The sequence below is a fragment of the Salinispora sp. CH2A1_6 genome, assembly GCF_056820975.1.
In genome coordinates this window covers 452468-507987 of the sequence record NZ_JBXEDG010000016.1, presented here as the reverse complement: position 1 = coordinate 507987, position 55520 = coordinate 452468, and the positions used below count along the sequence as shown (strand labels likewise).

General features: G+C 70.7%; 54 protein-coding genes, 2 tRNA genes and 1 pseudogene (2 of these 57 running past the window's edge). 22 read left to right on the top strand and 35 right to left on the bottom strand.

Annotation, left to right across the window (positions count from 1 at the left end; translation table 11 throughout):
- Nucleotides 1–334 carry the 5' portion of a hypothetical protein gene (locus tag AC1UKG_RS23420; protein WP_018744093.1) on the bottom strand. It extends 56 nt beyond the left edge of the window, so the window shows 334 of its 390 coding nt (coding positions 1–334); its start codon is at nucleotides 332–334; the stop codon falls past the left edge of the window.
- Between the two features lie 42 nt (nucleotides 335–376).
- Here AC1UKG_RS23420 and AC1UKG_RS23415 point away from each other — a divergent pair, with 42 nt between their 5' ends.
- Both AC1UKG_RS23415 and AC1UKG_RS23410 read left to right on the top strand, forming a co-directional pair.
- Nucleotides 377–1327: a diacylglycerol kinase family protein gene (locus AC1UKG_RS23415; protein WP_018744094.1), complete on the top strand. Its 951-nt coding sequence runs from the start codon at nucleotides 377–379 to the stop codon at nucleotides 1325–1327.
- Nucleotides 1328–1750: 423 nt separating this feature from the next.
- Nucleotides 1751–2008, top strand: coding sequence for a WhiB family transcriptional regulator (locus AC1UKG_RS23410; RefSeq protein ID WP_025616811.1), 258 nt, complete (start codon nucleotides 1751–1753; stop codon nucleotides 2006–2008).
- A 109-nt stretch (nucleotides 2009–2117) separates the two neighbouring features.
- Here the strand turns inward: AC1UKG_RS23410 and AC1UKG_RS23405 are convergent, their stop codons facing one another.
- Genes AC1UKG_RS23405 through AC1UKG_RS23390 form a run of 4 tightly spaced genes read right to left on the bottom strand, consistent with a single transcriptional unit; the run spans nucleotide 2118 to nucleotide 5495 of the window.
- On the bottom strand, nucleotides 2118–2879 hold the full coding sequence (locus AC1UKG_RS23405; RefSeq protein ID WP_018744095.1) for a CbiX/SirB N-terminal domain-containing protein: 762 nt from the start codon (nucleotides 2877–2879) through the stop codon (nucleotides 2118–2120).
- A complete protein-coding gene (locus tag AC1UKG_RS23400; RefSeq protein WP_018744096.1) occupies nucleotides 2861–3619 on the bottom strand; it encodes a phosphoadenylyl-sulfate reductase in 759 nt (252 codons plus the stop codon). The genes AC1UKG_RS23405 and AC1UKG_RS23400 overlap by 19 nt, the downstream gene beginning before the upstream one ends.
- A complete protein-coding gene (locus tag AC1UKG_RS23395) occupies nucleotides 3616–3774 on the bottom strand; it encodes a hypothetical protein (RefSeq protein ID WP_018744097.1) in 159 nt (52 codons plus the stop codon). Before AC1UKG_RS23395 ends, AC1UKG_RS23400 begins: the two co-directional genes overlap by 4 nt.
- Nucleotides 3771–5495, bottom strand: coding sequence for a sulfite reductase (locus AC1UKG_RS23390; RefSeq protein WP_018744098.1), 1725 nt, complete (start codon nucleotides 5493–5495; stop codon nucleotides 3771–3773). Before AC1UKG_RS23390 ends, AC1UKG_RS23395 begins: the two co-directional genes overlap by 4 nt.
- 323 nt (nucleotides 5496–5818) lie before the next feature.
- Here AC1UKG_RS23390 and AC1UKG_RS23385 point away from each other — a divergent pair, with 323 nt between their 5' ends.
- A complete protein-coding gene (locus tag AC1UKG_RS23385) occupies nucleotides 5819–7267 on the top strand; it encodes a glycosyltransferase family 39 protein (protein WP_018744099.1) in 1449 nt (482 codons plus the stop codon).
- Between the two features lie 23 nt (nucleotides 7268–7290).
- Here the strand turns inward: AC1UKG_RS23385 and AC1UKG_RS23380 are convergent, their stop codons facing one another.
- Together AC1UKG_RS23380 and AC1UKG_RS23375 are read right to left on the bottom strand one after the other, a co-directional pair.
- Nucleotides 7291–8817 carry a PAS domain-containing sensor histidine kinase gene (locus tag AC1UKG_RS23380; RefSeq protein WP_018744100.1) on the bottom strand — a complete coding sequence of 509 codons (1527 nt, stop codon included), beginning with the start codon at nucleotides 8815–8817 and terminating at the stop codon, nucleotides 7291–7293.
- 25 nt (nucleotides 8818–8842) lie between these two features.
- Entirely contained in the window at nucleotides 8843–9874 is a 1032-nt protein-coding gene (locus AC1UKG_RS23375) for an SIS domain-containing protein (protein WP_018744101.1), read from the bottom strand.
- 187 nt (nucleotides 9875–10061) lie between these two features.
- On the opposite strand from AC1UKG_RS23375, the gene AC1UKG_RS23370 reads away from it, so the two are divergent.
- Nucleotides 10062–11876, top strand: a complete 1815-nt coding sequence (locus AC1UKG_RS23370) for a tetratricopeptide repeat protein (RefSeq protein WP_018744102.1) — start codon at nucleotides 10062–10064, stop codon at nucleotides 11874–11876.
- Between the two features lie 21 nt (nucleotides 11877–11897).
- Here AC1UKG_RS23370 and AC1UKG_RS23365 read toward each other — a convergent pair whose 3' ends face one another.
- The gene (locus AC1UKG_RS23365) at nucleotides 11898–13475 is read right to left on the bottom strand and encodes an MDR family MFS transporter (protein WP_018813964.1); all 1578 of its coding nucleotides are present in this window, start codon (nucleotides 13473–13475) and stop codon (nucleotides 11898–11900) included.
- 104 nt (nucleotides 13476–13579) lie between these two features.
- On the opposite strand from AC1UKG_RS23365, the gene AC1UKG_RS23360 reads away from it, so the two are divergent.
- Nucleotides 13580–14170: a TetR/AcrR family transcriptional regulator gene (locus tag AC1UKG_RS23360; RefSeq protein ID WP_033662824.1), complete on the top strand. Its 591-nt coding sequence runs from the start codon at nucleotides 13580–13582 to the stop codon at nucleotides 14168–14170.
- 13 nt (nucleotides 14171–14183) lie between these two features.
- On the opposite strand, the gene AC1UKG_RS23355 is transcribed toward AC1UKG_RS23360, so the two are convergent.
- Nucleotides 14184–14687 carry a GNAT family N-acetyltransferase gene (locus tag AC1UKG_RS23355; protein WP_018744105.1) on the bottom strand — a complete coding sequence of 168 codons (504 nt, stop codon included), beginning with the start codon at nucleotides 14685–14687 and terminating at the stop codon, nucleotides 14184–14186.
- Nucleotides 14684–14905, bottom strand: coding sequence for a biotin/lipoyl-binding carrier protein (locus AC1UKG_RS23350; protein ID WP_018216856.1), 222 nt, complete (start codon nucleotides 14903–14905; stop codon nucleotides 14684–14686). Before AC1UKG_RS23350 ends, AC1UKG_RS23355 begins: the two co-directional genes overlap by 4 nt.
- 260 nt (nucleotides 14906–15165) lie before the next feature.
- Between AC1UKG_RS23350 and AC1UKG_RS23345 the strand changes: the two genes are divergently transcribed.
- Nucleotides 15166–15240 carry a 50S ribosomal protein bL37 gene (locus AC1UKG_RS23345; protein ID WP_372492465.1) on the top strand — a complete coding sequence of 25 codons (75 nt, stop codon included), beginning with the start codon at nucleotides 15166–15168 and terminating at the stop codon, nucleotides 15238–15240.
- A 93-nt stretch (nucleotides 15241–15333) separates the two neighbouring features.
- On the opposite strand, the gene rsrA is transcribed toward AC1UKG_RS23345, so the two are convergent.
- From rsrA to AC1UKG_RS23320, 5 genes are all read right to left on the bottom strand, one after another.
- A complete protein-coding gene (gene rsrA, locus AC1UKG_RS23340) occupies nucleotides 15334–15621 on the bottom strand; it encodes a mycothiol system anti-sigma-R factor (protein WP_018744107.1) in 288 nt (95 codons plus the stop codon).
- A 1-nt stretch (nucleotide 15622) separates the two neighbouring features.
- Nucleotides 15623–16429 (bottom strand): sigma-70 family RNA polymerase sigma factor, encoded by an 807-nt coding sequence (locus AC1UKG_RS23335; protein WP_018744108.1) that lies wholly within the window; start codon nucleotides 16427–16429, stop codon nucleotides 15623–15625.
- A 204-nt stretch (nucleotides 16430–16633) separates the two neighbouring features.
- The gene (locus AC1UKG_RS23330; protein WP_018744109.1) at nucleotides 16634–17302 is read right to left on the bottom strand and encodes an alpha/beta family hydrolase; all 669 of its coding nucleotides are present in this window, start codon (nucleotides 17300–17302) and stop codon (nucleotides 16634–16636) included.
- Between the two features lie 53 nt (nucleotides 17303–17355).
- A complete protein-coding gene (locus AC1UKG_RS23325; RefSeq protein WP_026271319.1) occupies nucleotides 17356–17745 on the bottom strand; it encodes a WhiB family transcriptional regulator in 390 nt (129 codons plus the stop codon).
- A 191-nt stretch (nucleotides 17746–17936) separates the two neighbouring features.
- Entirely contained in the window at nucleotides 17937–18656 is a 720-nt protein-coding gene (locus AC1UKG_RS23320) for an SOS response-associated peptidase (RefSeq protein WP_033662830.1), read from the bottom strand.
- Between the two features lie 105 nt (nucleotides 18657–18761).
- On the opposite strand from AC1UKG_RS23320, the gene aroA reads away from it, so the two are divergent.
- From aroA to AC1UKG_RS23300, 4 genes are all read left to right on the top strand, one after another.
- Nucleotides 18762–20063, top strand: coding sequence for a 3-phosphoshikimate 1-carboxyvinyltransferase (aroA, locus tag AC1UKG_RS23315; RefSeq protein WP_018744112.1), 1302 nt, complete (start codon nucleotides 18762–18764; stop codon nucleotides 20061–20063).
- Entirely contained in the window at nucleotides 20033–21157 is a 1125-nt protein-coding gene (gene rsgA, locus AC1UKG_RS23310; protein WP_482643021.1) for a ribosome small subunit-dependent GTPase A, read from the top strand. Before aroA ends, rsgA begins: the two co-directional genes overlap by 31 nt.
- Before the next feature lie 25 nt (nucleotides 21158–21182).
- A complete protein-coding gene (gene hisN / locus AC1UKG_RS23305; RefSeq protein ID WP_018744114.1) occupies nucleotides 21183–21986 on the top strand; it encodes a histidinol-phosphatase in 804 nt (267 codons plus the stop codon).
- Nucleotides 21987–22060: 74 nt separating this feature from the next.
- Nucleotides 22061–22984 carry a hypothetical protein gene (locus AC1UKG_RS23300; RefSeq protein ID WP_018744115.1) on the top strand — a complete coding sequence of 308 codons (924 nt, stop codon included), beginning with the start codon at nucleotides 22061–22063 and terminating at the stop codon, nucleotides 22982–22984.
- Here AC1UKG_RS23300 and AC1UKG_RS23295 read toward each other — a convergent pair.
- Complete coding sequence (locus AC1UKG_RS23295) at nucleotides 22939–24141, bottom strand: glycosyltransferase (RefSeq protein WP_018744116.1); 1203 nt, start codon at nucleotides 24139–24141, stop codon at nucleotides 22939–22941. The two genes, AC1UKG_RS23300 and AC1UKG_RS23295, sit on opposite strands and share 46 nt — an antisense overlap.
- Before the next feature lie 162 nt (nucleotides 24142–24303).
- Here AC1UKG_RS23295 and AC1UKG_RS23290 point away from each other — a divergent pair, with 162 nt between their 5' ends.
- Both AC1UKG_RS23290 and AC1UKG_RS23285 read left to right on the top strand, forming a co-directional pair.
- Nucleotides 24304–24876, top strand: coding sequence for a DUF5709 domain-containing protein (locus tag AC1UKG_RS23290; protein ID WP_018729298.1), 573 nt, complete (start codon nucleotides 24304–24306; stop codon nucleotides 24874–24876).
- Between the two features lie 92 nt (nucleotides 24877–24968).
- A complete protein-coding gene (locus AC1UKG_RS23285) occupies nucleotides 24969–25424 on the top strand; it encodes an ATP-binding protein (RefSeq protein WP_018744117.1) in 456 nt (151 codons plus the stop codon).
- Between the two features lie 17 nt (nucleotides 25425–25441).
- On the opposite strand, the gene AC1UKG_RS23280 is transcribed toward AC1UKG_RS23285, so the two are convergent.
- The 4 genes from AC1UKG_RS23280 to AC1UKG_RS23265 all read right to left on the bottom strand — a co-directional run bounded on the left by AC1UKG_RS23280 (nucleotide 25442) and on the right by AC1UKG_RS23265 (nucleotide 27743).
- Complete coding sequence (locus AC1UKG_RS23280) at nucleotides 25442–26380, bottom strand: ribose-phosphate diphosphokinase (RefSeq protein ID WP_018729296.1); 939 nt, start codon at nucleotides 26378–26380, stop codon at nucleotides 25442–25444.
- 22 nt (nucleotides 26381–26402) lie between these two features.
- Complete coding sequence (locus tag AC1UKG_RS23275) at nucleotides 26403–27236, bottom strand: phosphoribosylaminoimidazolesuccinocarboxamide synthase (protein ID WP_018744118.1); 834 nt, start codon at nucleotides 27234–27236, stop codon at nucleotides 26403–26405.
- Between the two features lie 114 nt (nucleotides 27237–27350).
- Nucleotides 27351–27593: a hypothetical protein gene (locus AC1UKG_RS23270; protein ID WP_018744119.1), complete on the bottom strand. Its 243-nt coding sequence runs from the start codon at nucleotides 27591–27593 to the stop codon at nucleotides 27351–27353.
- 76 nt (nucleotides 27594–27669) lie between these two features.
- Nucleotides 27670–27743, bottom strand: a tRNA-Met gene (locus AC1UKG_RS23265).
- 121 nt (nucleotides 27744–27864) lie between these two features.
- On the opposite strand from AC1UKG_RS23265, the gene AC1UKG_RS23260 reads away from it, so the two are divergent.
- The gene (locus AC1UKG_RS23260; protein ID WP_482643022.1) at nucleotides 27865–28479 is read left to right on the top strand and encodes a dihydrofolate reductase family protein; all 615 of its coding nucleotides are present in this window, start codon (nucleotides 27865–27867) and stop codon (nucleotides 28477–28479) included.
- An 82-nt stretch (nucleotides 28480–28561) separates the two neighbouring features.
- Here AC1UKG_RS23260 and AC1UKG_RS23255 read toward each other — a convergent pair.
- The 3 genes from AC1UKG_RS23255 to AC1UKG_RS23245 form a co-directional block, all read right to left on the bottom strand.
- A tRNA-Met gene (locus AC1UKG_RS23255) sits at nucleotides 28562–28635 on the bottom strand.
- Nucleotides 28636–28758: 123 nt separating this feature from the next.
- Nucleotides 28759–31743 carry a UPF0182 family protein gene (locus AC1UKG_RS23250; protein WP_196230277.1) on the bottom strand — a complete coding sequence of 995 codons (2985 nt, stop codon included), beginning with the start codon at nucleotides 31741–31743 and terminating at the stop codon, nucleotides 28759–28761.
- A gap of 108 nt (nucleotides 31744–31851) precedes the next feature.
- Nucleotides 31852–32865 (bottom strand): YlbL family protein, encoded by a 1014-nt coding sequence (locus AC1UKG_RS23245; RefSeq protein ID WP_029123596.1) that lies wholly within the window; start codon nucleotides 32863–32865, stop codon nucleotides 31852–31854.
- A gap of 182 nt (nucleotides 32866–33047) precedes the next feature.
- Between AC1UKG_RS23245 and AC1UKG_RS23240 the strand changes: the two genes are divergently transcribed.
- Nucleotides 33048–34262, top strand: a complete 1215-nt coding sequence (locus tag AC1UKG_RS23240) for a zinc-dependent metalloprotease (protein WP_018744123.1) — start codon at nucleotides 33048–33050, stop codon at nucleotides 34260–34262.
- 19 nt (nucleotides 34263–34281) lie between these two features.
- On the opposite strand, the gene AC1UKG_RS23235 is transcribed toward AC1UKG_RS23240, so the two are convergent.
- On the bottom strand, nucleotides 34282–34944 hold the full coding sequence (locus tag AC1UKG_RS23235; protein ID WP_029123595.1) for a hypothetical protein: 663 nt from the start codon (nucleotides 34942–34944) through the stop codon (nucleotides 34282–34284).
- Nucleotides 34945–34974: 30 nt separating this feature from the next.
- Nucleotides 34975–35493: a M48 metallopeptidase family protein gene (locus AC1UKG_RS23230; protein WP_018813973.1), complete on the bottom strand. Its 519-nt coding sequence runs from the start codon at nucleotides 35491–35493 to the stop codon at nucleotides 34975–34977.
- 477 nt (nucleotides 35494–35970) lie between these two features.
- Here AC1UKG_RS23230 and AC1UKG_RS23225 point away from each other — a divergent pair, with 477 nt between their 5' ends.
- From AC1UKG_RS23225 to AC1UKG_RS23215, 3 genes are all read left to right on the top strand, one after another.
- On the top strand, nucleotides 35971–36138 hold the full coding sequence (locus AC1UKG_RS23225) for a DUF5679 domain-containing protein (protein ID WP_012014940.1): 168 nt from the start codon (nucleotides 35971–35973) through the stop codon (nucleotides 36136–36138).
- Between the two features lie 182 nt (nucleotides 36139–36320).
- A complete protein-coding gene (locus AC1UKG_RS23220; protein ID WP_018744126.1) occupies nucleotides 36321–37373 on the top strand; it encodes a hypothetical protein in 1053 nt (350 codons plus the stop codon).
- Between the two features lie 131 nt (nucleotides 37374–37504).
- Nucleotides 37505–38851, top strand: a complete 1347-nt coding sequence (locus AC1UKG_RS23215; RefSeq protein ID WP_018744127.1) for an ABC1 kinase family protein — start codon at nucleotides 37505–37507, stop codon at nucleotides 38849–38851.
- 341 nt (nucleotides 38852–39192) lie between these two features.
- Here the strand turns inward: AC1UKG_RS23215 and AC1UKG_RS23210 are convergent, their stop codons facing one another.
- From AC1UKG_RS23210 to AC1UKG_RS23200, 3 genes are all read right to left on the bottom strand, one after another.
- Nucleotides 39193–39555 carry a WhiB family transcriptional regulator gene (locus AC1UKG_RS23210; protein ID WP_018744128.1) on the bottom strand — a complete coding sequence of 121 codons (363 nt, stop codon included), beginning with the start codon at nucleotides 39553–39555 and terminating at the stop codon, nucleotides 39193–39195.
- A gap of 129 nt (nucleotides 39556–39684) precedes the next feature.
- On the bottom strand, nucleotides 39685–39939 hold the full coding sequence (locus AC1UKG_RS23205; protein WP_018744129.1) for a hypothetical protein: 255 nt from the start codon (nucleotides 39937–39939) through the stop codon (nucleotides 39685–39687).
- 122 nt (nucleotides 39940–40061) lie between these two features.
- Nucleotides 40062–42221: an ATP-dependent DNA helicase UvrD2 gene (locus AC1UKG_RS23200; protein ID WP_482643023.1), complete on the bottom strand. Its 2160-nt coding sequence runs from the start codon at nucleotides 42219–42221 to the stop codon at nucleotides 40062–40064.
- An 82-nt stretch (nucleotides 42222–42303) separates the two neighbouring features.
- Between AC1UKG_RS23200 and AC1UKG_RS23195 the strand changes: the two genes are divergently transcribed.
- Both AC1UKG_RS23195 and AC1UKG_RS23190 read left to right on the top strand, forming a co-directional pair.
- Entirely contained in the window at nucleotides 42304–42567 is a 264-nt protein-coding gene (locus AC1UKG_RS23195) for a mycoredoxin (RefSeq protein WP_018744133.1), read from the top strand.
- A 577-nt stretch (nucleotides 42568–43144) separates the two neighbouring features.
- Nucleotides 43145–43258 (top strand): annotated as a pseudogene (locus tag AC1UKG_RS23190) (NrdH-redoxin); the annotation flags it as partial.
- Here AC1UKG_RS23190 and AC1UKG_RS23185 read toward each other — a convergent pair.
- Entirely contained in the window at nucleotides 43227–44534 is a 1308-nt protein-coding gene (locus AC1UKG_RS23185) for an MFS transporter (RefSeq protein ID WP_482643024.1), read from the bottom strand. The pseudogene AC1UKG_RS23190 and the gene AC1UKG_RS23185 sit on opposite strands and share 32 nt — an antisense overlap.
- Before the next feature lie 158 nt (nucleotides 44535–44692).
- Between AC1UKG_RS23185 and AC1UKG_RS23180 the strand changes: the two genes are divergently transcribed.
- From AC1UKG_RS23180 to AC1UKG_RS23170, 3 genes are all read left to right on the top strand, one after another.
- Nucleotides 44693–45673: a Scr1 family TA system antitoxin-like transcriptional regulator gene (locus tag AC1UKG_RS23180; RefSeq protein WP_026325314.1), complete on the top strand. Its 981-nt coding sequence runs from the start codon at nucleotides 44693–44695 to the stop codon at nucleotides 45671–45673.
- Nucleotides 45674–45746: 73 nt separating this feature from the next.
- Nucleotides 45747–45974: a DUF397 domain-containing protein gene (locus tag AC1UKG_RS23175; RefSeq protein ID WP_018813977.1), complete on the top strand. Its 228-nt coding sequence runs from the start codon at nucleotides 45747–45749 to the stop codon at nucleotides 45972–45974.
- Between the two features lie 237 nt (nucleotides 45975–46211).
- Complete coding sequence (locus tag AC1UKG_RS23170) at nucleotides 46212–46487, top strand: hypothetical protein (RefSeq protein ID WP_018744137.1); 276 nt, start codon at nucleotides 46212–46214, stop codon at nucleotides 46485–46487.
- Nucleotides 46488–46637: 150 nt separating this feature from the next.
- On the opposite strand, the gene nudC is transcribed toward AC1UKG_RS23170, so the two are convergent.
- From nudC to AC1UKG_RS23140, 6 genes are all read right to left on the bottom strand, one after another.
- Nucleotides 46638–47585 carry an NAD(+) diphosphatase gene (gene nudC, locus AC1UKG_RS23165; protein WP_018744138.1) on the bottom strand — a complete coding sequence of 316 codons (948 nt, stop codon included), beginning with the start codon at nucleotides 47583–47585 and terminating at the stop codon, nucleotides 46638–46640.
- Entirely contained in the window at nucleotides 47582–48925 is a 1344-nt protein-coding gene (locus tag AC1UKG_RS23160) for a M16 family metallopeptidase (RefSeq protein ID WP_018744139.1), read from the bottom strand. Before AC1UKG_RS23160 ends, nudC begins: the two co-directional genes overlap by 4 nt.
- The gene (locus AC1UKG_RS23155) at nucleotides 48922–50235 is read right to left on the bottom strand and encodes a M16 family metallopeptidase (protein ID WP_482643025.1); all 1314 of its coding nucleotides are present in this window, start codon (nucleotides 50233–50235) and stop codon (nucleotides 48922–48924) included. The genes AC1UKG_RS23160 and AC1UKG_RS23155 overlap by 4 nt, the downstream gene beginning before the upstream one ends.
- Before the next feature lie 52 nt (nucleotides 50236–50287).
- Nucleotides 50288–50470 (bottom strand): hypothetical protein, encoded by a 183-nt coding sequence (locus AC1UKG_RS23150; RefSeq protein ID WP_018729274.1) that lies wholly within the window; start codon nucleotides 50468–50470, stop codon nucleotides 50288–50290.
- Between the two features lie 102 nt (nucleotides 50471–50572).
- Complete coding sequence (locus AC1UKG_RS23145; protein ID WP_482643026.1) at nucleotides 50573–54022, bottom strand: ATP-dependent helicase; 3450 nt, start codon at nucleotides 54020–54022, stop codon at nucleotides 50573–50575.
- Nucleotides 54019–55520: the 3' portion of an ATP-dependent helicase gene (locus AC1UKG_RS23140; protein WP_482643027.1), read on the bottom strand. It continues 1930 nt past the right edge of the window; the window shows 1502 of its 3432 coding nt (coding positions 1931–3432); its start codon lies off the right edge, out of view; it ends in the stop codon at nucleotides 54019–54021. The genes AC1UKG_RS23145 and AC1UKG_RS23140 overlap by 4 nt, the downstream gene beginning before the upstream one ends.

The following is a 55520-nucleotide window of genomic DNA, read 5'->3' as shown; positions in this document are numbered from 1 at the left end:
CGAGGCCGAGCGCCATCAGCGGCCCGCCCAGCCAACCGATCCCGCCCTCGATCATGAACCATCCCATCGGCAACAGCATCAGCTGAAGCACGATCGACGGAGCTCGGGCACCCGCCCGACGCCGGGCGAGCGCCCCGCCCAGCACCCAGAGCACGGCCGCCGCACCCGCGGCGAACGCCGTCAGCAACAGCGCCGACGTCAGGTCGACGGAGGGCGCCACAAGGTTGGCCCAGAGCAGCCAGCCAGCGATCAGACCGACAACGACCGCCTCACCGCGCAGCGTCAGGACGGCCCACCGGAGCGGGCCGGGTATCTGGTTGGAGGCGATCGTCACGCGACCACGATACCGGTGTAGCCACGCGGTACAGTGCCGCCCATGCGGGCCGTCCTGGTGGTCAACCCCAAGGCCACCACCACCAGCGAACGCAGCCGGGATGTCCTGGTCCGGGCGCTGCGCAGTGAAGTCGACCTGTCGGTGCGCTACACCCGAAGCCGGGGGCACGCCACCACCTTGGCTCGCCAGGCGGCCGAGGAGGGCGTTGACCTGGTCGTCACGCTCGGTGGCGACGGCACGGTAAACGAGGTCGTCAACGGCCTGATGTCCGCGCTACCGACGACGGGGCCGACCGGGGGAACGCCAGCCGAGCAGCTACCCGCCCTGGCGACCGTGCCGGGCGGTTCGACGAACGTCTTCGCGCGCGCGCTCGGTCTACCCCGGGAGTGGCCGGACAGCACCAGCATGATCTTGGAAGGGCTGCGACTGAACCGGCACCGCACCATCGGCCTGGGTCGGGCGGATGAGCGTTATTTCACCTTCTGTGCCGGCTTCGGAGTGGACGCCGCGGTGATCCACCGGGTGGAACGCTCCCGCCGACGCGGGCAGGTCTCCACGCCCAGCCTGTACTTCCGATCGACCCTCGCCCAGTACTTTCTCGCCTCGGACCGTCGACACCCCGCTATCGCCCTCCAGCGACCGGACCAGCCCACCGAGGAACAGCTCGCCACAGTGATCGTCCAGAACACCGCGCCCTGGACGTTCATCGGCGACCGGGAGGTGAACCCGAATCCAGAGGCATCATTCGACCTCGGCCTGGACGCGTTCGCACTTCGGCAGCTCCGGGTAACCAGCACGACACGGACGATCACTCAATTCTTCGGCCGTTCCCCGGGGCCGCACGGCAAACAGGTACTCCGCCTCCACGATCAGGCCGAGTTCACCTTGATCGCCCGTCACCCACAGGCGTTCCAGCTCGACGGCGAGTACCTGGGCGAGCGCGAGAAAGTCGAATTCACCGCCGTGCCCGCGGCGGTACGAGTAATCTGCTAGCTCTCGGGCACCCCTTCGGTTGAGCCGGCCCGTCCGACACCGATTGGCGCCACGTTGGGGTGAGTGACGGAAATGTCAGCGAAACCAGCGTCGCCGCACTATATTGATCCCCGACTGTGGTACTCCGAGTATCCGGGGCCCCGGGCAAATCAGGACAAACAAGGTGTGGGCTTGCTCACCGCGCGGAGTTTTCCGAGCGTCACCCTTGACATCGCGAGAGTTCGTGAAAGTATTCACAAGCGACTTGAGTTTCCGGGACATTGCCTGGACGCGCTCAGCAGAATGAGCGATTCCAGCAGGTCGACGGAGCCAACAGACTGCTCACGCACTGCCAGCAAGCCGGGCGCGAACCGTTACGGCCGGCGATGCGGATGCATATAGCAAGCCATCTTCCACCCATCCAGAATGAGGAGTGTTGCCGCCATGGACTGGCGCCACCATGCTGTCTGCCGCGACGAGGACCCCGAGCTGTTCTTCCCGATCGGGACGTCCGGTCCGGCCCTCCTGCAGGTGGAGCAGGCCAAAGCCGTCTGCCGGCGCTGCCCGGTGACGGACCAGTGCCTGCAGTGGGCCCTCGAGTCCGGCCAGGACGCAGGCGTCTGGGGCGGGATGAGCGAGGAGGAGCGGCGCGCCGTCAAGCGGCGCGGCGGTCTCCGGGTGCTGCGCGCTCACACCGCCTGACCACCAGCCGAAGCGGAACGCCCCGGTCGACCCAACTACCGGGGCGTTCCGCTGCCCGACCAGTGTCAACCCGACACCCCGCCACCACCGAGACGACACCACAACGGGTCTAGCCGAAGACCGCGTCGACCCGGCGGAGGACAAGGTCAACCAGCTCGGGAGCGTCCGAGAGCGGCGCCGCCACTGCCACCGCACCGGCCTGCCGGGCCGAGACGGTCACTGCGTCGTGGAACAGCCCGGGCGCCAGGAAGTACGCGGCCACAGCCACCCGCCGCGCGCCCCGTACGCGCAGGCGGGTGACCGCCGTGCCAGCGGCGGGCGGGGCAGCTGAGGCGTAGGAGACCCGGGTCGGAACGGCCAGGGTCGCCCGCAGCGAGGCCGCCACCCGCCCCACCGAGGCGCGCGCGACCGGGTCCCGGGTGCCCGCAGCGGCCAGCACCAGCCCGTCGTAGCCCTCCGGCTCTGCCTCGGCCAGGCGGCGGCGCAGCCCGGCCAACAACGCCGGATCGACCCCCCGGACGGCGGGACCGAGCACGTCGGTCACCCGTACCGCCAGCTCGGGAACCGTCTGGCGGACCGCCGCAACGGCCGCCGGGATGTCCACCCGCCGGTGATACGCGGCGGTTAGCAGCAGCGGCACCAGCACCACCCGGGGGAAACCCGCGCCAGCCAACTCCCGCAACGCCTCCGTCGGACCGGGGCGGGTGTGATCCAGCCAGCTCGGCACCACCCGCCGGCCAGGCCGAGCGGCGGACACCGCCGCAGCCAGCGCCCGCGTCGCCGCGGCGGCCCGCGGGTCTCGACTGCCGTGCGCGACCAGGAGCACCGGGTCCCCGTGACCCCCGGTCTCGCTCAGCCGTGCAGGCCGCACTCGGCCTTCTCGAACATCGCCCACCGGCCGGCCCGCGGATCCTCCCCAGCCTTCGTCCGCCGAGTACAGGGCCAGCAGCCGACCGAGCTGTAGGCCCGGCCGAACAACTCGTTGACCGGCACATCCCAGCGGGAGATGTAGGTCTCCACGTCGGCCTGTGTCCATGCCGCGATCGGGTTGACCTTCACCTTGCCCCGACGCGCGTCGAAGGTCACCACCGGAGTGTTCGCCCGAGATGACGACTCGTCCCGGCGCAGCCCCGCGGCCCACGCGTCGTACCCGACCAGAGCCCGCTCCAGCGACTCCACCTTGCGCAGCTGGCAGCAGTCATCCGGGGAGCGGTGGAACAGCCGCGGCCCGTACTCGCCGTCCTGCTGGCCGACGGTCAGCCGGGGTCGGATCGAACGGACGTTCACCGGCATCGTGCGGGCGACCTGATCCCGAACCCTGAGCGTCTCCGGGAAGTGCAGCCCGGTGTCCAGGAAGACCACATCAACGCCGGGCGCGACCCGAGAGAAGAGGTGGACAAGCACCGCGTCGGCCATCGAACTGGTGACGCAGAACCGGTCCCCGAACGTCTCGACCGCCCACCGCGCCACCGCCAGCGCCGGTGCGCCCGCCAGCTCCCGGCCGGCCGCCTCGGCCAACCTCCGCAACTCCTGCCGGTTCGCTTCCGCAGCGGCCGGTGGTTCACCGGCCCCGACCAGGCCGAGACCGGCCGCCCAGACCAGACCGCTCACCGGAGCACCGCCTTCGCCAACAGCCCATGCAGCCGTACGGTGAAAACCCGGGCACAGGCGTGGCAGTCCCAACTGCCGTGCCCCGCCTCGCTCGGCCGCAGGTCCTCCTCCCCGCAGTACGGGCAGTACAGCGGAACGGAACGGGTGTCACTCATCGCAGCTCCCCCTCGTCGGCCCGGATCACCCAGCTGGCGAACGTTTCCCCGTCGGCGCGACCAGCCAGGTAGCGGCGGGCCAGCTGCTCCACGTACTCCGGGAGCTCCGCCGCCGTGACCTTCAGGCCCCGCGGCTTGCGACCAAACCCCGCGGCTCGGCCCTGCGCCATGCCCAGACCACCGCCGAGATGCACCTGGAAGCCCTCCACCTGGCGGCCGTCCGCGCCAATCATCAGCTGACCCCGGAGACCGATGTCAGCAACCTGGGTACGGGCACACGCGTTCGGGCAGCCGTTGAGGTGAATGGTGATGTCGGCGTCGAAGTCGCGCAGCCGCTCCTCCAGCCGGGCCACCAACTCCGCGCCCCGCGCCTTGGTCTCGACGATGGCCAGCTTGCAGAACTCGAGGCCGGTGCAGGCCATGGCACCCCGCCGCCAGGCCGATGGGCGGGCCGAGAGGCCAAGCTCGCTCAACGCCTCGACCAGGGACTCCGTCCGGTCTGCCGGCACGTCCAACACCAACAGCTTCTGGTACGGAGTCAGCCGAACGCGTTCGCTGCCGTGCGCCTCGACCACGTCGGCGAGCCGGGTGAGCTGGCTACCCGAGACCCGGCCGACCGTCGCAGCGGCCCCAACGTAGTTGCGCCCGTCGCGCTGCTCGTGCACCCCGATGTGGTCAATCTGCTGTGCCGGCAGCTCGGCCGACGGTCCGTCCCGCAGAGCGCGGCCCAGATACTCCTGCTCCAGCACCTCCCGGAACTTCGCCACCCCCCAGTCGGCGACCAGGAACTTCAGCCGGGCGCGGTGGCGCAGCCGTCGGTACCCGTAGTCGCGGAAGATGCCCGCCACCCCCGCCCAGACGTCTGGCACCTCGTGCAGCGGCACCCACACCCCGAGCCGCTGGGCGAGCATCGGGTTCGTCGAGAGGCCGCCACCGACCCAGAGGTCGAAGCCAGGGCCATGATCGGGGTGCACCGCCCCGAGGAAGGCGATGTCGTTCGTCTCGTACGGCGTGTCCACCAGCCAGGAGATCGAGGACTTGAACTTGCGGGGCAGGTTGGCGTACTGCTTGTCGCCGACATAGCGACGGACGATCTCGTCGATCGCCGGCGTCGGATCGATCACCTCGTCGCGGGCCACGCCGGCGACCGGGCTACCGAGCACGATCCGGGGGCAGTCCCCGCAGGCCTCCGTGGTCTGCAGGCCGACCGACTCCAGTCGACGCCAGATCTCCGGCATGTCCTCGACCCGGATCCAGTGGTACTGGATGTTCTGCCGGTCGGTGAGGTCGGCGGTGTCCCGGGCGAACTCGCGGGAGATCTCGGCCACCACCCGAAGCTGGGCCACGGAGAGCTGCCCGCCGTCGATCCGCACCCGGAGCATGAAGAACTCGTCCTCAAGCTCGTGCGGCTCCAGCACCGCGGTACGCCCACCGTCGATGCCGGCCTTGCGTTGCGTGTACAGCCCCCACCAACGGAACCGACCTCGCAGGTCCTGTGGATCGATCGAGGCGAAGCCCTGGTGGGCGTAGATGTTCTCGATCCGCGCCCGGACGTTGAGTGGGTCGTCGTCCTTCTTGATCCGCTCGTTGGCGTTGAGCGGCTCGTGGTGACCGAGGGCCCACTGGCCCTCCCCGCGGGGCCGGCGGGGGGCCCGGGCCGATTGGGGTATCGGGTCCTCGGGCCGGGCCGGGTTGCGCAGCGCCATCGTGGCGTCCTCCATTGTCTGCGGTGCCTCGTGGCCGCTGCGCCGCGCGCGGTGGCCGGCCCCGGCACGACGGGCTGGGCTGGGGCGGAGTAGCCGGCGCAGAGCGCCCGAGACAGCTGGGTCGGGCGTCGTCAGTGGGCCGGACAGATCGCGCTGCGCACGCGGCCGAAATCGACGTGGCGACGGGCCACGAAGTAGCGCACAACGGCGGCAGCCATGACGTCATGCTGCCACGGCGTCACCGAAGCAGCCAAGGTTCGCGTGCGGCATCCCACATCACGGTCAGCGGTGTTCCGGTCCGGCCCCCCGAGGCCCGGCGCTGTGCGAGGCTCAGCGGCATGGGCGCGCGAACCGTGCCGCAGCCGCCGGTGTGGCTGCCGCCGGCGCTGCTGACGCTCGCGGTCACCCTCACCGACGTGGCCGGGGCGCAGCTCTGGCGAGATGAGTTGGCGACGTGGAGCGCCGCCACCCGCCCGCTCGGCGACCTGGTCCGGCTCGCCGGCACGATCGACGCCGCAACCGGGCCGTACTACCTGCTGATGCACCTGTGGGTGGCCGGAGCGGGCGATTCGGTCGCCGCCCTGCGGCTGCCGGCCGTGCTCGCCATGACCACCACCGCGGCCCTGACCGCGCTCCTCGGCGCACGGCTGTACGGTCGGTCCGCCGGACTACTCGCCGGCCTCCTCTTCGCGGTTCTTCCCAGCACCTCCCGGTACGGGCAGGAGGCCCGCCCGTACGCGCTGGCTACCGCCCTCGCTGTCGTGGCGACGCTGTTGCTGGCCGTTGCCGTGGCTGCGGTGCCGGCGGGCCGGCGGGCCGGATCTCGGCTCCGCTGGGCCGGCTACGCCGCCGCGCTGGCCGCGCTGGGCCTTACCCACCTGGTCGCCCTCACCCTGCTCGCGGCCCACGCGGTGGTGGTGCTCGCCGCCCGGCGGCGGCACCCCGACCGACACCTCGTTGGGTCCTGGCTGCTGGCGCTCGTTCCGGTGGTGCTGTTGGTTGGTCCGCTGCTCTGGGTCGCCCACGGCCAGCACGCCCGTCAGCTCGACTGGGTGGACCCGGCCCGCCCCGCCGATCTCGCCGCGTTGGCCGGCGGGGTGACGCAGAGCGGGGTGGTCGGGGGTCTGGTGGTCGGGCTCGCCGCGCTCGGTGCCGCGACACTGGGACGATCGGCGCTACTGCCCGGGGCCGCCGTGCTCCTGCCGGTGCTGCTGGTCTTCGCTGTCGGCGCGGTTGTCCCCCTCTGGGTACCCCGGTACCTGGTCTTCGTGGTGCCGTTCGGCTGCCTGCTGGCCGGGGTCGCCCTGGCCCGGGTGCCGTTCCTACCGGCGCTGACCGTCGTGGCCCTGGCCGGGGCGCTTGGCCTGCCGGCCCAGGCGGCGCTACGGCGGACCCACGAGTGGCCCCGTTCGGCGCTGGTCGACTACGCCGGTGCGGCCCAGATCGTGGCGGACGGGCAGCGCCCCGGCGACGCGGTCGTCTACTCGCCCCGGGAGGGCTGGCTCTTCCTCGACCTGGGCCTGGCCTATCACCTGGGCGACCACCGCCCCCGGGACGTGCTGCTCACCGCCAGCCCAGCCCGCCGGGGCGACCTGTGGGCCGCCGAGTGCGCCCGTCCGGCCCCGTGCCTGGCCGACGCAGATCGGATCTGGCTGGTGCTGGCCGGTCGGCACCACGACCCGCTGGCCGCCGTGCCCGGTCCGAAGGGAACGGCGCTGCGCGACGGGCGGATGGTCGAGCAGGTCTGGCATCCCCCTGGGCTGACCGTCGCCCTGGTACGCCGGTAGCCGGCGCCGATCTCCCCGGATGGTCACAGCCGGTTGAGTGGAAGGACGAGCAGCGCCTCGGTGCCTCCGCTGGCACTCGTCCGCAGCTCGATCGTGCCACACAGCTCCCCGGTGACCAGCGCACGGACGATCTGCAGGCCGAGGCTGCCGCCGCGCTCGGCGTCGAAGCCCGGCGGCAGTCCACCACCGTTGTCGGCGACCGACACATGCAGGATCTTGCGAAACCGGTGCGCCGAGACCACCACCTCGGGGGAGAAGCCCGCGGCTCCTGAGTGCTCGCCCGCCTCGTCATCGGCGGGGAACCCGTGCTCGACGGCGTTCAGCAGAAGCTCATTGAGGACCATCACCAGCGACGTGGCGAGCTCGGCGGTGAGCACGCCAAAGCTGCCCTGACGGCGCATCCGGACGGTCGACTCGGTCGCCGCCACCTCGGTCGCCGCGCTCGCCACCCGGTCCACAATCCCGTCGAACTCGACCACCTCATCGTTGGACATGGAGAGCGTCTCGTGTACCAACGCGATCGAGGCGACCCTGCGGACCGACTCCTCCAACGCGATCCGCGCCTCCGGCATGGCCACCCGGCGGGCCTGCAGCCGCAGCAGGGCGGCGACCGTCTGGAGGTTGTTCTTCACCCGGTGATGGATCTCCCGAATGGTGGCGTCCTTGGTCATCAACGCCCGGTCCCGGCGCCGGACCTCGGTGACATCGCGGACCAGCACCAGCGCGCCGATCGGCACTCCGGCCGGGATCAGCGGTAGCGCCCGGGTCAGCATGGTCGCCCCGCGCGCGTTGATCTCACGTCGGGGCGGTGCCTCGCCCCGAAGTGCGGCGAGCGCCGCGTTGGCCGCGTCGGTCCCCTCGAGCGGGTCATCGGCGAGGCGCCGGTGTAGCGCCGCGAGGTCCTCCCCCACCAGGTCCGAGGCGTAGCCGACCCGTCGGTACGCCGACTGCGCGTTCGGGCTCGCATACGTCACCCTGCCGCCCGCATCCAGCCGGACCAGGCCATCGCCGACCCGGGGAGCGGAGGTGGTCTCCCCCGGATGCCGGGGCGGCGGGAAGGTGCCGTCGGCGAGCATCTGCGCCAGGTCGTCCGCCGTGGTCAGATAGTTCAGCTCCAGTTGGCTGGGGGTCCGAGCGGTCGACAGGTTGGTGTCCCGGCCGACCACGGCGATCACCTCGGCCTGCTCACCGTCGGCGGCCCGCAGCCGCACCGGGATCGCCTCGTGCCGGGCGGGCACGTCCCCATACCAGACCGGATCGCCCTCCCGCCAGATCCGGCCTCGCCGGTAGGCGACCTCCAGGTGGTCCACTTCCGGCCCACCGGTGATTCGGCCTACCTGGTCATGCTGGTATGCGGTGGGCGCGGTGGTCGGTCGCACCTGGGCCACGCAGAGAAACGTCCCGTCCTCGCCCACCGGCACCCAGAGCAGCAGGTCGGCAAAGGACATGTCAGAGAGCAACTGCCAGTCGCCCGCGATCCGGTGCAGATGATCGATGTCAGCGGGACGTAGCTGGGTGTGCTCGTCGGCGAGGTCGCGCAGCGTGGACACGCCGCCCAGCCTGCCACGCCGGAGCTCACATCGTCGCGGTGACCTTCTTCAGACCCCGGGGCGCGTCCGGGTCCTCGCCTCGGGCCAATGCGAGCGCCAGGGCCAGGCGCTGCAGCGGCAGGATGTCCAGCAGCGGCGCGTACCGCTCGTCAACCTCGGGGACGGCGATTCGCGTTGCGGTGGGCACCTCCGCCGAGCCGACCACCACCACATCGGCGCGACGCTCGCCGAGCCGTGGCAGCACCTCTCCCATCGCCTGGCCGCCGGGGCCGGAGCCGACCACCGCGAGCACCGGCACGTCCGGATCGGTCATGGCGAGCGGACCGTGCAGCAGATCGGCACCGGAGAAGGCCAGCGTCGGTAGGTACGAGGTTTCCATCAGCTTCAGCGCGGCCTCCCGCGCGGTCGGGTACGCGTACCCGCGGCCGGTCGTGACCAGCTGCGCGGCGAACCGGTACCGGGGGGCGAGCTGGGCGGGCGTCGGGTCGGCGAGGGTACGCGCGGCGAGTTCGGGCAGCGTGTCGAGGGCGCTGCGCTCAGCGGCCGGCAGCACGCCGTCGCCGGCCCGAATGCCCTCCACCAACATGAGCAGGGCGAGCAGCTCGGCCGTGTAGGTCTTGGTGGCGGCCACCGCCCGTTCGTGCCCGGCGGCGATGTCCACGCTCAGCTCCGCTGCCTCGGCGAGTGGCGAGTCCGGCGCGTTGGTGACTGCGAGGGTGAGCGCGCCGGAGTTCCGGGCGGCCCGCAGCACCTCGGTGAGGTCCGGGGAGCCGCCGCTCTGGCTCACCCCGACCACGAGCGCGGCGGAGAGGTCTGGACGGGCCCCGTACGCGGTGACTGAGCTGGGCGAGGCGAGCCCGGCGGGCAGACCCAACCGGATCTCGGTCAGGTACGTGCCGTAGAGCGCGGCGTGGTCTGAGGTGCCGCGGGCGGTGAACACCACGTGTCGCGGTCGGTGCTCGGCGATGGCGGCGGCGACCCGAGCGATCGGCCCGGCATGCTCAGCGGAGAGCAGGCGGGCGTATGCCGCCGGCTGCTCGTCAATGTCGGCGGCCATGCCGGCCCCTGGACGCGTCACAGAAACTCCTCCTGATGCGCGATTCCCGCGCTTTTATGTTCAGTCTTGCACTTTTCAGCGCTCAAGCGCAACACAACGAGCAGCAGCGCGAGACCATCGCTAAAAATCCTCACTATCACCTACGCTGACCGACCGGAGCGCATACCACCACGGCGGGAGAAGAAACGTGTCCCCGGACAAGCGAGACCTGCCGGCGGCGGAGGAACTGATCCTGGCCCGACTAGCGCTCACCGAGGGCGACCTGGCGCACGCCGCCACCCACATCGCGGGGGCGCTGGCACAGGCACCGACCCTTCCCGAGGCACACGAGTTACTCTCCCGGCTCGCTGCCGTCGCTGGCGACGGACTCGACCTCTTTCCCCTGCACCAGAACGTCTTCGTCGGCACCGTGGTCGCCCGGGCCCACCTACTCGCCGCGGCCGGCCGGCCCGCCGAAGGGTTGGACCTGCTCGTCGCGGCCACTGGCTACGCGCCTGCCGAGCCATGGGCGGAGGTGCCCTGGGTTACCGCGCCCGACCTGGCCGAACGCCTCGGGCCGGAGCGTACCGCCCAGATTCTCATGCAGGTCTGCGCCGCGACCGCCGATCCGATTCCCCGAACTGGCCGGGCCGCCCTCACTCCCTACCTCACGCTGGCGCGCAACGCGGTGACCGCGCACCACGGACACGCGCTGCTGTTCGGGGCCGCCTCCGCCCTGGCCCGGCGGCTCGGCGAGGTAACGCTCGCCGTCCGGTGGGCCGCTCAGGGGTTACGCGCCGAGCCATCCAAGATCGGCGAGGTCTGGCTCGGGTACGCCTATCGAAGCGCGGGGCGAATCCGAGAGGCCCTCGCGGCGCTGGAGCGTGCCGTTGCGCACGACCCGGACGACCTGGCCGTCTACGCCGACATCGCCGGCACCCTCGCCGACCACGGACGGCTGGACGAGGCGCTTGACTGGATCAACCGGGCGCTCGCCCGGGACCCGACGTTTGACTGTGCGGTGCACACCGCCCAGCGGCTGCGCTTCCAACGCGACGGCGATGTCGCCCACCTGATCGCACTGGCGGACTTCGTCCGGGAGCACCCCGAGGATTCCCACGAGCACACCGACCTCGCCGAGTCCTGCGCCGGCCAACCCTGGCTCGGGCAGATCACTCCGGCCGCCGGACCCGCTGTTGACGCGCTCCGGGCCCACCATGCCGGCCGTCAGCTGGGAGCCACCATCCGGTTGGGGTCGCCGGTGCCGCCGAGTGCCCTGCACACCCTCACCCGGTCCGTGCCCGGGCTGCGCGTCCAACTGGCGCAGGGGCCAGGCCCGGACCCGCGGGAACCCCGACGCGTGGTGGCCTGGCACCTGTGGCGGCACGACGGCACACCCGCCGTCGAAGCCCCGTCGCCACTGGCGGCGGAGCACCTCCGGCAGTTCGTGCATCCGGCGTGGCCCCACCCGCCGGCGGCATACGATGCCGCCGTGGCCCTGGCCACCCTGGACCTGACCGACCTACTCGGTCTGCTGGCCCATCCGCCGGCGACCCCACCGACCGCACTGGGTCGGGTCCTCGACGAGCAAAACCCGTCCCTCTGGGTCCGCAGTGTTCAGGTGTGGGCCTGCCTCGGGCTGCTACACCACCGCACCGACGAGCCGTGGCCGACCTCCACCCGCCGGGCCGTGCTGCTGGACCTGGCCTGGGGCGTCGAGGACTGGGCTACCGAGGCCGCACTCTTCGCCCTGGTCACCGTCGCCTGGGTTGACCCGGCGGTCCGCCCCGAGGTCGCCGGGGTGGTCGCCGAACGACTCGCCGATGCGGTCGAGGTGGCGCGGGCCCGTCCGGTCCCGATCGCCCGGTCCCTGGCACATCTGGCACTGGCCACCCCGGACCTGGCCCCGGAGTCCCGAGCGCTGGCCGAGACCGTGGTCGGTGGCCGGCCGCCGGCTCCGGCGCCGCCAAGCCCGCTCCGCCGCCTCTGGCGACGCATCACGACAACGTTTCGCCGCCACTGACCTCGCCGGGCCGACGCTGGGTCAGCGGTGGGCATCCGGGCGTCGGCGCTCCGCCTCGCCGGCCGGCACCGGGATGTTCTCGGTACGCAGCGGAATCTCCCTGATCAGCCAGGCGAGCACCGGTACCACGAGGGTGAACAACAGGGCCCACAGGAACACGTGCGAGACCGCGTCGGCGAGACCACCGAGAACCAGGTCCCGGACCGCCTCTGGTAGCTCCCGAAGTTTCGCGAGGTCCATCGCCGCTCCGGCCTCACCACCGCCGAACATCCCGCCGCCAGGGGAGCTGGCCAGCCGGCTGGCGAAGACGGCCCCGAAGAGCGAGATACCGAACGAACCACCGATCGAACGGAAGAAGGTCGCCGCACCGCTGGCCGCGCCCAGATCACGCTGATCAACGCTGTTCTGCGCAATCAGCATCGTCGTCTGCATCAGAAAGCCCATGCCGACGCCGAGCACGAGTAGGTAGAGCGAGGACTCCGCCACTTCGGTCTGCGCGTCAAGCCGCGTCAGCAGGACCATGCCAGCGCTCATCACCACACCGCCGATAATCGGGAAGACCCGGTACCGGCCGGTCCTGGTGATCGTCCGCCCCACCACCAACGAGACCACCAGCATGCCGAACATCAACGGCAGCAGAAGCAACCCGGATTCGGTGGCGGTGGCGCCCTGCACGGTCTGCTGATAGAGCGGCAGAAAACTCATCGCCCCGTACATCGCGAAGCCGAGCAGGAAGCCAATCACCGAGATCAGCGCGAAGTTTCGGTTGGCGAAGAGGGAAAGCGGCAGGACCGGCTCAACCGCCCGCCGCTCGACGACCCCGAAAACGGCGAGCGACGCCACCGCGAGGACGATCAGGCCAACGATCTGCGGCGAACGCCAGGCGTACTCGTTGCCACCCCACGTGGTGATCAGCACAATCGCGGTGATGCCGACCGCGAGCAGTGCGGCACCGAGCCAGTCGATCCGATGCTCGGTGCGATGCCGGGGCAGCCGCAGGGTGGCGACGAGCAGCACCAGCGCGACCCCGCCGAGGGGCAGGTTGACATAGAAGGCCCAGCGCCAGGAGAGATGGTCAGTGATGAAGCCGCCGACCAACGGGCCAGCCACCAGGGCGATCGCCATGATTCCGGCAATCATCCCTTGGTAGCGGCCCCGCTCGCGGGGCGGCACCAGATCGCCGATGATCGCCAACACGCCGACCATCAGGCCACCCGCGCCGAGGCCCTGCACCGCGCGGAAGGCGATCAGCTCCACCATCCCGTCGTCCGGACCGCCGAGCAGGTCGGAGCCCGCCATGCCGCAGAGCGCGGATCCGACCAGGAAGATCACCACTGAGGTCAGGAAGATCGGCTTCCGGCCGAAGAGATCACCGAGCTTGCCCCAGATCGGAGTGGAGACGGTGGTCCCGAGAACATAGGCGGTAACAACCCAGGTGAAGTGGTTCAGCCCGCCGAACTCACCCACGATCCTCGGCAGTGCGGTGCTGACGATCATGTTGTCCAACATCGCCAGCATCATGGCGATCATCAGGCTGAAGAGCACGATCCGGATATTCGGTCGCGTTGGTGCCGGGGCCGCCTGGGTTGCCTGGGTCATACGTTGTTCCCCCCGGGGGTGATGAGCTTACTTGCCGACCGGCTAGCTAGCTTACTAGCCGCACGGTAAGTTGGGGTGCCGACGACAGTCAAGCGGGTCAGGTGATGAGAGTGCGGGAGAGCACCGGCAGCACACGGGAACGGATCAAGACCGTCGCCCTGGAACTCTTCACCGAGCAGGGCTACGAGAAGACCTCGCTCCGGGAGATCGCCGAACGGCTCGACGTGACGAAGGCGGCGCTCTACTACCACTTCAAGAGCAAGGACGAAATCGTCAACAGCTTCGTCGAGGACCGCCTCGAGCAGCTGGACGACCTCGTCGCCTGGGCCGAGGCCCAACCCGCCACACTGACGACCCGACGGGGCGTAATCAGTCGATACGCGGACACGATGTGCGCCGGGCAACACTCGTCAGTGATGCGCTTCTTCGAGCAGAACCAGACAGCGTTACGGAGTCTCGCCGCCGGGCAGCGGATACGGGAGCGGATGTTCCAGCTGGCCAACCTGCTCTGTGGCGACGACTCCTCCGCCGAGGCCCAACTCCGGGCCACCCTCGCGCTCTTCTCCGTACACAGCAGTTGGTTCGGGGTACGAGCGCCCGGTCTCACCGACCAGGAGCGCAGGGAGGTCGCCCTGAAGGTGGCCGACGAACTGATCGTCGCCATCGGCCCACCCCCGACCGACGCCCCCCGCTGACCCAACCCTCCACTCAGGCGGGAAGCGGAAGCCGCAGTCCACGCAGGAGCACGCCGGCGACCGGCGACCAGTCCAGCTCCGGCGCCCGAGTGAACCCCCGCCGCTGATAGAGCCGCTGCGCCGAGGCGGCGAGGCCATCCCGAATACAGATCACCAGGGCAGAGCAGCCCAACTCGGTCGCCCGCGCCACGCACGCCTCCACCAGAGCCGCGCCAACTCCCCGCCCCTGCACTGCCGGGTCCACGGCGAGCATCCGGAACTCCGCCTCGCCGGCTCCGGAGAGCTCGGCGTAACGGGTACCGGGCAGGACGAAGAGGACCGAACCGAGCACGGCGTCGGTGCCGACGTCCACGGCGACCAACACCTCACCGTGCGCCACCCGAGCCGGGACATCGGCGAGCACCGCCGCGTAACCGTTCTCCCCCTTGAGCTGCCCGTCCGCCTCGTAGGCGGCGACCGTCAGCTGGGCGACCGCGGCATGCTCAGCCGGCTTGACGGGGCGGACCAGGAGACTCAACCGATCACCGCGATCAGGTCGCCGTCCTGCACCACGTCCCCCTCGTTGACCGCCAGCTCCTGCACGACGCCGTCGGACTCGCTGACGACCGGGATCTCCATCTTCATCGACTCCAGGATCACCAATGTGTCCCCCTCGGACACGGTGTCCCCGGCCGACGCGACGACCTTCCAGACGTTCGCCACCATCTCGGCGCGGATCTCCTCGGCCATCTCCACAGCCCCTTCTCTCACGACTGTCCTGCCGACGTATCCAATCATGAGCCGGGTCGGGGCGGGGCAGCCACGCCAAGACCAGACATCCAGCCTGGCAGGCGCCAGTACCACCCGAGCACGATTCGAGAAGCGGCGTGGGGCCTCGCCGGGCGACGCCGCGGGCCGGGCCCGTCCGCCGGTGGCAACGGCACTAGGGTCGAACACGTCCGTTTTCCCGCCGCGGCGGTCACGCCGCCGTGGCGCCCACCAACGAGGAGGTCACCATGGCCAAGAGGGCCCGGAAGAAGAAGGCCCGCAAGAAGGGCGCGGCCAACCACGGCAAGCGCCCCAACTCCTGAGCCGCCGCCGCGCCCAGGCACAGCCGGCTCGGCCAGCGGAAACGACGGTGGCCCGGACCGAAATCGGTCCGGGCCACCGCGGTGTCACCCCGGTCAGTCAGCCAACTCACGCGACTCACTGCTGCCGAAGACCACGAGTTCGGCGAGCTTGCTGCGGAGCCGCTCGCGAAGCTGGTCAGGTGCGGTCTCATTACCGCAGCAGCGGGCCACGAGCGCCTGAACCTCCTGCTCGATGCCGTACTCGCGCAGGCACGGACCACACTCGTCGAGGTGTTGCCGGATCAGCTTCCGCCGCTCCTCGGCGCACTCCAGGTCCAGATACAGGTAGACCTCCGCCAACACCTCGCGGCAGTCCGTCTCGTGCGGCTCTCCACAACTCACGTCATACCCCCCGGCCGGTCGAGCCCTTGGCCGACGACGCAGAGCTGAAGCCCCGCTCGGCCGCGTACTGCTCCAGCAGCTTGCGCAAATTACGACGACCGCGGTGCAGGCGTGACATCACGGTGCCGATCGGCGTACCCATGATCTCGGCTACCTCCTTGTAGGAGAAGCCCTCGACGTCAGTGAGGTAGACAGCCAGCCGGAACTCCTCGGGTAGCTGTTGGAGCGCCTGCTTGATGTCGCTGTCCGGCAACCGGTCCAGCGCCTCCGTCTCAGCGGAGCGCAGCCCGCTGGAGGTGTGCGACTCGGCCTCGGCGAGTTGCCAGTCGGTGATCTCGTCGGTCGGCGCCTGAATCGGCTGCCGCTGCCGCCGGCGGTAGGAGTTGATGTAGGTGTTGGTCAGGATTCGATACAGCCACGCCTTCAGGTTGGTGCCCTGCTCGAACTGGTGAAAGGCGGCGTACGCCTTCAGGTACGTCTCCTGGACCAGATCCTCGGCATCTGCCGGGTTGCGGGTCATCCGTAGTCCAGCAGCGTAGAGCTGGTCAACGAAGGGCATCGCGTCGCGCTCGAAGCGGGCCCTGCGCTCGTCCGTCTTCTCGGTGGTCAACCGCGCATCCCCTCGGGTCGGATGTTTCCTCGCCGAGGATACGTGCAACACCCCGCCGACAGATTCACTTCCACCCAGGTGCCCGACCGAGACCCGGTCCGCCGGTGCCACCGCTGGCCAGCTCGGCCCCTCCAGCACGCGGTGCCGCCGCCGTGTGTCCCGATCGTCCAACTCCCGGGCCTGCGTCTCGACCGGCACCGGCCACCCCCCTCGTCGAAAAGTCGTCCGCGGGGTGTAACGCAGGTCGGCGGGGCGGGAATTCCAGCTATCGGCCCATTTCCTGGTCCCGACCCAACCTCGGCGGGGGCGGAGCTGGGACCAGGAAGGGCCCGGGAGGACCGGCGCCGCCGCCGGGCTGGGGCACGCGGCACCATCCAAAGCAACGAAAGTCTTCCACCGCGGTCACGCCTCATCGGCGCAGTCGGACGATCCGGCCCCCCGCAACGGCCGATCCGGAGCGCGGGTCCAGCCACCGGCGCGCAGCCAGTCAAGGACGACCGCCGCCGCGCCCGCCGGATCCTTGCGCAGCTCATGCCGCTCCCCCGGCCGGGTGACGACTCGCACCGTCGGCACCGCGGCCACCGGCACCCCGAAGGGGTCCCGGTCGCCGTTCACCACCAACGTCGGCACGCTGGCCGGCAGCTCGGCGGCGCGAGACCGCTCCGGCCGGCCCGGTGGATGCAGCGGAAACGCCAGGGCCACCACGCCGGCCGCCCCAACCGCGTCGGCGGTGCGGCAGGCCACCCGGGCACCGCTGGAACGGCCGCCCACCACCAGCGGAACTCCGGGACACCGCGCCCGAAGCACGGACAACACCACCGTCCAGGCCACGTCGAGTTGCCGCGCGGGCGCGGGTGCGCGGCGCCCCGCGAGCCGGTAGGGCTGAGTCACGCGGGCGACAACCAGACCAGCGGTCAGCGCAGCCTCCCGGAGCGCGAGCAGGTCCGGCGCGTCCACCCCGCCGCCCGCTCCGTGACCGAGCACCAACAGAGCGGCCGGCGGACCGACGGGCCGATCGAGCTCCACCCCGGCCGGCCCGTGCGGAGTGATGATCTCCTCGGTCGGCGTCACGCCACCATTCTGACCGTCACGCCGATGCGCAGATCACGCCGCCACGCCGGCCGTCAACGGCCGAGCGGCACCGGGGCCAGCCGCCGGCCCCGGACCAGCGGCCGACCGGCATCGGCTAGTGCTGGCTGAACCTCGCCGCGCCAGGCGACCAGCATGGCCCGGCGCTCGCGCGGGGTGGTGCCACCCCAGACGCCGTAGCAGTCGCCAACCTCCAGCGCCCAGGCGAGACAGGCCCCCTGCACGTCGCAGGTATGACAGAGCGCTATAGCGGCGTCCGCCGGCTCGTTGGGTGCCGGAAAGAAAGTTTCCGGGTCAACGCTTTGGCAGAGACCTCTGGTACGCCATGCTTCGTCTCGCTGACGCTCGTGCAGGGCCCGCAACAGGCGCGTGTCACGTCGTGCAGCGGCAACCTCGTGTGGACGGGGCATACGTGCCCTGGTCATCCACCCACCTCCCCCGTGGGACCGGAAATCTCGGGCGCGACTCGCTGCATGCGGATCGACACCCACCACCGGCGCTCTGGTGTATCGCACTTTTCGACGTCGATACAAGGGGTAGCGGGAAAAAGTTGAATTAACCAAGACAGTTTTGCTCTTAAAACCGACAAATCACCTGACCTTAAGTCGCGAATACGTCAGAAAAGTGTCCCCTCCCCAGACCCGCTGCCACGCCGGTGCGGCACCGACGCCGCGACCCGTTCGACGAGCCCCGGGCCGTCGTTCCGGACGTTGCCCACTGCCGACCCCACCGGACGGACCTCCAACCCGGCCAGCCACTCCAGCGACGGCGGGGTGAGCAGATCCGCCGGCTGGTCCGTGCGCCCCAGCCAGGCACCCCACCGCTCGGTGGGCAGCAACAACGGCATCCGGTCGTGCACGTCGGCCAGGTCACCGCGGGCGGGGGTGGTCACGATGCTGCAGGTGAGCAACGGCCCGCCCGGGCCCTCCCACACCGAGCAGATGCCGGCGAAGACGACCGGCGAGCCGTCCCGGGCAGTCAGGTAGTACGCCTGCTTGCCACCCGGGTGACGGACCCACTCGTACCAACCGTCCGCCGGCAGCAGACACCGGTGGCAGGCGAAGGCACGGGCGTACGCCCGGCTCGTGGCCACCGTCTCGGCCCGAGCATTGATCATGCGAGCAGCGCCGGCCGGGGAGCGCGACCAGGCCGGGACGAAGCCCCAGCGCCCCAGCGAAAGCACCCGCTGGCCTGCCACGGTGGCCTGGACCAGCGGCACCGGATCGGTGGGGGCGACGTTGTAGGCCGCGCCGAGCCGACCACCCGTTTCGTCGTACGACTCGAACATCGCGCTCAGGTCCCCCGCGGACCTTGTCGTCGCGTATCTCCCGCACACACCGGACACGCTAGCGTCCCAACCGGTCGCCTGCCGTCCCGCGAAGCGGGCCGGCACCCGGGGGTAGCCGACGATGACCGGTAGTAAAGGCGGCAGAATGTAACCGTGGGAAATCTGACCGCCACCCGGCCGCCGCTGCCGTGGACCGCCCCGACCGCCTCGGATCCGGTCTCGACGAAGCTGCGCCTGCCCGGCTCCAAGTCACTCACCGCGCGCGCCCTGGTGCTCAGCGGCCTGGCTACCGGCCCATCAACGCTCGCGCGGCCCCTGCGAGCCCGGGACACCGAGTTGATGGCCAACGGGCTACGGGCGATGGGTGCCCACGTCTCGACCAGCGATGACGAACGCTGGCTGGTCCGGCCGCACCCGCTGGCCGGGCCGGCGCACATTGATGTCGGCCTCGCCGGCACGGTGATGCGCTTCCTGCCCCCGGTTAGCGGCCTCGCGGACGGTCGAATCACCTTCGACGGCGACCCACAGGCCCGCCAGCGTCCGCTGGGGCCACTCCTGGACGCCCTGCGCCGCCTCGGTGTCCGGATCACCTCGCCGGCCTCCGGGAGCCTGCCGCTGACCGTGCTCGGTGGCGGAAACATTCGCGGCGGCGAGGTCGTGATCGACGCCAGCGCCTCCAGTCAACTCGTCTCCGGGCTGCTCCTGGCGGCTCCCCGCTTCGACCGAGGGGTGGTCGTTCGACACGTCGGCCCGCCGGTGCCCTCCGCACCCCACCTGCGGATGACGGTGCAGATGCTGCGAGCCGCCGGTGCCGCCATCGATGACACCACCCCCGATGTCTGGACAGTCGAACCGGGCCCACTGACCGGCCGTGGCTGGGAGATCGAGCCCGACCTCTCCGGCGCGGTCCCCTTCTTCGCCGCCGCACTGGTCACCGGCGGAGAGGTAACCGTGACCGGCTGGCCGGGCGGCAGCGTCCAGCCAGTCGAGCGGCTCCGCGGGCTGTTGCAGGCGATGGGGGGCGAGGTGTCCCTCACCACCACCGGGCTGACCGTGCGGGGCACCGGCACCGTCCACGGCCTGACCGCCGACCTCTCCGACGTGAGTGAGCTGACCCCGGCTTTGACCGCGCTGGCGATGCTCGCCGACTCCCCCTCCCGGTTTACCGGGATCGCCCACATCCGGGGGCACGAGACCGATCGAATCTCGGCGCTCGCCCGCGAGTTCACCGCTCTCGGCGCCGACCTCACCGAGTCCCAGGACGGGCTGGCGATCCGACCCCGGCCGCTTCGCGGCGGAGTGTTTGAGACCTACCACGACCACCGGATGGCACACGCCGCCGCGATCGCCGGGCTGGCCGTGCCCGGCATCGAGCTGAGCGACGTTGCCTGCACCTCGAAGACGATGCCGGAGTTCCCGGCGCTATGGTCGGCGATGGTGACCGGCAAGAGCTGAGGGGAGCTGTCCTGGCAACGAGGCGGCGGGAGTACGACGAGGACGACGTCCGGATTCGGCCCGGCAGATCCTCACGCCCACGTACCCGCAGGCGCCCGCGCCACGCGGACGCGGTCGAGGGGTTCGTCACGGCCGTGGACCGCGGGCGCTACACCTGCGTACTGGAGGGCGCCGACCCAAAGCAGGCGCCGGTGACCGCGATGCGGGCCCGGGAGTTGGGTCGCAAGTCCGTCGTGGTAGGCGACCAGGTAGGGCTGGTTGGCGACACGTCCGGTAGGCCGGGGGCGCTGGCCCGGATCGTTCGCATAGCCGACCGCAGCTCGGTGCTGCGACGCACCGCCGAAGATGACGCGACCACCGCCGAAGGGCGACTGGAACGGGTCGTTGTCGCCAACGCCGACCAGCTCGTCATCGTCAGCGCACTGGCCGATCCGCCGCCCCGGACCGGCTTCATCGACCGCTGCCTGGTCGCGGCGTACGACGCCGACATCGAACCGCTGCTCTGCCTCACCAAGGCCGACCTCGCAGGGCCGGAGGAGGTGCTCGGGTACTACGCCGACCTGGAGCTGCCCTATGTCCTGATCTGCCCTGACTCGACCCTGGACGCGCTACGCGGCCTCCTCGCTGGGCGGATCTCGGTGCTGGTAGGGCACTCCGGGGTAGGTAAGTCGACCCTGGTCAACCGCTTGGTCCCCGCGGCCACCCGGGCAGTTGGCCAGGTCAGCGCGATCGGTCGAGGCCGGCACACGTCAACCAGTGTGGTGGCGTTGCCGTTGCCACCGGTCGCCGACACCGCCGAGGGCTGGATCATTGACACCCCGGGAATCCGCAGCTTCGGGCTGGCCCACGTCTCCGCCGAGAGCCTTCTGCACGGCTTCCCCGACCTCGCCGAGGGGGCGGCCGACTGCCCGGCGAACTGCCCACACACTGTCGGTGAGCCGCTCTGCGGACTGGGCGCCCGAGTCGCCGCCGGCCAGGCCGACCCACGCCGGTTGGCCTCATACCGGCGGCTCCTCGCCTCACGCACGGGCGAGAGCGAGCCGCGCACCAAGCCCAGTTCCCGAGACCCGAGTAGCCCGTCGGCGGGGAGCTGACCGGACCGGCACTACTGTTCCCTGGATGAAGGGTTACGCCGCCGACATCACCCTCGCCCACCGCCTCGCGGACGCCGCCGACGCCGTCTCCGCCGCACGCTTTCGCGCCGTGGACCTTCGGGTGGAGACGAAGCCTGATCTCACCCCGGTTTCCGACGCCGACACCGCGGTCGAGCAGGAGATTCGGGCCCTGCTCGCCGCCGAGCGCCCCAACGACGGTCTCCTCGGTGAGGAGTACGGCGAGCAGCCCGCCGCCGGCCCGGACGGGCGACGGTGGGTGATCGACCCGATCGACGGGACGAAGAACTTCATTCGCGGCGTACCAGTGTGGGCCACGCTGATCGCCCTGCTCGAGGGGGACCATCCGGTCGTCGGGCTGGTCTCCGCTCCGGCTCTGGGGCGACGCTGGTGGGGGGCGCTCGGCGAGGGGGCGTACGCAGGGCCGGACCAGGCGTCCGGTGCGCCGGTCCAGGTATCGGCGGTGGCCGAGCTGACCGATGCCAGTTTCTGCTATTCCTCGCTCAACGGCTGGGAGGAGAGCGGCCGGCTGCCGGCGGTCCTACAGATCATGCGAGACGCCTGGCGCAGTCGGGCATACGGCGACTTCTACGGCTACATGCTGCTGGCCGAGGGGGCGCTGGACATCATGGTGGAGCCGGAGCTGTCGCTGTGGGACATCGCCGCGCTGGTGCCGATCGTGACCGAGGCGGGCGGAACCTTCACCAACCTGGCGGGCCAGCCCGCCCCGGGGGACATCGGCTCCGGCGGAGTCAGCGCGATCGCCACGAACGGTCCGCTACACACCAACGTCCTCGCCCGCCTGGGTTGAGTACCTGCGCGCTGATTTCGGTCAACCTCTATCCTCGCGCTGTGGTTTCCTCCGGTTGGTGCTTCCTCGCGGCAATGATCATCGCCTACGGGATCGCCAACCTGCTCCAGTCGGTCGCGGCGGCCCGCACCACCGTGCACCACTCGTTCGATCCGGGGTTGCTGTTGCGACTGGCCGGACACCGCACCTACCTACTCGGTCTGGGCTGCCAGGTCGGCGGATTCGTCCTGGCCTTCCTGGCCCGACGGGACCTTCCGCTCTTCCTGGTGCAGGCCAGCATGGCGGCGGGGCTCGGCGTGACCGCCCTCCTCGGGGTGCTCCTGCTGAGGTGGCGACTGCCCCGGGCGGAGATCGTTCTGCTGGTGCTGCTCGTCGCCGGGATCACCGGGCTGGTGCTCTCGGCCCGGCCGGCACCCTCGCGGCAGCTCGGCACCGCCGGCCTGGTCACCCTGGCGGCGACCTTCGGCGTGATCGCCCTACTGGGCTTCTTCGCGGTACGGCTGCACGGCGCGCCCGGATCGGTTGCGCTCGGCTCCCTCGCCGGCCTGGCCTTCTCCGCCGCGGCGGTGGCGGCCCGGCCACTTGCCTCGACCCACTCGGTGGAGGGGTTCCTCGGCGATCCGCTGCTCTACCTGTTGGTGGCCCACTCGGTCATCGGCCAGCTCCTCCTCGGCCTGGCGATGCAACGCGGGTCAACCACGGCCGCCGTAGCCGCGATGGACGCGGCCGGGGCGGTGCCGGCAGCCATCATCGGGCTGCTGCTGCTCGGCGACCAGATCTGGCCGGGTCGGGAGTGGCTGGCCACGGCCGGCTTCCTGGTCACCCTCGCCGCCGTACTCGGGCTGACCCGGTACGCGGAGCCGCAGCACCAGCACGCCGTGACCGGTAACCGGGAACGGGTGCTGGTCAGCGCTGGCCGGTCGAGGGCAGCGCCGCCAGGGCAGGTAGGCGCTCAGGCGGCCTCAGCCGGGGCGCGGCAGCGGGCCACCCGCTCGTAGAGCCGTTCCAGGGCAGCGCCGGTCCGCTCCCACGTGTAGCTGCACCGCACCCGGTCCACGGCAGCGTGCCCATAGGCGAACCGCTCGGCGCTGTCGGTCATCAGGCGGCGCAACGTCACCCCCAGGGCGCGTACGTCACCGGGCGGCACCAGCCGTCCGGTGACCTCGTCCACGACCGCGTCGGCGATTCCACCCATCGCGTACCCGACCACCGGCACGCCGCAGGCCATCGCCTCCAACGACACCCGGCCGGCCGAGGCGTAACCCGACGTACAGGCCACCACGTCCGCCGAGCGGTACCAGGTGGCCAGCTGCTCGTGCGGCACCGCCCCCACCAGAGTCACCTGATCGGCCACCCCGTTGCGTTCGGCCAGTTCCTGAAGCTGGCGTGCCTCGGCGTGCCCGGCGAGCCGATCGCCGGGCGGGCCACCGACGATCACCAGTTCCGCGTCGCCAGCCATCCGGATCACCCGGATCAGATCCTCCTGGCCATGGCCGGGGTCGAGGGTGGTAACGGAGAGGATCCGCGGTCGCGCCTCGCGCGGCGCCGCCTCCCCATCGGGGTGGAACAGCTCCGCATCCACCCCGGGTGGGACCAGCGCCACCGAGGCACGTTGTAGCCCCATCCGGGCCAGTTCGTCCACCTCGTCGTTGGATTGAGCCACCGCGATGTCCACCACGCGCACGAGGGCCCGCTCCAGCGGAATTCGCTCCTCCGGCGCGCGGTAGCGCGCGCCGAGGCGGCGCAGTTGTTCCAACCCGAGCGAGTGGAAGGTCTGCACGATCGGGATGTCGGTCTCGCGGACGGCGTGCGCGGCGGCGAGCCCACCGAGCCAGTAGTGCCCGTGCACCATCTCCGGCGCCCAGTCGTCCGCCCACCGGTCGGTCAGCCAACGGCCGTACTCGGCGACGTGGCCCACCAACTCGCCGGTGGCCACCGCTGCGGCGGGACCGACCGGGACTCGCTCGACCAGGTAGCCGTCCCCTGTCGCCGTCGCCGCCTGGTCCGGGGCGTCGCGGCGTTCGTAGAGCCGGACGTCGTGGCCCCGCCCAGCGAGCTCGGTGGCGACCCGGGCGATGTGCTGGTGGGTCCCGACAGCCGGGCCGCCGGCACGCCGGGACGGGTCAGCGTGCGCGCAGACGAGACCGACGCGCATGGTCACCTCCAGGCATCGTCACAGTGGCGGTCCTCCCGGTCAGAGGGTCCCATTAACCCAGGGTCGGGGAGTCGAAACGTGGCAGATCGGCGGTAGCGGTCGACTGGCGATGGCTGCCGGAGCGGCGGTTACGAGACGTGGGGCAGCGGGTAGAGCATCGGCATGCGCGACGACGAGTACCCGACCCCGGTGTCTGACCCGGAGGCGGTGGGCCTGCCCGACACCGCCGACGACGACTCGACCGCGAACGACGATGTCCGGACTGGGCGGGAGGCGGACGGCCCGGACCCGGCGCAGCTTCCCGGGGACCGGATGCCGGTCGCGGTCGACCGGTTCGGGACCACCGCCGACGAGCAGCTCGACGGTGAGTCGCTGGATGCCAAACTCGGCCGGGAACGGTACGAGCGGTCTGCGGATGATCCGTTGGCCGGACCGGTCGACCCGGACATCGCCGCCGAGGCGAACAGCCCGGAGCAGGCCGCTCAGGCCCAACTCGACGCCGATGTGTTCGAGCCCGGACCGTCCTCCGATCCGAACTCCCCGGTCTCCCTCTACGACCACGGCCTGCTCGGCAGCGGGGCCGACGCCCAGGTGGGTCGGCTGGTTGAGCCGGACGAGGGCGCCCATCCCGACCAGGAAGCCGACTCGGTCGCGTACGACGCAGGTTCGGCCGGCGGTGGTGCGAGCGCTGAGGAACTGGCGGTCCACGAGACCCGCCCGCCGCCGGCGGTCTGACCCTCGACGGTCGGCCATCGATATGGGTAGCGGCCCTGGCGTACGGTGAGAATTGCCACTATTCCGTACCGTGACCCCTGCCGGGAAGGGCCATGACGAACGCAGATCCGGACCTACCGCGCACGGCTGCGCCTCCGGAACCCTGCCTGTTGATCGCCACCGCTTTCGACCGGGGAGAGGTGACCCAACTACGCCACTCGGCCGCCGCATGCGCCCACGGGGCGGGCCTGCGGGGCCAGCGGCTCAACGACTTTGTGCTGGCGGTCAACGAGCTGACCACCAACGCGGTTCGCCACGGCGGCGGGCGCGGGTCACTACGGATGTGGCGGCAGGCCAGAAACCTGGTCTGTGAGGTCTCCGATCATGGGGACGGTCTCAGCAGCAGACTATTCGTAGACCACCGCCGCCCGGCCCCGGATTCGGTCGGCGGTTGGGGACTCTGGCTGGCGCGCGAGCTGAGCGACACCATGGACGTGGCGTCCGACCGAGCCGGGACGGTCGTCCGCATCACGATCCGGCTGCCGTTCCCACACCCCGCTCCCGACTAGCCAGCGGGCCGGGTGATTCAGCCGAAGAGCGCGCTCACCGACTCACCGTTGTGAATCCGGCGAATCGCCTCAGCCAACGCGGGGGCCACCGACAGCACGGTCAGCTTGGGGACCCGCTTCTCGGTGGGGATGGGAACCGTGTTGGTGCAGACGATCTCCCGCACCTCCTCCTGCTCGCTCAACCGCTGGGCGGCTCCGTCCACGAGGAGACCGTGGGTGCAGGCCAGCCGGATCGAGCGGACCCCCAACTCGCGCAGGTGCCCCATCAGCTCGACCACCGTGCTGCCCTTGACAATCTCGTCGTCCACCACGATCACGTCTCGGCCCTGGACCTCGCCGATGATCGTGCTGATCTCCACCCGGTCGCCCCCGAAGCGTTGCTTGGCACCCGCGGCGACCGGCGTGCCGAGCTGCCGGGCGAAGACCGCCGCCTCCTTGACGTAACCCAGGTCGGGTGAGACCACCACGGTGTTGCTCAGATCGTGCGCCTGGAAGTGGGCGGCTAGCTCGCGTAACGCGTGTAGGTGATCGACCGGGATGCCGAAGAAGCCGTAGACCTGCGGCGAGTGCAGGGTCATCGTGAGGACCCGATCGGCGCCGGCCGCCGTGAGCAGGTCCGCGACCAGCCGGCCACCGATCGAGATACGTGGCGCGTCCTTCTTGTCGGAGCGGGCGTACGCGTAGTGCGGTAGCACCACGCTGATCCGACCGGCCGAGGCCCCCCGGGCCGCGTTGACCATGAACAACAGCTCGACGAGGTGCTCCTGCACCGGCGGGACCAGCGGCTGGATCAGGAAGACGTCCCGTTCCCGACAGTTGGCCTGTAGCTGCACTTCCAGGCAGTCGTTGGCGAACCGGGATACCCGGGTCGGGTACAGGGGCACCCCCAGGTGGGTGCAGATCTCCGCACCGAGCTCAGGATGGGCGCTTCCACTGAAAACGGCGAGCTGGCGCACAGCTACCGATTCTACGACCAGTTCAGCCCCAGCGCTCGCCGGTGAGTTTCTCGTAGACGTCAACGTAGCGGGCACGGGTGGCGTCAACGACCTCACCCGGTACCTCCGGCGCCGGGCTCTGCTTGTCCCACCCGCTCCTGGTGGCCCAATCCCGCACGTACTGCTTGTCGTACGAGAACTGGGCGCGTCCCGGCCGGTACGACTCGGCCGGCCAGAACCGGGACGAGTCCGAGGTCAGCAGCTCGTCGCCGATCGTCAACGTGCCGTCGGCAGCCCAACCCAACTCGATCTTGGTGTCGGCGATCAGAATTCCCCGGTCGGCGGCGAGCTCGGCTCCCCGCCGATAGACGTCGAGCGTGATCTGGCGCAGCCGCTCGGCAGTCTCCGCGCCAACCTTGTCCACCACCTCGCCGAAGGTCATCGGCTGGTCGTGCTCTCCTACCGGCGCCTTGGTGGAGGGGGTGAAGATGGGCTCCGGCAGGGCGGCCGCCTCGACCATTCCGCGCGGCAGTTTGATCCCGGAGACCGCTCCGGTGCGCTGGTACTCGGCGAAGCCGCCGCCAACCAGATAGCCCCGGGCGACGCACTCCACCGGAACCATCTCCAGTCGCCGGCACCGAATCGCCCGGCCGACGAACTCCGGCGGCACGTCGGTCGCCGAGAGCACGTGGTTCGGCACCAACTCGGCGAGCTGGTCGAACCACCAGAGCGAGAGCGCCGTGAGAAGTTTGCCCTTCTCCGGGATCGGCGTCGGCAGCACGACGTCGTAGACGGAGACGCGGTCCGAGGCGACCAGGATGAGGTCGTCACCATCAGCGTAGACATCCCGGACCTTGCCCGAGTGCAGAAGTTCCACGCGGGCTAGTACATCACGCGGCCCGGATCAGACCGCGGCGGCAGCCGGCGGCCCGCCGCGGGCGAGGACGGCACGCAGGACCCGACGTGGAGGGCGCCGGGAGCGCTGGTCAGCTCAGCGCCGGGGTCCTCGCCGACCGCGGAGGACCCGCAGGACGAGCAACACGATCACGACGACCACGACCAGGCAACAGAAGAACCCGAGGAAGCCGAAGCCCCCTCGGCGGCGCCGGGCGGCCTCGATCGCCAGCTCACCCGGGCCACTGGCCGCCCAAGCCGCCACCGGGACAAAAACCGCCAGTACGACCGCACCGAGGACCGTGCTGAGCCGGCCCCACCACTTCGCGAATGCAGACATGACTCCATCCTCGCCGAGCCACGCAAGTCGGGTACGGCGAAGGCCCTGGAGGAAACCTCCAGGGCCTTCGAACGAGTAGCGGGGACAGGATTTGAACCTGCGACCTCTGGGTTATGAGCCCAGCGAGCTACCGAGCTGCTCCACCCCGCGTCGGCTTCACTACTGTACCCCATCAGACCGGCCATGATCCGCACCCCCCCCGATGCTCGGGTATTTACCAGGTACATCCACGACCGGTGTTGTAGATTCGCGCCGATCCGGAACTGCCTCTGTGGACTGCCCGAAGATCGGAGTCGCTTTGCGCAAGCTCGTCTACTTCGTCGCCGCCACCCTCGACGGTTTCATCGCCGCACCTGACGGATCGTTCGACTTCTTCGCCCTGGAGCCCGATCTAGCGCCCTACCTGGTGGCGGAGTGGCCCCAGACGCTGCCCACCTTCACCCACACCCAGCTCGGTGTCGCATCCCCGCCAGCTGGTCGTTTCGACACGGTGCTGATGGGCCGCGTCACCTACGAGCCGGGCCTCCAGCTCGGGTACACCAGCCCCTACAACCACCTGAAGCAGTACGTCTTCAGCCGCTCGCTGGCCCCGGCCAGCTACCCGGACGTGGAGATCGTCTCTGGCGATCCGCGCGCCTTCGTCCGCCAGCTCACGGCGCGGCCGGGCCGCGACATCTGGCTCTGCGGTGGCGGGCAGCTCGCCGGCCAGCTTCTCGACGAGATCGACGAACTGGTACTCAAACTCAACCCGGTCGTCGCCGGCAGCGGTATCCCGCTCGTTGACCGGGGCTTCGACCCGCGCCGCTTCGCGCTCACCTCGACGCGCCCGCTTGCCAGTGGGGTGGTCGTGCTGCACTACGCCCGACACATCGGCGACCCCGGCTAACAAACCTCATCGGGAAAGTCCCGCCGGACTGGTCCGCCAATAGGCGAAAGCCCCGGATAAGTCATCCGGGGCTTTCGAAAAGTAGCGGGGACAGGATTTGAACCTGCGACCTCTGGGTTATGAGCCCAGCGAGCTACCGAGCTGCTCCACCCCGCGTCGGCTCGTAAACATTAGCGCACCAACCCTGGCCAACGCAAAACGTCCTCCATCCCGGTGGCACACACAACGACGCCCCCGGGAAATTCCGGGGGCGTCGTTGTGTGTACGTACTGGGGAGGGTCAGCCGCCGGGCGACGGTGAGCCGGTCGGCGCCGTGGTCGGCGTGGCAGCGGGGGGCGTCCCCGCCGCCTGCTCGAAGGCCGCGGTCGCCTCATCCAACGCCTGCAGCGCCCGGCCGTAGCGCTCGAAGTCGCCGGACTCCTGCGCGGCCCGGAGCTCGACGATCGCCGCCTGAACCCGCTGGGCCGCCTCGGCCACATCACCCGTGAACGGGGGTGGGGTAGCGCTCGGAGTCGTCGGAGTCGGGGTCGGGGTCGGACTCGGGGGCGTCTCGTCGTCGGCGGGTGGAGGCGATGGTGCGCCGGCCTGTTCACCCTGCTCGACGAGCTGTTTGATGCCGTCGGAGAGGTTGTCGGCCAGGACGACGAACGATCCGCCGTCACCGTAGGAGAGAAGCACCTTCTGCAACAGGGGATAGGCCTGCTGTTGGTTGCTCTTCACATAGACCGGCTCGACGTAGAGCATGCCGTTGCCGAACGGCAGGGAGAGCAGGTTGCCGTACTGGACCTGAGCCTGGTTCGACGAGAGGAGGTTCAGCTGCTGCCGAATCTGGGCGTTGTTGGTCATCTGCTGGTGCACCTGCACCGGTCCGGAGATTCGAGTGTCTTCCGGCAGTTCGTACACCTCAAGCCGTGGTTTGCCGTCCACGTACGAGCCAGAGATCAGCGCCGCGAGGTTCTGCCGTCGGTTCGGCGTCACCGCCGAGGTGAGCTGGAACCGCGGCTCATCCTGCCCGGGCATCTGGGTGAAGAGGTAGTACGGGGGCTGCTTCTGGCCGCTGTCCGGCGCGTCCGGCACGTTCGGCACCTGCCAGAAGTCCTGCCCGGAGTAGAAGTCACCGGGGTTGGTCACGTGGAACCGGGTGTATACGTTCCGCTGGACCTTGAACAGGTCAGCCGGGTAGCGGAAGTGGGCGCTCAGCTCGGTCGGGATCTCCGTCTTCGGCTTGATCAGGTCGCCGCCGAAGGCCTTGTTCCACGCTCGGAGGACCGGGTCACCGTCGTCGAACTCATAGAGGGTGACCGTGCCGTCGTACGCGTCAACCGTCGCCTTGACCGAGTTCCGGATGTAGTTGATGTTTTCCCGGGCCTGCTGGAAGGTGCCCCGGTTGGTGAGTTCGTCGGTGGTCTCGGTCTGGAGATTGATCCGCTCGGCGTAGGGGTAGGTCGCGGCGGTGGTGTAGCCGTCGATGATCCACGTAACCCGGCCATCGATCACCGCCGGGTACGGGTCGCCGTCCACGGTGAGGAACGGGGCGACCTTCTCCACCCGCTCCCGCGGGTTACGGACGTAGAGTAGCTTCGAATTCTCGTTGACCGCCTCGGAGAGCAGGAAGTTCGACTCCTGCTCCTTGATCGCGTAGAGCAGCCGGCGACCAAACGAGCCGACGTCAACGCCGCCGGAGCCGGTGTAGGTGTAGTAGGACTCGGATCCGTCCTCGCCGACCGGCCGATCGAACTCGGCGGGGCTGGCCTCCGGGTTGGCCCTACCGACGATGGCGTAGTCGCCGGCCTCCATCCGTTCGCCGTAGTAGATCCGCGGCTGGCTCGCCGGGATCTGGTCGACCTGGGCGGCACACCCCTCCTGCGACCGCTCCCCGAGGAAGCCGGAGACGAAGTAGGGCTGGCCACCACAGACCACCCGGTTCGCCGGGGCCGCGACCAGGCCATATCCGTGGGTGTAGACGGTGTGCCGGTTGATCCAGTTGCTCTGCTGCGTGGTCAGCTCGCCATAGTTGATCTCACGGACCCCGACCACGTAGTCCTGGGTCTCCCCGTCGACGGTGTAGCGGTCGATGTCGAGCTTGGGGCCGAAGTCGTAGAAGCCGCGGACCTGCTGAAGCTGCGTGTACGTCTCGCTGACCAGTTGCGGATCCAGCAGTCGGGCGTTCGGCACCACCGCGGTGTCGGTGGCGAGGCTCGCCGGCGGTTGCAGGTTACTCGCCGCGTACCGGGTGGCCTCTGCCTCGCCCAGACTGAAGGCCGCCCGAGTCGCCTCGATGCTGCGCTCGATGTACCGCGCCTCCTTGTCTCGGGCGCTCGGCTTCACCTCGAAGGTCTGCACGGCCCACGGGTAGATGCCGCCGATCGCGACCGCCGAGACCCCGAGCAGGGCCAGCGAGATGCCCGGCCAGACCAGGTTCCGCATCCAGGCGTTGGAGAAGACGAGGACCGCGATCGCCACGACGACCGAAATGTAGGCGAGGATCTCCTTCGCCGGCAGCAACGCGTTGACGTCGGCGTAACCGGCGCCGTAGACGTTGGCGCCGTCGTTGTACTCCAGCAGCATCGTCCGCCGGTCGAGCACGTACGCGACGGCTTTGAGCAACACGAAGAGCGCGACCAACGTGCTCAGGTGGGCCCGCGCCGCAGTGCTCATCCGGTCGCCCACGCCCTGGAGCCGGATCCCGCCGAAGACGTAGTGCACAGCGAGCGCCCCGAGCAGGGCCAACACCACGGCGGTGAAGGCGACCCCGAGCAGATAGCGCCAGAACGGCAGGTCGAAGACGTAGAAGCCGATGTCCACCCCGAACTCTGGATCCTTGACACCGAAGTCCCCGCCGTTACGGAACAGCAGCCACTCGCTCCACCTGCTCTGTGCCGACAGCCCCGCGAAGAGGCCAACCACGACGGCGGCCATCGTGAACCAGATGCCGAGCCGAGGGCTGAGCAGCAGCCGGTATCGCTCCAGGGTGGCCTGCTCCGGTGACTGCGGTCGCAGCCGAGGCCGCAGCCGATGCGCCAACCAGAGGTTGCCGCCGACGATGGCCGCCATGGCCAGCCCGACCGTGACGAAGAGCAGCAGCCGGGTGACGAGCACCCCGCTGAAGACCGCGGTGTAGTCGACCTCGCCGAACCAGAGCCAGTCGGTCCACGCCTGCACACCCCAACCGAGCAGGGTGAAGAGCACGAACACCCCGACCAGCACACCAATCGTGACGCGTCCGCGTCGGCTCATCCTCGGCATGGGGGCGCTGCTACGCATAACCACTGTTGGCTCCGCACGTTCGGTTGATCGGCTCCGACCAGGCCACCAGAGTACGGGGTATTCCCAAACCTGTCGTCCGCGGTCACGCCGAGTCCGGCGGTTGGTTCAGCAACGGGTCGGGTCGCCCCCCGCTCGCAACTTCTCAAGGGCCGTCAACGCGTCTTCCAGCGTGGCGACCTTGAGCAGCGGAAGGTCGGGCTGGGGATTGCGGACGGCCTCGGCACAGTTTTCCGCCGGGACCAGGAAGGCGGAGGCGCCGGCCTCCTTGGCGCCGACCAGCTTCTGGGGGATTCCGCCGATCGGGCCGACCTGGCCCGTGTCATCGATCGTGCCCGTGCCGGCGATGATCTGTCCACCGGTCAGATCATCCGGGGTCAGCTTGTCGATGATGCCGAGGGCAAACATGAGCCCGGCGCTCGGGCCACCGATGTCCGCCAGGTCGATCGTCAACGTGAACGGGTGCGGCTGCTGCTGCTCGATCCCGATCCCGATCCGGGGCTTGCCGTCCCGCTCCTGGGTCGTGATCCGCGCAGTCCCCGGGGTCCCGTCACGGGTGTAACCGATCTCCAGGACGGTGCCGGCCGGCTCGGCCTGGATCAACTCGGTGAGCCGGATGGCCACCGGGACCGGCTCTCCGTTGACCGAGGTCACCACGTCGCCGGGACGGAGCAGACCGGCCGCGGGCCCGTCCCCGACCACCGTCTTGACCTGCACCGTCACCGGGAATCCGAGCTCGCGCAACGCGACCGTCTCCGCGCTGGACTGGGAGGCCTCGAAGTCCTCCGCATTGCGTTCCTCGACCTCCTCACGGCTCTCCCCCGGCGGGTACACCAGTTCCCGCGGTACCACCGCCTCGTCGTCGGAGAACCAACCCTGGATGGCTCCGCGCAGCTTGACCGAGGGCTGCACCCCCACCGTGGTCAACCGCAACTCCCCCGCCGAGGTGGAGGTCTCCCGGCCCTCGACCTGGATGACCTCCTTGCCGTCCTCGGTGCCCAGGGTGTTGACGGTGGGACCGGGGCCCAGCACCACGTACGGGATGGGCGCCGCGAGCACGCCGATACCAAGCAGGGCAACAAAGATGGCACCGAGCAGGACGGTCATGCCGCGACGTCTCATGCGGCAGAGCGTACCGACCGAGTGCGCTGCCCCCCGCGGACCTGCCAGGACTTCACCGTTGACGCGACGCCAGCCGACGCGACCTGGGGCACGGCGCGCGTACCGTAGACCCCGTGCCTGATATTCCGTTCGGTTTCGCGCTCCCCGGTGGCCAGCCACCAGACCCCAACGACCCCGCGCAGATGCAGCAGTTCATGTCCCAGCTGCAGCACCTGCTCGCCGCGCCCGGTAGTGGACCGGTGAACTGGGACCTGGCCCGCCAGGTGGCGGCGAGCCAGCTCAGCGCCGGGGGTGATCCGGCTGTGTCGCCCTACGAGCGCAACGCGGTGGAGGAGGCGCTGCGCCTGGCCGACCTCTGGTTGGAGTCGGGCTCGGCGCTCCCGTCGGGCATCCGCGCCTCGGTGGCGTGGAACCGGAATGAGTGGATCTACAAAACCCTCGACGTCTGGCGCAAGTTGTGTGACCCGGTGGCCAGCCGGATGGTCGGCGCCATGGGTGACCTGGTGCCGCCGGAGGCGCGGGCCCAACTCGGCCCGATGCAGTCAATGGTGGCCACCCTCGGCGGGGCCCTCTTCGGGGGCCAGCTGGGCCAGGCCCTCGGCTCGCTCGCCGCCGAGGTGCTCTCCGCCGGCGACATCGGGCTGCCGCTCGGCCCGGCCGGCACCGCGGCGCTCGTCCCGGCCAACATCCGGGACTACGGCGCCGGGCTGGAACTACCGGAGGACGAGGTACGCCTCTACGTGGCCCTGCGCGAGGCCGCTCACCAGCGCCTCTTCGAGCATGTGCCGTGGCTGCGCGGACACGTGCTCAACGCGGTGGAGATGTACGCCTCGGGCATCCGGGTCAACCGCGAGGCGGTTGAGGAGGCGATGGGCCGCGTCGACCCGACCGACCCGGAGTCGATGCAGGCGATCGCGCTGGAGGGGATCTTCACCCCTGAGGACAATCCATCCCAGAAGGCGTCGCTGGCCCGGCTGGAGACGGCCCTCGCGCTCGTTGAGGGCTGGGTCTGCCACGTGGTCGACAGCGCGGCCGGGGAGCGGCTGCCCAACGTCGTCCGACTCGGAGAGGCGTTCCGGCGGCGGCGGGCCGCCGGAGGTCCGGCCGAGCAGACCTTCGCCGCCCTGGTCGGTCTGGAGCTTCGGCCGCGGCGGCTGCGCGAGGCGGCGGCGCTCTGGGCCGCCCTCACCGAACACCGGGGAATCGCCGGTCGGGATGCGCTCTGGGGTCACCCCGACCTGCTGCCCTCCGACGACGACTTCGCCGACCCGGTTGCCTTCGCCCAGTCCCGGCTCGATGCTGACGAGTTGGAGAGCTTCGACTTCAGCGCGCCGGGTGGCCCGCCGGAGCAGGCCCCCGGCGAGCCCGACGGAGAAAACCCACCCACCGCCAGCTGACTCTCCGGCCCCGCCGGGGTCAGCCGAGGATGCCCGCGCCGGCAAGCAGGGTGCGGGTGGCGTCCCAGCCGGCCAGGGCGGGGTCTAGTCGGGCCAGGTCGGCCGGGCCGCGCAGCCGGTGCCACCCCGCGGTGACGGCGAGCTCGCCCGGGCGAGGCGCCGCCGCGCGCACCGCAGCGGGTGCCGCCCGGTCCAGGTCCAGCGCCGGTAGCCACTCCGGTAGAGGCAGTCGGGCCGCCGCACCGAGCAGGCCGGTGTCGCCACCGGTGACCGGGGCCACGGCCACCGGTCGGGTGGTGAGCGGCCGGAGCAGCTTGCCGATGGTCAACCCCGGCAGGTCCGGGGCGTCCCCGGCGACAACCGCCACCTGGTCGTATCCGTGCCCGGCCTCGGCCTGGTTGACGCTGGCCGGCGGACTCGGCTGGGCGGTCCGGCCGCAGCTGGCGAGGACGGCGCCGATGGTGGGCCGCGGAATCTGGTAGACGGTGGTGCCGGGCCACACCACGGCGTCGGCCAACCACTGGTCGGCCGCGGTCACCGCAACTGCGGTTTCGACCTCGTTGAGCGTGGCGAGGAGGTCAACCACATCCTCGGCGAGCGCCGTCCGCCAGTCAGTGGGGGCGATCTCTGACGGCGTCCAGGTGACCGGCGCGAGTAGGGCAACCACCAACCGTCGTACCACGCACCGACCCTACGCCCCTGCCGGCGGAGATCAGGAGGAGGAGACCGCCGCGATGCCCTCCAGGTAGCCACGGGCCCGCTCGGTCTTCGGGTAGCGGCCCACAAGCTGCCAGAAGCGGGCGTTGTGGTTCGGGACGATGAGGTGGGCCAACTCATGCAACAGGACGTAGTCGATCACCCAGTCCGGCATGTCCTGCAGGCGGTGGGAGATGCGAATCGTCCGATCGGCTGGGGTGCAGGAGCCCCAACGACCGTTCTGGTTGGTCACCCAGCGGACGCTTGCCGGAATCGCCTCCCGGCCATGATCGGCCAGGTAGAGGGCGATCAGTCGAGTGGCACGGGCGAGTAGTTCGTCGTCGGAGCGGACCAGCCGGCCCTCCCGGGCGGCGAGCCGGGCAAGCATTCGGTCCACCCACTCGCTCTCCTCCGCTCGGGAGAACTGGTCCGGGATCAGGACGACGACCCGCTCGCCGTCGCGGTATGCGGACACCGTCCGCCGGCGGCGCTGGCTGCGCCGTACCTCGACCACCGGCTTCCGCGGTGCTGCCATCAGCCGGCCGCGCCGCCTCGGATTCCTGCCACGAAGAAAAGTTACTTCGTGGTGACTAGGGGTCCGCAAGGGCCAACCCGCGACACGCGCCCGAAAAATAAGAGTTGGTCGCCCGGAGTCCCGAAAATTTTTCTGCGTTAGAGTGCCCGGGAATAGCCCGAAGGCAAGCCCCGTGCCAGGTGATCACGTTCGCTCCCGTCACCTGTGGGCACCCTGCGCCGTTTTTCAGGGCATCCGTCCGGCGTGTCCCCACCGAACTCACTTATCCAAGCTAATTCGCCGTGCACACTCTCGTCGTCAACTTGCTCACAGTGTCGATGAGGAGTTGACATGGAACCCCCCAGACCTGGGTAGGGTCCGCGGACCGGTGGTCACGCCTGTGACCACGACGGAAGGCCTAGCGCCGGCGCCCTCATGGCCCGCCGCTGGAACCCCGCCGGATGAGCGTTCGCCGGCGGACGAGACGAGGAGGCACCCGTGGCCGACCAGGCCCAGACTTACAACGGTTACTGCGTCAAGTGCAAGGAGAAGCGGGACTTCGAGGGACGCGTCGAGGTTTCCAAGACCGGGATGAACATGGCCAAGGGCAAGTGTCCGGTGTGCGGTACAACAGTGAACCGCATTCTGGGTAAAGCGAAGGTCTAACGCCCTTTCGGGGTGGTGGAAGGGTTTGGTCCTTCCACCACCCAGCCAATGTCGGTTGCCGGACAGGCGCGTCCGAGTCCTGTGGAGAACCAGCCGCTTCCTGTGGAAAACCCTGGGCAGGACTCCGCACACCTGTGGATAACTCTCGACGGAAAGCTCTGACGCGATCACCATTCGTGTCCATGAGCGCTACCGCCCTGCCTCGACCAACCCTGCTACCCGGCCTCACCCGCCTCTGGCGGGACCGACACACGCTGCAACTGGGTGTCGATCCGAGCCGGGCCGTCCTGCTGGAGCTGGCCAACCCGCGTACCGCCCGGCTCCTCGACCTGCTCGACGGCGCGCACAGCGAGCGGCACGTCCTGGAACAGGCCCACCGAATCGAGGTGGGGCGGGAGGCCGCCCGCACCCTGCTCGAGGAGCTCCGCACCGCCGGCCTGGTCGTACCCGCTCACACCCTCCTACCCCGCGACCTGACCGGGCCGCCACGAACCCGCCTCACCGCCGAGGCCGGCGCGCTCGCCCTGGCCAACCAACGGCCCGCCGGCACGCCCGCACAGGTACTGCGCCGCCGCCGGACAGCCCGGGTGCTGGTAGCCGGCGCCGGGCGCCTGGGCGCTCCCGTCGCCGTCGCCCTGGCCCAGGCCGGGGTCGGGCACGTGCAACCACGCCTGGCCGGCCCGGTCGCACCGGCGGACCTCGTCGGCACCGGAATCCCCGCCGCCGACCTCGGCCAGCCGCTCACCAGCGCGGTCCGGGAGACCCTCGGCCGCACCGCCCCCGGCACCACCACCGGTCCACTTCAACCCGGCCGGATCGACCTCGTGATTCAGTGCGGTAGAGACCGCCCGGCTCCCCTGCTCGCCGCCGCCCACCGCCAACGCCGGCAGGTACACCTGCTGCTCGACCTCCGGGAGGGCGTGCCGGTTATCGGCCCGCTGGTCCGGCCACCGATCGACCCCTGTCTGAACTGCCTCGACCTGCACCGAAGGGACCGCGACCCGAACTGGCCGGCGCTCGCCGCCCAGCTCGCCAGCGGCACGCCGGAGTGGGCCTGCGCGACGACAACACTGCTCACCGCCGTGGCGTACGCCACCGGCGAAGCCCTGGGCCACCTCGATGGCGGTGTCCCGGCCACCGTCAGCGGTTCCATCGAGGTGACCGCCGACGGCCGGCTACGTCGCCGGCATTGGGCACCCCACCCCTCCTGCACCTGCTCCGGTCGTGGAACGTGAGGTCGGTCGGCCGGCCCGGTGAGCTCACAGCCCGACCGCTTCGCCGCAGCCCCGGGCGCCCATCTGTCCGAAGGGGGACCGGCCCGGCCGCACGGCAGCCGCGGGCCCGCCCGGTCGGTCACAATAGCCAGGTGACCGAAATCCCGCGCCGGGCCGTCTCCCGGACCGCCAAGCTCGCCGCTCTGCCGCTCGGCTTCGCCGGCCGGACCGTCCTCGGCGTGGGCAAGCGCGTCACCGGGCTCGCCTCTGATGTGATCTCCACGGAGATCCAGCAACGCACCGCCGAACAGCTCTTCAGCGTCCTCGGGCAGCTCAAGGGCGGCGCGATGAAGTTCGGCCAGGCGTTGTCGGTCTTCGAGGCGGCGCTGCCCGAGGAGATGGCCGCCCCCTACCGACAGGCGCTGACCAAACTCCAGGAGGCTGCGCCCCCGCTGCCCGCCGCCTCCGTCCACCGGGTGCTCGCCGAGCAACTCGGCCCGGACTGGCGGGACCGGTTCGTGGAGTTCGACGACACACCGGTCGCCGCCGCCAGCATCGGGCAGGTACACCGCGGGCAGTGGCGAGAGCCGGGCTACGACGCGGCCGGCGCGCCGAACACCCGCGACGTGGCGATCAAGATTCAGTACCCAGGTGCGGGGGAAGCCCTGCTCACCGACCTTAAACAGCTCTCCCGACTCGGTGGGATGTTCCGGGCGATCCAGCCGGGGCTGGACATCAAACCGCTCCTCGCCGAACTACGGGAACGCATCACCGAGGAGCTCGACTACGAGCTGGAGGCCGAGTCGCAGCGCGCCTTCGCCACCGCGTACGCGAACGACCCGGAGATCTACATCCCGGCCGTGGTCGCCGCGTCGCCGCGGGTCCTCGTGACCGGGTGGGTCGAGGGAACTCCACTGTCGCAGATCATCCGGGAGGGCTCCGAACAACAACGGGACGAGGCCGGCCGGTTGATGGCCACCCTGCACCTCTCCGCGCCGATGCGGGCCGGGCTGCTCCACGCCGACCCGCATCCGGGCAACTTCCGGCTGCTGCCCGACGGGCGGCTTGGGGTGGTCGACTTCGGCGCGGTGGCCCGGCTCCCCGAGGGGACCCCCGAGCCGATCGGCCGCATCGCCGGACTGGCCTTGCGGGGAGATGCCGAAGAGGTGATGGCCGGCTTGAGTGACGAGGGTTTCGTCAGCAACAGCGAGGCCCTCGACGGACCGGCGCTGCTGCACTTCCTACAGCCGATGCTGGAACCGGTCGCCGCTGAGGAGTTCCGGTTCACCCGGGCTTGGCTACGGGCCGAAGCGACCCGGCTGGCCAGCCCTCGCTCGCCCGCGTACCAGCTCAGTCGAAATCTCAACCTGCCCCCGTCGTACCTGCTGATCCACCGGGTCACGCTCGGCTCGATCGGGGTGCTGTGCCAGTTGGAGGCGAAGGCGCCGTACCGGGGGATCCTGGAGCGCTGGCTGCCCGGCTTCGCCCCGGTCGCCTGATGTGATGACGGGCGCGTCCGGGGGAAACCGAACGCGCCCGTAGCAGCGGTGTTAGCTAACGGGCCCGGTCCCCACCCGAGAGGGGGGACCGGGCCCGCTGCCTAACCGATGCCCGACTCGCGCGCCGCCCGCCGACGGGCGGCCATCGCGACAGTACGGGCGGAGCGATAAGCCTCAGTGCTCGTGGTGGTGCGACCGGCCTGAGGCCGGGGCATTCGAGCCCTCGACAACACTTCGTTCAGTAATTGCAGCTCAAATTTGTTCGATTGCTGGAGCATCCTCGTCAACTTTCTCGTGGCCGGCGCGAACGCCGGCGAAGGGTGGAACGGATCGGGTGGTTGTCAGGCCGCCAGCCGGACCGCGTCGCGCCGGGCCAGTCCACTGGCCTCCAGTCGCGCCTCGGCCTCGACCCGGAGTGTGGCGTCGCGGGCAACATCTTCCTTACGGGGACGGCCTCGGGGCCGCTTACGCGGGACCACCGCGCCACGCTCGAAGATCTCGCCACCCCAGACGCCCCAGGGCTCGGCCCGCTCCACCGCGCCAGCGAGGCACTCGACGCGCAGCGGGCAGTCCCCGCAGAGCGACTTGGCCACCTCAAGCTCGGGGGGCGAGTCAGAGAACCACAGGTCGGGGTCGAACTTCCGGCAGGGCAGGTTCGCCTCCAGCTCGACACTCAGGTCGAGTGGGACCAACGCCAGACTCATCGCCCGGTCACCTCTCTCTCACTTCGATCTCTTGGATCGCTCTTCCGACATACTTCGGCGGGACAAAAACAAAGGCCGCGGATCCCGGTATGCGGGTTCCGCGGCCTCGAGGTGAGCCGGTGGTCTGTATCAGACCGGTCTACCTCGAGGTGGAACACCGCGGACGTCCGTGCGCCGCTTGGCGCTATCAACGCCCTTGCCCGTGAAACCACTGGTCCCCTGAGTTCCGAATGGCGCCAGCGCGAGAATCAGCTCGGCCTGAGTCTCGACCTGGTACACCTGCGGAACCGACGGTCGCGCAGCGGTGGGGGCCAGCTGGACGGCCGGCAGGGAAGCGATGGCAGCAGGCAGCACCAACGGACGCGCATTGCTGTAGTTCTTCATTGGGGCCACCTCCCTAACTTTCCCTCGTGCCGACTGAATCACGCCCGTGAGCAGCCCGAATGCCGCCGCTCGCGAGGTATGCCCCGAGGCTATGCCGCACCCGGGGGCGAGGGCAAACGAATTTACGGCAAGATTTCGGAAGTTCTCTCCGGGCAGACCTCGTCCACCGTCGCGCCGGCTACCAGGGCCAGCACCGCCTCCCCGTACAGCCCCAGCTTGCGGGCCCCGATCCCGGCGATCGCGGTGAGGTCCCGGGGCTGCTGTGGGCGCCGCTCCGCCAACGCGACCAGAGTCGCGTCGGTGAAGACCACATAGTCCGGTACCCGCTGGCCACTGGCCACCCGACGCCGCCACTCACCCAGCCGCCCGTGCAACTCCTGGTCCAGGTCAGACGGACAGGCGGTGCACCGGCCCAGCTTGCGCTCCGCACCAGCGAGCAGCGTCGTACCGCAGACCCGGCAGGAGACGATCAGGGTACGCCGACGCTCGGTCCGCCGTACCCCGCTCACGCTGGACCGCCCACCGGAACCGGAGGAGTCCAGCCGGGGCAGGAAGCGACAGGGTCGCCGGGGACGCCCGCCCGGCGAGCGGGCTGAGGCGTACGACAACCAAAGCCACTCCCGAGCCCGGGTGATGCCCACGTAGAGCAGCCGGCGCTCCTCCTCCACCTGCTCCGGTGTTTTGGCATAGGTGGTGGGCAGGGTGCCCTCGGCGAGGCCGACCAGGAAGACGGCATCCCACTCCAGGCCCTTCGCCGAGTGCAGGGAGGCGAGTGTCACACCCTCGACCGTCGGCACGTGCTGGGCGGCGGCGCGCCGGGCCAACTCGTCGGTGAAGTCGGCCAGCGTGGCCGGCCGCTCGACCGCGGCAGCCGGCCCGATTGGCAGCACCGGGGTGCTGGCCGCGTACTCCTCGGCGAGTTGGACCAGGGCGGCGAGGGCCGCCCACCGTTCCCGGGCGGCGCCACCGGCCGGTGGGGTGTCCGGTGCCCACCCCACCGCGGCCAGCGCCTCGACCACGGCCCCCGGCAGCGGGGCGTCACCAGGAAGGGAGCGGGTGGCGGCGCGCAGCGCGACCATCGCCTGCCGTACCTCGACGCGCTCGAAGAACCGCTCCGCACCCTGCACCTGGTACGGCACCTCGGCCTCGGTCAGCGCCTCCTCGTACGCCTCAGATTGCGCATTGGTCCGAAACAGCACGGCGATCTCCCGGGCCGGTGTGCCGGCGTCCATCAGAGCACGGCAGCGGGCGGCAACGGCGGCGGCCTCGGCCGGCTCGTCGGTGAAGATCCTCAACTCGGGCTCGGGGCCGGTCGGGCGCTGGCCGACCAACTCCAGCCGAAGCCGCGCCTCAGCCCCCCGGGCCGGCGCGATGACCGAGTTGGCCAGCCCGACCACCTGGGGGGTGGAGCGGTAGTCGCGCACCAGGCGGACCACCGTCGCGCCCCGGTGCCGGCGGGGGAAGTCAACCAGGTACGACGAGGTCGCGCCGGTGAACGAGTAGATCGTCTGACTCGCGTCACCCACCACCGTCAGGTCGTCTCCACCACCGAGCCACGCCTCCAGCAGCCGCTGTTGGAGCGGGTTGACGTCCTGGTACTCGTCAACGACGAAGTGCCGGTACTGGGCGCGTACCTGGTCGGCCACGTCCGGGTGCTCTTCGATTCCCCAGATCGCGGCGCGCAGCATGTCCTCGAAATCGATCACTCCGCCGGCGCGTTTGGCCTTCTCGTACGCGGCGAAGACATCGGCCACCTTCGCCGGCTCGTACGGGGTGTCCCGCAGCGCCCGAGCGGCCGCGACCACGTACTCCCCGGGCTCGACCAGGGACGACTTCGCCCACTCGATCTCACCCGCGAGGTCCCGGACACCGGCCCGGTCGGAGCGGATCCCGACCTTCGCCGCGGCGAGGGTGACCAGCCGGACCTTACTGTCCAGCAGCTCGGGCATCGCCCGACCGGCGAGCAGCCGGGGCGCGAAGTAACGCACCTGACGCAGCGCCGCGGCGTGGAAGGTGCGCGCCTGCACGCCCGGCACCCCGAGCGTGGTCAGTCGGCTGCGCAGCTCGGCGGCGGCCCGCGCGGTGAAGGTGACCGCGAGCAGGTGCCGGGCCAGGATTTCCCCGGTCAACGTCCGGTGAGCGATCCGGGAGGTGACCGCCCGGGTCTTCCCGGTGCCGGCGCCGGCCAGGACGCAGACCGGGCCAGCCGGGGCGGTCACCGCCGCCCGCTGCTCTGGGTCGAGGCCGGCGAGCACCCGGTCGGAGGCTGAGTGGGACACCACAGCGAGGAATTGTTCCAGCCGCTCCCGATGTTGGGGTAGTTAGCCTGGCTCGAATCACGACCAACCCCTTGGAGGTCTCCCGATGTTGACGATGTACTCCACGCCCTGGTGCGGCTACTGCCACCGACTGAAGTCACAGCTGGACCGGGAGGGCATCGGGTACGAGGTGGTCGACATCGAGCAGGAGCCGGCGGCCGCCGAGTTCGTGATGAGCGTCAACGGCGGCAACCAGACCGTGCCGACTATCCGCATAGTTCCCGCCACCGGTGGGGACGAGATCGTCATGACTAATCCCTCGATCGTGCAGGTCAAGAGCGCTCTAGCCGATGCAGGCATCGGTAGCTGATCGAGCGCACCTGAAGCCCCGTACGTGGCGTGACAGCATCGGAGGCCCCGGCAGTAAGCCGGGGCTTCTCCGTAGCTCTGAGCGGCTTGCCGCCCGCGTGAGAAGGGTGGGGGTATAACCCCTTACCCACGGTTACAAGGTCATCAAGCGCGCCAACCGAGGCCAGAGAGGCCCGAACGAAGAAGCCCCCGACCACGGCGCGGTGAAGGTGACCGGCTGTCGTGATGTCCTCGCCTGCCAAGGTGCCGTGTAGGTGGACCTTGCTATCGGCGACCTCCCCGGTTCCCGACAACTCCATCGGCTGCGAGTAGCGGCGGAGGTAGTCGATGCGCCGGCCGCGAAGGGGTCCGACGCGTCGGCGAGGAACAGGGGTCGATGAGGCCCTTGCCGTTGGCTGCACACCACTCCATCAGCTCAGTCAGGTGCCGGACGGATCAGGCGATGCGGTCGATCTTCAGGACGCTGACGTGGTCTAACGCTGCGCCTCCTCGCCGGTCTGGTTCTCGTTGGAGACCGACAGGCGGACGACACCCAGTGCTCTGGGCGTGTTCAAGGATTGCCTCCAGGGCTCCGGCTGATCAACGGGGGAAGTCTGCAGACTGTGTCGACGCTGCGTTTCGCGGACGGCAGCGCGTTGACCAAACCCACCATTCGGCAGGTCAAGGAGCACCTGTCGGAGAACTCCGCCTGACCGGTACGGGCCCGACGGGCGCCGGCTGGGCCGACGGGCTCAGCCGGCGCCCACCCCAGAGGTAGCTACTCGCCAGCAGGGTGACCAGGCCCACCACCACGAAGAGCAGCCGGTAGTCGAAGACGCCGACGAGCAGTGCACCGGCCCCGATCGACACGGCCCGCGGACCGCTGACCGCCGCATCGGCGCCGGCGGCGACCCGCCCGATGAGCGGTGCCGGGGTACGCCGCTGGATCAGCGTGTGCAGGCCGACCATGGTGAGCGGCAGGGACGCCCCAGCCAGCAGGAGGGCGGCGCAACCCAGCCAGAGGTTGGGATAGGAGAGCGTCAGCGCTGCCGACCCGAACAGCGCCACCCCCACCGCGAGCGCACCGACCTCTCCCACCCGCCGGATCACGCCGGAGGAGACCAGCCCACCAACGAGGCCACCCGCACCCTGCACGGTCACGAGCACACCCACGAACGCCGCGTCGCGGCGAAGCCCGTGGTCAACGTAGGCAAAGATCAACGACTCGCTGAAGCCCATCACCAGCGAACCGAGACCGTAGCCGAGGAGCGCCCGGCGCAGCGCCGGCTCGTCGGCCAGGTACCGCAGGCCAGCGCCGAGCTCGGTGGACCAGCGCGACGTACGGCGCGGTGACCCTGCCGAGCTGGACGGCCGGGTGCAGCCCGGCCGCCAGCGGCCGCGGCCCGCTGGTCGCGGCCGGGGCGGCTCGGTGACCCGGAGCAGGCCCACCAGCACCGCCGCGGCCACGAACCCGACCATCGCCACGCCCGCCAACGGTCCGCCGCCGACGGCGGTGTAGAGAGCGGCCCCCGCCAGCGGACCGACCAACCGCAGCCCCTGCCGCACCGTCTGTAACACGCCGTTCGCGTCGGCCAGCAACTCCGCTGGCACCAGGTGCCGCAGGAGGCCGCTGAGCCCTGCGCTGAGGGTGATGTACGACAGGCCGTAGAAGATCGCGACCAGGTAGATGAGCCAGAGGTCGGTCCGGTCTCCGACCGCGAACAACGGGGTGAGCAGGGCGGCCGTGACCAGGTTGGCGGCCACGAACAGGGGCCGGCGCGGATATCGGTCAACGATCCAGCCGACCAGTGGTGCCAGCGTCATCGGGGCGATGATCGCAAAGATGGTGGCCCCGGCCAGTCCACTCGACCCGGTCAGCTCCTTGACCCAGATGGCGAGCGCGAGCAGCAGGATCGACTCGGCGGTCATGCTGGCCACCAGGCCACCGAAGAGCAGCCGGAAGTCCGGACGGCGCAGGACGGTACGCATCTACCCTCCGTCGGAAGTGGTACACGGTGTGCCGCCTTTGGTCGAGACACGCCCCCGCCAGAACCTCCGGCGCCGGCCGCGTCGTTCCATACTGAGGGTTAGGGGCGAATTCAGAGAGTTACCGTCGTATCTACGACGGTCTACGGAAAAGAGGACACGTGCCTCCAGTCGCACCCAGCCCTATCCTGCGGCGCCGCAGGTTGGGCACCGAACTGCGTCGGCTGCGCGAGACCACCGGCCTCACCGGGGACCAGGTGGTCGAGCGGGTCGGCTGGGCCTCCGCTTCCAAACTGTCTCGCCTGGAGAATGGTCGTAGCCGGCCGGACCCGCAGGATGTCCGGGCGCTGCTCGATCTCTACCGGGTGGACGTGACGCTGCGGGACGAGTTGCTGACGATCACCGGGGAGGCCGGCGACTTCCGTGGCTGGCTTCGGAACTACCCGGTCATGACCCCGCAGCAGCGCGGCTTCGCCGAGTTGGAGGCGGGCTGTGTGGAGATCTCGGAGTATCACCCGCTGCTCGTACCGGGGCTACTCCAGACGCCCGGTTACGCCCGCATCCGAATCGCCTCCGCTCGGGACGTCGACGAAGCGGCCGGCGAGCCGGATGGTACCGAGGATATCGAGACCGAGGTGGGCGCGCGGCTGGCCCGTCAGTCGCTGCTCACCCGGGGACTGGACGCACCCCGGTACACGGCCATACTCGAGGAGACGGCGCTCGGGGGCCGGGCCGGGCCGGCCGATGTGCTGCGGGAGCAGCTCACGCAGCTCTACGAGCTGGCGAAACTGCCCAACGTCACGCTGCATGTGCTGCCGCGGGACACCCAGGCGAGCGGTTGGTACCTGCCACCGACGGCGTTCTCCCTCTACCGGTTCACCGACCCGCAGGATCCCGAGACACTCGCGATCGAAAGCGCGTTCTTGAACACCATGTCAACCGAGGCAAAAATCCTAAATCGCTATAAAGTGGTCTTTGAGTGGTTATGCGCGGCAGCACTCCCTGCATCGGACACTCTCTCCTGGCTGGATCAGGCCAGGGGACGACCATTCGATGCAGCACCCTCGTCGGCAGCGGCGGTCGGGGCGGCAACACCGCCGGTCCAGCGTCGCCGGCGCCCCGGGCGATTGACGGAGCGCTGACCCACCGGCACCCAGCGTCGGTCCGTGCGGGCACTACTCGTCCATCGGCCGGTTCACACAGGAGTGCAACACCATGAACGAGATCATTGACACGCCGACCGTCTTCTCCGAGCTGGCGCGAGCGGCATGGCGAAAGAGCACCCGCAGCCAGACCTCGAACTGCGTCGAGGTAGCACCGATGCCAGCGACAGTGGCCCTCCGGGACAGCAAGGACCGGGGCGGTCCGGTGCTGCTGTTCGACCGCGGCGAGTGGCGGCACTTCCTGGCCGCGACCAAGGAAGGCCAGCTCGACCGCGTCTGACTCGCAGCTTCGTCGGGGCCGCCGGTGCGTAGGCACACCGGCGGCCCCGCATCGTCTTCGAACGCCCGGCGGCGGTGGTTCGGGCACCCGGCCCGGGCACCCTCGCCCGATCGGCCACTATGCCGGTCGATCGCGGCATTTCGGTTGCCAGGCCTGCTACCCGGCGTAGCATGACCCACAGTGACGTGGAACTTCCACTCCGTTCCCGATCGTCGCGGCACTCATCCGGAGACCGATATGCGGTTCCTGATCGTTCGCACCGATGTCCGCACGGCGGCTGACGTGGACCTCACCTCCGCCTGGGCCCACGGGGGCCGGCTGCGCGACGAGACCGTCGCGCCCGAGCCACGCCGGCAGGTCGTCCACGCCGACAACCGCGAAGCCGCACTTCTGCTCGCTCGCGCCCTCGCCGCGGTCGGCGCGGTCCGTGCCGGTCGGCAACGGGTCAAGGTGCTCCCGCTCGACGAGCCCCCGTCCGCCTGGCCGAGTTGGCCGGACGACCGGGGTAGCTGAGCGGCTCGCCGTCCGTCGGACCGGCCGGCTACCCCGCCGCGCTCCTCGCCCCAAGCCGGTCTCGGCGGCACGGTCCCCGGCCCGTGACCGTCGCGGCAACGGCGGTCGCGGGCCGGGACCACGTTCGGGTCCGTCCGCCGGCACCCGCCCTCAACAATGGCCGTCGAGCCAGTAGCGCAGCAGGAAGGACGCGATCGAAGAAGGCGGTGGCAGGACCAGTCGAGCACCCTGGACGGCAACGCTCTCCCCGGCCAGCGCCGCGCCAACCTCGCCCCGGGTGAACCAGCGGGCCGACGCGATCTCCGCTGGGTCGACCCGCACCGGACGCCGCGGGTCCGCCACCGCCTGGAAACCCAGCATCAACGAACCGGGGAACGGCCAGGGCTGGCTACCCACGTACGTGATGTCCGTGACCGGAAGGTCAACCTCCTCGCGTACCTCACGCAGCACCGCCGCCTCGGCCGACTCCCCGGGCTCCACATAGCCGGCGAGGCAGGAGAAACGCAGCTCACCCGGGACCCGCGGCCAAGCGGCATTGTTGCCCAACAGGCAGCGCCCGTCCCGACCAGACCCCCCGTCGTGCACCAGGACGATCATCGCCGGATCGGTCCGCGGCCACATCCGCTCCCCCGCCGGGGCGACCCGGGACCAACCGCCCTCATCCATCGTGGTGGCCTGCCCGGTTCGCGGCGAGTACCGGTGCCCACGGTGCCAGTTGAGCAGGGCCAGACCGGTGGTGAGCAAGCCCGCGTCCCGATCGGTGAGCAGGTGACCGATCTCCAACGGGTGTGCCGCACGGGTGCCGGGGAACACCGGCAGGGGCGCGTCCACCGTGAACACCGGGACGCCATCGGGCTCAACACCGAGAAATACCGCCCGCTGGGCAGCCCCCTCCGGCACCTCCTCCGGGCCGACCAGCACCAACGTCGGTGGCTCCGGCCCGGCTGACACCAGCGCCCGCCCCCCGTCACCGCTGTCCAACACGAGCACCCGGCACCGCCCCCAGGCCTGCCCCAGCCAGTCGGGATCGGTACGCCGGTGCGCGGCTCGGTCCAGGGTGGAGCGAGCCAGCATCGGGGCCGGTCCGCCGTCCGTCACGGACCCGCCGGTTCGGTCACGACCTCGGCGAGCGTCCCCAACTGCCCGGCGACCCGCTGGGCATCCCCCAGCACGACGGTGACCGCCCGGGCCGGGGCGAGGTACCGGGCCGCCGCGGCGGCGACATCAGCCACCGTCGCCTTCGCCAGCCGCGCCGCATGTTCGGCCAAGAAGTCCAGGCGCAGGCCACTGCCCGCGTACGCGCTGGTCAGCGCCGCCAGCCCGGCCTGGGTGGAGATGCCGAGTTGGAGCGTGCCGAGAGCGTACTGGCGGGCCTGCTCCAGCTCCTCCGCCTCCGGTGCGACGCAGGCCAGCCGACCCAACTCATACTGGGTCTCCAGCAACGCCGCCCCGGTCACGTCAGTGGCCACCTCGGCGGCGGCGAGCAAGACCGACCCGGCGACCGAGTGCTCGACCAACGAATACGGTCCGTACGTGTAGCCCTTGTCCTCGCGAATGTTCTCCACCCAGCGGGACGAGAAGTAACCTCCGAAAATCAGGTTTGCGAGTTGCAGGGCGGCATGGTCGGGGTCGGTGCGCGGCACCGCCGGCAGCGCCATCCGCAGCGACGACTGCACCGATCCGGGGCGATCAACGAGGAGTAGCGGCCCCGGCTCCAACGGTGGCGTGGCCGGTAGCTCGACCACCCGACCGGCGCCATTCCAGCCGCCGAGTGCCTGCTCGGCCGCGTCCAACGCCCGTTCCGGCTGGACATCCCCGACCAGCACCAGGACCGCACCCGTCGGATGCACCCGCTCGTCATGCAGCTTCCGCAGCACGCTCGGACGCACCGCGCGGACCTGCTCGGGGGTCGGCGTCTGCACCGCGTACGGGTGCCGGCCGTAGATCCGCTTGAGCAGGGCGGTACGGGCCAGGTGTCCGGGCTGGGACTGGGCCAGCTGGATCCGGTCAACCAGCCGGTCCCGCTCGGTGGCGACCTCGTCGGCCGGGTAGGCCGCCGAGGTCAGCACCCCGGCCAGCAGCTCCAGCATCCGGTCCAGGCCAGTCACCAAGCCCGCGCCTGAGAGCATCAGCCGGTCTGGGTCGACCCCGGCGGAGAGCCCACCGCCGACCTTCTGCAACTCCGCGGCGATCTGCACCCCGGTCAGCGTCGTCGTACCGGAGAGCAGGGTCTGTGCGAGCATCGCGGCCCGGGCCGGGTGCACCTGCCCGAACGGCATCCCGAGCCGCAGCTCGACCAGGGGCACCGCCGGCCGACGGACCGCGATCACGGTGAGACCGTTGCCGAGCGTACGCTCGGCCTGCTTCGGCAGGTGCAGTTTCCGGGTCGGACCGAGCGGCGGCAGGATGCGCGACGCAGTCGTCATCGCGCCGCTCACTGCTCCGCCCCCGCGAGCACCTCGACAGTGGCCCGACGCTGTGGGCGCAGGGTGGCGGCGGCGGCGCGGACCGACTCCTCGGTGACCTCGCCGACCAGGCGGGGCAAATCGTTGAGCAGGCCGGGCTCACCGCGTTGCTGCTCCAGGACGGCCATCCGTAGGGCCCGGCCGAGCACCGCGTCCGTGTCGCGCAACAGGTGCGTGGCCATCCGGGCCTGGGTACGGGCCAGCTCACCGTCGGTCAGCCCGTCGGTGGCCAGCCGGTCCAGCTCCTCATCCACCGTCTGCAGCACCTTGTCCACGTCCCCCTCGGGTGGCAGATGCGCCTGGAGCAGGAGGGCCGTCGGGTCGCGGACATCGAACGGGTCCCCCATGAAGCCCAGGTAGCCGCCGACGCTGGTGACCGACCTGTCCCGCTGGACCAGCCGCTCGACCAGCCGGGCGGCGTCCCCGTCGGTGAGCACCTCGGCGAGCACCGCGTACGGGAGGTAGCCGGCGAAGTCGCCGATCGGGTCCGGCACCCGCCACGCCGAGGCGACCGCCGGCAGTGGGGCCAACCGGTCGGTGTACGACACCCGCCGCTCGGCGGCCAGGTCCGGCTCGGCGAAGCTTGGCCGGGCCGGGGCCGGACGGGCCGGCACGTCGCCGAAGTGCCGCTCGACCAGCTCAACCGCCTCGGCTACGTCGATGTCGCCGCTGACCGCCAGTACCGCGTTACCGCTGGCGTAGTAGTGCTGGAAAAAGTCGGCGGCGTCGGCCACCGTCGCCGACTCGAGGTCGGTGAAGGACCCGTAGCCGTCGTGCGCGTTGGGGAAGGTGTCGAAGAGCACCGGTGGCAGGGTGAGCCAGGGAAACCCACCGTACGGCCGGTTGAGCACGTTGACCCGAATCTCCTCCTTGACCACGTCGACCTGGTTGCGCAGGTTCTCCTCGGTCAGCCGAGGGCCGCGCATCCGGTCCGCCTCAAGGAAGAGAGCCCGTTCGAGGGCGTTGGCCGGCAACGTCTCGTAGTAGTCGGTGTAGTCCAGGTGGGTGGAGCCGTTGAAGGTGCCGCCCGCCCCCTGTACGTGCCGGAAGTGGGCCAGCTTCTCCAGGTTCTCTGAGCCCTGGAACATCAGGTGTTCGAAGAGGTGCGCGAATCCGGTGCGCCCCTCGGGCTCGGAGCGGATGCCGACGTCGTAGACGACTGCCACCCCGATCACCGGGGCGCTGCGGTCCGGGGTGAGCACCACCCGCAGGCCGTCGTCGAGTGTGAGTCGCTCGACGGGGTATCTCGTTGCTGGAATCGTCGCTCTGCGCGTGGTCGACACGCGTTCGACCCTAACCCGTCCGCGCTGACGCACCGATGGCCTCCCGCCGGACTCAGCCCACGGTCGCTGTCGGTTCCGGACTGCGCAGCTCAACCGGGGCCGCCGGCGCGGCCTTGTCCGGCACGGCGTGCCAGGGGCTAAAGACGACGATCAGGGCGAGCAGTACCCCGACCACGGCGACCGCCGCAACCAACAGCAGTTCCCGTACCGCATCCAGGCCGCTTTGCCCCGTCATTCATACCCCTCCCACACCGAACGGACGGCCGGTGTCATCCCCTCGGACCCAGCCTCGCCGGCCCGGCTGCCGGCCACAGTCACCATTCAGACCCAGCCAACGCTAATTACTGACTCCGCCGACGGTGGTCCCCTCAACCCCGTGTTCTTCCGGAACCGCGGCGATCAGCGCGGTGAGGCCCACCGCGTCGAGCAGGTCCACCGGCCGCACCGTCGCCGCGTCCCGGACGTAATGGAACGCCGCCCCCACCTGGGCAACCGGAACTCCCGCCAACTCCGCCCAGGCCAGTCGATAGACGGCGAGTTGCACCGCTGCCGCGGCAGCGGCAGCTCCGCTGGGCTGCCGGCCGGTCTTCCAGTCCACCACGTCGAACCGGCCGCCGGGCCGGCCGAAGACCGCGTCCATCCGGCCCCGGACGACCACCCCGGCGATCACCGTCGCGAACGGCACCTCGACCTCAACCGGCGTCCGATCCGCCCACTCACTGGCCAGGAAGCGCTCCTGGAGCTCGGCAAGCGCCTCGTCCGGCGCGGCATCCGCATCCGCGGCGCCGGGTAGCTCGTCCACGTCGAGCAGCCGGCCAGCCCCGAACCGCTGTTCCAGCCAGGTATGGAAGGCGGTACCCCGACGGGCGTACGGGTTCGGCTCGGTGGGCAGGGGCCGGCGCAGTGACCGGGCCAGGGCCGCCGGGTCCCGCCGCAGCGCCACCAGTTGGGTAACCGAGAGCGCAGCGGGCAGCGCGACCTCGATGGGGCCAGCCTGCCGGGTCAACTCGGCCCGCTCGGCGAGCAGCAGATCGGCCTCCCGGCGCCAGCGTGCCACCTCCGGGTCGTCGCCGCCCGGATCGTCCGCAGCCAGGTCGTCCACACCCGGCACCGGAGTGCCGGCCACCGCCACGCCGCCGGGTGCCGGACGGGTCGGCACCCCATCCGTCAGATAGCGCCGGACCAGCGCGGCTGCCTCGGTGAGCACCGGTCTACGGGCACCCAACGGGTCAGCCGGCCACTCCGCCCGAAGCACCACCTCGGTCGTGGGATTCACCGCGTCCGGGGCGGGCTCCGCGGCCCACTCGTCAACCACCTGCCCAGCACCACCGTCCCGGCAAGCCTGATGCAGGTCACGCAGGAACGCGGAGGGGCCACGCGGGCGTTTGGTGCCCTCCCCCCACCAATGCCCGGAGCAGAGCAGCAGCCGGCGGGGACGAGTCACTGCGACGTACGCCAACCGCCGCTCCTCCCGCTCGTCGTGCGCCCGCCACGCTGCGGTGAAGTCCGCCAGGGCCTGCGCCACCCCGCGCTGCTCCTCCGCCGCGGCCAGCGCCAACACCGGCAACCCCTCAGCGTCGCCGCGCAGCGGGAACGGCAGCGCCCCCAGCCCGCCCAGCCAGTGATCGGAGTTGCGTACCGGGCCCGGCCACACCCCGCGGCTCAGCCCCGCCACCGCCACGATGTCCCACTCCAGGCCCTTGGCCGCGTGCGCGGTGAGAATCTGCACCGCCCCCTCGACCACCTCCACCTCACCGGGGGCCAGCCCGCGCTCCTCGTCCTCCGCCGCCGCCAGGTAGGCCAAGAAGGCCGAGAGCGTGGCACCCGGCGTCTCTCCGCTGAACCGGGCCGCGACGTCACCGAGCGCATCCAGATGCCCCCGGGCCAGCCCCGCATCGCCGGCCCCGTCCCGGCCGGCCCGCACCGCCACCTCCACGTCCAGGCCGATCGTCCGCTCGACGTCCGCGATCAGGTCTGGCAGCGACTGGTCCAGCCGGTAACGCAACAGGCCCAGTTCCTGGGCGGCGGCGCGGAGCCGGGCGTAGCCCTCCGCCGAGTACGCCGGCGCCGGCCCCAGATCGGCCAGGGCCTCTACCAGAGTCGCCTCGTCCAGCACATCCGGGACGATCTCCGGCTCGTCGTCCGCCGCGAGCTGCCGGCGGGCGGCGGCGATGGCCCGCGCCCGACGGTGCAGGGCCACCAGGTCCCGCGGCCCAATCCGCCACCGGGCACCGGTCAGCAACCGAAGCAGCGCCGCCCCGTCGGTCGGGTCGGCCAGCACCCGCAGGGTGCAGACCACGTCCCGCACCTCCGGCGTGTCCAGCAGGCCGCCCAGCCCCACCACATCAACCGGCAGGCCTCGGGCCCGCAGCGCCGACTCGATCGCCGGAATCTGGCTGCGCAGCCGGACCAGCACCGCGGTGGTGGGGCGTGCCACGACCGGGAGGTGCTCGGGCAACGCGCCGGGCATCCCCGCCGCTCCCTGCCAGGCGCGCAGCAGGCTGTCGGCGATCCAGTTCGCCTCGTCCGCGTAGGTGTCCAACAACGCGCAGTGGACGGTGCCGGCAGCGACCCCGCGGGGGGTGCGGTGCGGGATCGGATCCTTGACGCTGAGCGCGGCACGCAGCTCCGGTACCCGGGCGCCGGCGGCGCGGAGCGGGGTGGCGAGGGCGTTCGCCACCCCCAGGATCTCCGGTCGGTTGCGCCAGCTGGTGGTCAGGGTGCAGACCTGGGCCGGAGCGCCATCGGCCTGGGCGAATTCGGTGCGGAACCGGTCAAGGGTGCCCGCACTCGCCCCACGCCAGCCGTAGATCGACTGACAGGGGTCACCGACCGCGGTCACCGGATGCCCGCCGCCGAAGAGCGCGTTCAGCAGCACCACCTGGGCGTGGCTGGTGTCCTGGTATTCGTCGAGTAGCACCACCCGGTAGCGGTCCCGCTCGATCTCACCGACCACCGGGTGGTCCCGGGCGACCCGGGCCGCCCGGGCCAACTGGTCGGCGAAGTCCATCGCCTCGTAATCCTTTTTGCGCCGGGCGTACGCCCGGACCAGCGGTAGCAGCTTCAACCGGACCTGCGCGAGGGTGAGCGCCCGACGAACGTCGGCGTAGACGCGGCCGGGGCGGGACTGCACGTCGGCGAAGAACCGCCCGGTCCAGGCCGCCAGGTGGTCCGGCTCGACCAGGTGCTCATCCAACTCGCCGGCGAGGGCCAACACCGCATCGGTGATCGTGCTCGGCATCCGGTCCACTTCAGACATATCACCGTCGTAGGTACGCACGATCAGGTCGACGAGCTGCCAGCGAGATGCCTCGGTGAGCAGCCGGGTGGCGGGCTCGTACCCGGCGCGCAGCCCGTGTTCAGTCACCACCCGCCCGGCATACGAGTGGTAGGTGGCGACCGTCGGTTCGCCGGACAACGGATCGTCCAGCGGGTGTCGCCCACTACGGCCTAGCCGGCGAACGAGCTGACCGAGCCGGGTTCGGACGCGGTGCGCCAACTCCCCGGCGGCCTTGCGGGTGAACGTCAGACCGAGCACCTGCTCCGGTTGGACATACGAATTGGCCACCAGCCAGACCACCCGGGCGGCCATCGTCTCGGTCTTGCCGGAACCGGCGCCCGCGACGACGAGCAACGGCTCCACCGGGGCCGCGATGATGGCCGCCTGTTCCCGGGTGGGCGCCGGCAGGCGCAGCAGCTTCGCCAACTCGACCGGGGTGTACCGGGGCCCGGCATCGGGACTCCGAGGAGTCGGGGCCGCCGCGCTGAACAGGGTCGGCTGGGTCACGGGCCCTCCGGTGGGCGAGTGCTCGAGGGTTCGACGACCTGGCGCCCCTGCCCGGACACCGGGCAACTGGTGCGCACCGGGCAGACCCGACACTTCGAGTTGGCGACCGCGGCGAAGGTGGCGGCGGCCATCGTCTCGGCGGTACGGCGTACCAGCGCGGTCGCCCAGCCGGCCGCCGGCCCCTCGCCGGCCGGCGGTTGGGCCTGTTCCCGGGCTTCCTTGGCGCCGGTGCCGAGCTGCACCAGGGACGCTCCCCCGGACTCGGTCCCGAACTCGGCGAACGCGCCCGCCTCGACCGCCGCCTGGTACGCGCCCAGCTGCGGATGCTCGGCGAGGTCCGCTGCGGTCACCGCGGTCGACTTGCCGGTCTTGAGGTCAACCACCACGAGCCGACCGTCCGGGTCGACCTCCAGCCGGTCCACCCGGCCGACCAGGTCGACCGGGTGCTGTGGATCATCCAGTCGGACGGCGAACTCGTGCTCGATGGCGAGCAGCCGACGTGGGTTGGTGGCCAGCCAGCGCAGCAGCTTGTCCACCATCGCCTCGGCGCGGGCCTGCTCCGGGCCGACCATCCACCGGGCCGCCAGCTCGATCGCGTCGAACCGGGCCGCCACGTAGTCGAGCAGGGCCCCCCGGTCCGAGCGGGCGTTCTCGGCCAGCATCGCGGCGGCGTGCACCAGATTTCCCACCCCCTGCGCCGCGCTGGCCGGCGCGCCCCCGCCGTGGCGTTCGAGCAGCCAGCGCAGGCTGCACCGCAGGGCGCTCTCCATCCCGGACGGGGTGACCCGCACCGGCTCGCCGTCGGCGACCAACGGCCGTTCGTCGGAGAGCGGACGCAGCCCCCACCAGTCATCCGGGTGCGCCCCGGCGACCCCCTCAGCCGCGAGTCGGGCCAGCTCGGCCGCGGCCGCCCGCCGCCGGAGTACCGGCGCGCTCGGGTCGGTCACCGCGGTGCGCAGCTCCGCCACCAGCGACGCCAGTGTGAGCGCCCGGGGCGGCCGGCTGAGCGGCAACGTGGCCGTCCCCGCGTCGCCCGGTCCCGCACCCTCAGCTCGTCCCGCACCCTCGCCCGGTCCCGCGCCCCCGTCCGATGGCGGATCGACCACGCCGAGTTCGTGCAGGAACCGGCTCGGCTGCTCGTCGTGGTCGTCGCCACCGACGGCGGCGCTGGCGACAGCGCTGACCATCAGCCGACGTCGCGCCCGGGTCACCGCGACGTGGAAGAGCCGCCGCTCCTCGTCCAGCAGGGCCGAGGTTTGGCCAACGACGGAGACCCGCGGCCCCTCGCCGGTCGAGCGGCCGGCCAGCACATCCACGAGGCGCTCCGACCCGAGCAGACTGCCCCGCAGCCGCAGGTCCGGCCAGACGCCCTCCTGCACTCCGACGACGGCGACCAGATCCCACTCCAGCCCCTTCGCGGCGTGCGCGGTGAGTAGCCGTACCGCGTCGCCCCGGTCCGCGGTCGGGGCTATGGTGTCGGCGGGCAGCTCCTGCCCGA

Excerpts from the sequence above, each read along its gene's own strand:
- AC1UKG_RS23245 (WP_029123596.1), bottom strand. The coding sequence starts at position 32,865 with ATGAGACGTCGCGGCATGACCGTCCTGCTCGGTGCCATCTTTGTTGCC.
- AC1UKG_RS23415 (WP_018744094.1), top strand. The coding sequence starts at position 377 with ATGCGGGCCGTCCTGGTGGTCAACCCCAAGGCCACCACCACCAGCGAA.
- AC1UKG_RS23385 (WP_018744099.1), top strand. The coding sequence starts at position 5,819 with ATGGGCGCGCGAACCGTGCCGCAGCCGCCGGTGTGGCTGCCGCCGGCG.
- AC1UKG_RS23210 (WP_018744128.1), bottom strand. The coding sequence starts at position 39,555 with ATGAGTCTGGCGTTGGTCCCACTCGACCTGAGTGTCGAGCTGGAGGCG.
- AC1UKG_RS23270 (WP_018744119.1), bottom strand. The coding sequence starts at position 27,593 with ATGTCTGCATTCGCGAAGTGGTGGGGCCGGCTCAGCACGGTCCTCGGT.
- AC1UKG_RS23365 (WP_018813964.1), bottom strand. The coding sequence starts at position 13,475 with ATGACCCAGGCAACCCAGGCGGCCCCGGCACCAACGCGACCGAATATC.
- AC1UKG_RS23175 (WP_018813977.1), top strand. The coding sequence starts at position 45,747 with ATGAACGAGATCATTGACACGCCGACCGTCTTCTCCGAGCTGGCGCGA.
- AC1UKG_RS23220 (WP_018744126.1), top strand. The coding sequence starts at position 36,321 with ATGAGCGCTACCGCCCTGCCTCGACCAACCCTGCTACCCGGCCTCACC.
- AC1UKG_RS23250 (WP_196230277.1), bottom strand. The coding sequence starts at position 31,743 with ATGCGTAGCAGCGCCCCCATGCCGAGGATGAGCCGACGCGGACGCGTC.
- AC1UKG_RS23240 (WP_018744123.1), top strand. The coding sequence starts at position 33,048 with ATGCAGCAGTTCATGTCCCAGCTGCAGCACCTGCTCGCCGCGCCCGGT.
- AC1UKG_RS23205 (WP_018744129.1), bottom strand. The coding sequence starts at position 39,939 with ATGAAGAACTACAGCAATGCGCGTCCGTTGGTGCTGCCTGCTGCCATC.
- hisN (WP_018744114.1), top strand. The coding sequence starts at position 21,183 with ATGAAGGGTTACGCCGCCGACATCACCCTCGCCCACCGCCTCGCGGAC.
- AC1UKG_RS23390 (WP_018744098.1), bottom strand. The coding sequence starts at position 5,495 with ATGGAGGACGCCACGATGGCGCTGCGCAACCCGGCCCGGCCCGAGGAC.
- AC1UKG_RS23150 (WP_018729274.1), bottom strand. The coding sequence starts at position 50,470 with ATGACGGGGCAAAGCGGCCTGGATGCGGTACGGGAACTGCTGTTGGTT.
- AC1UKG_RS23185 (WP_482643024.1), bottom strand. The coding sequence starts at position 44,534 with ATGCGTACCGTCCTGCGCCGTCCGGACTTCCGGCTGCTCTTCGGTGGC.
- AC1UKG_RS23170 (WP_018744137.1), top strand. The coding sequence starts at position 46,212 with ATGCGGTTCCTGATCGTTCGCACCGATGTCCGCACGGCGGCTGACGTG.
- AC1UKG_RS23195 (WP_018744133.1), top strand. The coding sequence starts at position 42,304 with ATGTTGACGATGTACTCCACGCCCTGGTGCGGCTACTGCCACCGACTG.
- AC1UKG_RS23230 (WP_018813973.1), bottom strand. The coding sequence starts at position 35,493 with ATGGCAGCACCGCGGAAGCCGGTGGTCGAGGTACGGCGCAGCCAGCGC.
- AC1UKG_RS23360 (WP_033662824.1), top strand. The coding sequence starts at position 13,580 with ATGAGAGTGCGGGAGAGCACCGGCAGCACACGGGAACGGATCAAGACC.
- AC1UKG_RS23290 (WP_018729298.1), top strand. The coding sequence starts at position 24,304 with ATGCGCGACGACGAGTACCCGACCCCGGTGTCTGACCCGGAGGCGGTG.
- AC1UKG_RS23285 (WP_018744117.1), top strand. The coding sequence starts at position 24,969 with ATGACGAACGCAGATCCGGACCTACCGCGCACGGCTGCGCCTCCGGAA.
- AC1UKG_RS23375 (WP_018744101.1), bottom strand. The coding sequence starts at position 9,874 with ATGGCCGCCGACATTGACGAGCAGCCGGCGGCATACGCCCGCCTGCTC.
- AC1UKG_RS23395 (WP_018744097.1), bottom strand. The coding sequence starts at position 3,774 with ATGAGTGACACCCGTTCCGTTCCGCTGTACTGCCCGTACTGCGGGGAG.
- AC1UKG_RS23410 (WP_025616811.1), top strand. The coding sequence starts at position 1,751 with ATGGACTGGCGCCACCATGCTGTCTGCCGCGACGAGGACCCCGAGCTG.
- AC1UKG_RS23325 (WP_026271319.1), bottom strand. The coding sequence starts at position 17,745 with ATGACCAGGGCACGTATGCCCCGTCCACACGAGGTTGCCGCTGCACGA.
- AC1UKG_RS23295 (WP_018744116.1), bottom strand. The coding sequence starts at position 24,141 with ATGCGCGTCGGTCTCGTCTGCGCGCACGCTGACCCGTCCCGGCGTGCC.
- rsgA (WP_482643021.1), top strand. The coding sequence starts at position 20,033 with ATGGTCGGCGATGGTGACCGGCAAGAGCTGAGGGGAGCTGTCCTGGCA.
- AC1UKG_RS23300 (WP_018744115.1), top strand. The coding sequence starts at position 22,061 with ATGATCATCGCCTACGGGATCGCCAACCTGCTCCAGTCGGTCGCGGCG.